The organism is Actinomadura luzonensis (genome assembly GCF_022664455.2).
Lineage (GTDB): Bacteria > Actinomycetota > Actinomycetes > Streptosporangiales > Streptosporangiaceae > Nonomuraea > Nonomuraea luzonensis.
The window spans coordinates 2,708,161-2,763,511 of the sequence record NZ_JAKRKC020000002.1; the positions used below are offsets into that span (position 1 = coordinate 2,708,161).

Below are 55,351 nucleotides of genomic sequence, written 5' to 3' on the forward strand. Positions count from 1 at the left end.
CACGCGTTCGGGCCGATGATGACGGTGAAGGACGCGTCGGGGATCGCCACGCTGAGCTCCGTGGCCACCACGCGCTGGTCGTAGGCGAGGGTCAGGCCGGTGCCGGACAGGCGTGCATCGGGCATCAGTGGCGGTCCTTCCGCAGGAGCAGGGCGAGGTACGTGCCGCCGATGGCGGCGGTCAGCACCCCGACGGGGAGCTGCGTCGGGGCGAGCAGCCGCTGCGCGGCGAGGTCCGCGCCGGTCAGCAGCACGGCGCCGGTCAGCGCCGAGGCGGCCAGGGTGACCCCGGGGGAGCGGGTGAGCCGCCGGGCGAGCTGCGGGGCGGCGAGCGCGACGAAGACGACCGGCCCGGCCGCGGCCGTCGCCACGCCGGACAGCAGCACGCCGGCCGCGATCGCGACCGCCCGCACCGGCTCGACCCTGACGCCCATGGCCCTGGCGGCGTCGTCGCCCATCTCCAGCATGCGCAGCGGGCGCGACAGGAACACGCACACCGGCACCAGCACGGCCAGCGCCGCCGCCACCGGGATCGCGTGGTCCCAGCCGCGCCCGCTGAGGCTGCCGGTGAGCCAGGCGCCGGCGGTGGCGGCGTCGTTGATGTTGGCCCGGGTCAGCAGGTACTGGTTGACGGCCAGCAGCAGCGCGTTGGCCCCGATGCCGACCAGCACCAGCCGGTAGCCCGGCACGCCGCCGCGGAAGGCCAGCGCGTACACCAGGGCGGCGGTCACCACGCAGCCGGCCAGCGCGCCGCCCGCGATCATCATGGCCGAGCCGCCGGCGACCACCACGAGGATGCCGCCGGTCGAGGCGCCGGCGGTGAAGCCGATGAAGTCGGGGCTGCCGAGCGGGTTCCTGGTGAGCGACTGGAAGATCGCGCCGCTCAGCCCGAACGCCGCGCCGACCAGCAGCCCGGTCACCACGCGCGGCGCGCGCAGCTTGCCGACGATCAGCTCGGCGACCGGCGGCCCGTCGCCGAACAGCGCCTGGACGATGTCCGGCACGGGCACGGTGAACTCGCCCGTCGAGAGCGCGGCCACGGTGACCGCGAAGCCGGCCAGGATCAGGCACAGGCCCACGAGCAGGGCGCGCGGCGCGAGACGCAGCGACCAGGGGCCGACCCGGACGTTCACAGCGCCGCCACCCGCCTGCGCCGGGCCAGCAGGATGAAGATCGGCGCGCCGATCACCGCCCACACGATGCCCACCTGCACCTCTCCCGGCCGGGCGATGAGCCGGCCCACCACGTCGGCCCCGAGCAGCAGCACCGGCGCGGCCAGCGCCGAGTACGGCAGCACCCACCGCTGGTCCGGCCCCACCAGGGCGCGCACCGCGTGCGGCACCAGCAGGCCGACGAACCACAGCGGCCCGGCGGCGGCGGTCGCCGCCCCGCACAGCAGCGTGACGGCCACGCCGGTGAGCAGGCGGGTGCGGCCGACGGACACGCCGAGGGCGCGGCCCGCGTCGTCGCCCAGGGCGAGGGCGTTGAGCGGGCGGGCCAGCGACAGCCCGAGCACCAGCCCGGCGACCATGAACGGGGCCAGCCGCACCAGCACGTCGGAGGTCTGCCCGGCCAGCGACCCGGTCAGCCAGAACCGCATCCGGTCGAAGGTCTGCTGGTCCATGCGCAGGATCGCCGACGACAGCGCGGTGGCGACCATGCCGAGCGCGACGCCGGCCAGCGTGAGCCGCACCGGGCCGGACCCCTGCCGCCCGGAGGAGGCCAGCGCGTGGACCATGACGGCGGCCAGCGCGGCCCCGGCGAAGGCGAACCAGACGTACACCGCCGGGTCGGTGAGCCCGAACAGCCCGAGCGCGAGCGTGACGCCGAGCGCCGCGCCCTCGTTGACGCCGAGCAGCCCGGGGTCGGCGAGGGGGTTGCGGGTGAGGGACTGCATGAGCGCCCCGGCCAGCCCGAGCGTGGCGCCCACGCCGAGGCCGAGCAGGGTGCGCGGCACGCGCAGCTCGCGGATGACGGTGTGGTCGTTGGAGCCGTCCGGCGCGAGGAAGGCGTCGAGGACGGTGGCGAGCGGCACCGGCCGCGCCCCGAGCGCGATGCTGGCCAGCACCATGAGGACCAGCGCGGCCAGCGTGACCACGAGCCCCGCGACCAGCACCGGGGGCCGTGCCCACGCGGGCCGCGCGGGGGACCCCGCCGCCGGCGTCCCGTCCGGCGGCTCTCCCGCCGGGAGCCCCTGCGGCGGCACCGGTGGCGCCGCCTCCTCTGCCGGGCGCACCCGCCCCCCTTTCGTCGCAGCCAAACTTAGGCAAGGCTAATCTAATGGCTCAGTAACGAGGCAAGCCTATCCTTAGGAGATCTACATGTCGGGACCGGTACTGGCGCGCAGGGGCTTCCTGTCGGCCACGGCAGGACTCGCGGCGGCCCTGACGCTGGCGGCGTGCGGCGACGGCGGCGGCACCACGGCGGCCCCGGCCGGTTCCACGGCCCCGTCCGGCTCCGCCGCCGCCCAGGGCTGGACGTTCACCGACGACCGGGACAAGAAGCTCGACCTGCCGAAGGCCCCGTCCAGGATCGTCGCCCAGGTCGGCGCGGCCGCCGCGCTCTGGGACTTCGGCGTGCGCCCCGTCGCGGTCTTCGGCCCGCACAAGCTCAAGGACGGCACCAAGGACCCGCAGGTCGGCAACGTCGACATCACCAAGGTCCAGGGCCTCGGCAACGTCTGGGACGAGTTCAACGTCGAGCAGTACATCGCGCTCCAGCCCGACCTCCTGGTCAGCAGCATGTACGTCAAGGGCACCCTCTGGTACGTGCCCGAGAAGTCGAAGGACACCATCGAGCAGGTCGCCCCGACCGTCGGCATCATGCTCACCGGCAAGAGCGCGACCGAGGTGATCGGCCGCTACGAGGAGCTGGCCAGGTCGCTCGGCGCCGACATGGCGGGCGTCCCCGAGGCCAAGGCCCGCATGGAGGCGGCCACCAAGGAGCTCGCCCAGTTCAAGGACCTCAAGATCCTCATGGTGTCGGGCGGCGCGGACGCCTTCTGGATCGTCAACCCGCCCGAGTACCCCGACATCGTGCACATGACCGGCGCCGGGCTGAACGTGGTCAAGCCCGCGAAGGTGGACGAGGGCGGCTTCTTCCAGACCCTGAGCTGGGAGAACGCCGACGAGTACGAGGCCGACGTCATCCTCTACGACACGCGCACGCAGGCGCTGAAGCCGGAGGAGATGATGAAGAAGCCCACCTTCGCCAAGCTCCCCGCCGTCAAGGCCGGCCAGCTCTACCCGTGGTCCGCCGAGGCCCCGTTCAGCTACCAGGGCTACGCGGACTTCCTGGAGGAGCTGGTCGCCAACCTCAAGAAGGCCAAGCCGCTCGGCTAGCCCCGTTTTCCGCACGTGCGTGATCTTCAGCGGAGGTCTCGTGGATCGATGTCGAGGAGGTCCAGGAGATGGAGTTGGAGGTCGGTGGGTTGCGGGATGGTCGGGGGTGACTGGCCGGTGCCCGGGATCAGCCGGATACCGGCCAGCGCGTCGAGGATGAGCCTGCCGGTGGGGATCGCGGGCCGTCCGGCGTACAGGCCGTTGACCTTGGTCTGGCCGCGGGCGGTGAGGGCCTGGCGGGCCTGGCGTTCGATCAGGCAGAAGATGAGCAGGGCCAGGCAGATGACGGTGATCAGTGCGTGGATGCGGCGGTTGTTCTTCAGATACAGCTGGGTGACGGCCAGCGGGCCTTTGAAGGCCTGGTAGCGGCGTTCGACGGCTTCTTGGCCTTTGTAGTGGCGCAGCACCTGTGCGGCGTCGGCGGCCTCGGGGGGCAGGTTGGTGAGCAGGGCGTACCAGCCGTCGGTAGCGGCGTCGGCGTCGATCGCGCTCTGGTCGAAGTGCCAGACCAGGGTGGGTTTGCCGGTGTCGGGGTCGGTGCCGGCCTGGGCGGTCAGGTAGGGGCTGACCCGGCGGTCGCGGCCGATCGCGGCGAGGCGGTCGGCGACGGCCTGCTCGGTGGGGTAGTGGCGGCTGCCCAGGCCGCGTTCCAGCCGGGCCAGGTCGTCGCGGGCGCGATCGAGTTTCTTGGCCCGGGCGGTGGCGGCGGCCTGGGCGCGGGCGGAGGAGTGCACGAAGATGCGCCGCAGCGTCAGGATCGGGTCCTTCTTGCGCGGCCCGGCCAGCGTCATGGCGTCGTCCTCGTGCACGTGCCAGAGGCCGCGCCGGTCAGCGCTCTTGCGCTCGTCCCGGGCGGCGACGTAGTCCACCCGGGCCGCGTCGGCGAGCTTCTGACCGGCCAGGGCCGCGGCGCTGACGTACTGCTTGGAGGCCGGCGCGATGAAGGACACCCCCGCCCTGTCCATGGCGGCCAGGTTGGCATACGAGATCAGCTTGGAATCGCCGATCATGAGCATGCGTTGCGGGCCGGCCAGCTTCTGCAGGCCCTGCATGGCGCCGATGACCTGCCCGACCTCACCGGCCGCGCCGTCGTAGGCGCGGTGGAAGACCGGGATCGCGCCATCAGCGGCCACCGCGATCCCGGCCTGGACCTGCTTCAGGTCCGGCCGCCGGTCCTTGGGGTGACCAAAACGCGGCGTCGCGTATCCGGGCTCGGGCTGGGGGTAGTCGCCGTGCAGCGAGATCGAGGTCATGTCCCAGTGCAGGCGGGTCACCTCGATGCCGAACGCCTCGATCGCGGCCAGCCCGACCGACCCGGCCAGCTGGTCCAGATGCGGGGCGATGGCATCCAGCGCGCGGCCGATCCGGTCATCGTTGAGCAGTTCGGCATCGGTCCCGAACGCCTCACCCACCGCCCAGGCGCGCGCCCAGTCCTGCACGTGCACCAGCGGCGCGGGCGAGGTCAGCCGGTTGGCCACCAGCACCTCGATCACCTGACCATGAGTCAGCTCCGCGACATCACGCACCGGGCAGGCCGCATCCACCAGCTCCCGAATCCGCAGCCGCGAGCAGAACCCCGCGATCACCGGTAATGCTCCGAGCATCTTCTCGACACTGGCCTGGCCCCACTGCGCATGCTGTCTCACCCGCCACGTCCTACCGTGATGACGATCACCACAGCAACCCCGCGATCTTCAAACACCCGCACGTGCGGAAAACGGGGCTAGCGGCCCGGCTAGAAGGCCCCGCGCACCTCGACGATCTCGGCGAGGGGGAACTCCAGGTAGTCGCCCGCCTCCTCGCACCAGGCGTCGAGCGCGGCGCCCTTCAGCTCGCCGTGGCTGATGGTGGCGGTCAGCCCGCCGGTGAGCGTGATGCCCGCGCGCACGCCGCGGTCGACGACGAAGCCCAGCAGCGACTGCTGCGCCGTCGGCAGGCGGGTGGCCATGCGGCCGATCACGGCCCAGGTGCGGCCGCTCCGCTCGGCCTCGGCGCGGCCCGCGGCCAGCAGCCGGCGGGCGTGCTCGCGCGGGTCGGGCGGCGGCTCGGCCAGCAGGTGGGGCGGGGTCTCCGCCGCCGGGTCGGACAGTTCGGCCACCTGCCCGCCGGGCAGCAGGATCAGCTTGCCCGCCGCCGGCTCCTCGCCGCCGGCCAGCTCGGCCGGGCGGGTGCGGCGGATCGTGATCTCGCCGGTGTCGGAGACCGGCACCGGCGCGTAGCCCGCCTCGCGCAGCGCGGCCAGCGTGCGCTCGGCCCCGGCCGCGCTGACCAGCACCGTGGGGGCGAGCAGCCGCAGGCCCAGCCGGGTGAGCCGGCGGTGCGCGGCGATCTCGGCGAGCAGCGCGGGGTCGGCGGCCTGGATGACGCAGCCGACGGTGGTGACGGTGACCTCGCCGTGGCGGCGCGCGGTGTCGCGCACCAGGTATTCGAGCGGCTGCGGGACGGCGCCCACGGCGGCCAGCTCGTCGAGCAGGTCGTCGGGGTCGTGGCCGCGGTCGAGGGCGCGGCGCACGCTCTCGGCGGTGAAACGCCACACCGAGGCCGCGCCCCGCGACTCGCGCTCGGCGACCCGGTCGAGCAGGGCGGCCAGCTCCGCCGAGGGCGGCCCGGTGACCACGGCGGTCAGGTCGGGGCCGAACAGGGCGCTGCGCCGCACGCTGGCCAGGGCCCGGGTGGAGATCTCGACGAGCACCGGGTCGTGCTCGACCATGGGGACGGCGTCGTCGTTCTCGTCGCCGGGGTCGGCGGTCAGGCCGGCCAGGGCGCGGCCGAGGTCGGTGAGCGCGTTGTTGGCCAGCAGGCCGAGCAGGCGGGCCTCGTCGAGCGCGGCCGGCCCGCAGTCGAGCAGCAGCCGCCGGTCGAGCAGCGGCGCGTGCCAGTGGACGGCGGCCAGCAGGGCGTCGCGGTCGGCGAACGCGGTGCCGGCGGGCAGCCCGGCCAGCACCGGCAGCACCGCGCGCCGCACCCGGGCGACGGCGGCGCCGGCCTGGTCGTCGCCGAGCACCGTGCCGTAGCGGCCGTCGGTCCTGCGCAGCGACGAGCGTTCCATGCGCCACCAGGCCGACAGCAGCACGCGCAGCCGGGCCGCGCCCTCGTCCAGCCGCCAGCGGTCGAAGCGCTCGGTGGGGACCAGGCCGCCGGACGGCTCGTCCCAGGCCAGCAGCCGGGCCACGGTGCAGATCTCCAGCAGCAGGCGCGTCTCGTCCTCGTCGCAGCCGGTCTCCTTGGCCATCCTGCGCACCTCGCGCACGCCCACGCCGCCGGTCTTCAGCAGCGGCAGCGGCGTCTTGGAGGCGTTGTCGAGCAGGGCCGCGGCGCGCTCGACGACGTGCGGCGCGGCCAGCGTCATCAGGTGGTCGACCTCTTCGGGGTCGACGGGGATGGTGGCGATCTCGGGCGGCTCGGGCGTGAAGGGCGGGTGGTGGCCGGGGCCGCGCAGGCTGAGCGCGACCTCGCGGGGGATCTCGGCGACGTGCCAGCTCGGCCGGAACAGCAGGCCGTGGTCGGCGCACCACTTCTCCGGGGTGCCGGGCGCCACGAACCGGCCGCCGTCCACCGGCAGCGCGGGGCCCTCCCAGGCGAAGCGGTCGAGCAGCTCGGCGGTGCCGGCGGGGGCGTCGCGCAGCAGGCCGCGCACCCGCTCGGGGTCGCCCAGCAGGCCGGAGACCCGCTCGATCATGCGGCGCTTGTGGCCCTGGGCGGGCAGGCCGAGGTTGCGGGCGAGGGCGCGCAGGGCGTCGTTGCTGATCGTCCAGGAGTTGAGGTAGTGGTCGAGCGGCTCGCCGAGGCCGAGCGGGGTGGCCCACCAGCGGGCGACGCCGTCGGCGAGGCGGATCACGCCGCCGTCGGCGGGCCAGGCCAGGGCGTGGTCGTGGAGGTGGTCGAGCCAGCGGCCGACCTCGGCGGGCGGGGCGTCGAGGAAGGCGGCCAGGCGGGCGGGCGTGGGCTCGGTGACGGCGAGGGCCGCTTCGGCGAGCTGGAGGCAGGGAAGGGGGAGCCGCTGCAGGGTCTGCATGACGGCGAATCCGTCGCCCAGGCGCTGGGCGAGCGTGTCGAGCCGGCGCGGCCACGGCGGCGCGATGGCGTCGGGCCTGTTCGCGAGGATGCGGGCAAGCCTGTCTTCGTCTAGTGTTCGCAGCCAGCCGAGCAGGTGATCTTCCATCTGTCAGCACTCTCATGGGGTCGCGCGCGGGACTCACCGTGAGCCATGACCATCCACGGTAATGCAGATCACCCCCGGTCAGGAGAGGACTGCCCAGACGATCTTTCCGTGGGGCGCGAGGGCTGACCAGCCCCAGCGGAGACTGAGCGATTCGACGATGTGGAGTCCGAGGCCGCCGGTGTCAAGGGGGCCAGGGTATCGCAGCACCGGCACCGAGGAGCCGGGATCGGTGAAGGCGCTGGTCACCAGGGGTCCCCGGCGGACCAGGGACATGTGGACGGGGCACGGCCGGCGCGGCTCCGACAGGCGCAGGCCGTGCCGCAGGGCGTTGGTCGCCAGCTCCGAGACGACCAGCTCCATGTTCTCGGCGAGCTCGGCGAGCCCCCACCCGGCCAGGGCGCCGGCGGTGAAGCTGCGCGCGGAGTGGACCGAGGCGGGAGTGGGCGGGAGCACGAACGTGGCGCTCGCGGACGGGCCGGGGCCCAGCAGGTCGCGAGCCGCCTCCGGCCACCAGCCGACCGGGGGCCACCAATCGAACGTGGTCCACTGGCTGGGTGCCGTGGTGGATTGCACGTAGATCATTCTGCGCCAAACTCTCGTGCAGGTGCAAGAGCGAATGCACGTGCAGACAGGACGTGCAAGCGCTACGGTTGCCCCCAAAAGGTCAATGAGGGGGAAAGGGGATCTTGTCCGCGGCCCATGATCTTTCGGCCGTGAAGTGACAGACTGTGTCGCAAGGAAACGACCAAGGAGCAGCACGTGTCCATTGATCCGCCCGGTTCCGGTTCGACCGTTCGGCGCATCATGCTGGGGGCGAGTCTCAGGCGCCTGCGTGAGGCCAGCGGGCTCGACCGTGCACAGGCCGGATTCCACATCCGGGCCTCCGAGTCCAAGATCAGCCGTATGGAGCTCGGGCGCGTCGGTTTCAAGACACGTGACGTGGAAGACCTGCTCACCCTGTACGGCGTCGTCGACGATGCCGAACGCCGGGCCCTGCTCGAGATGGTCCGCGAGGCCAACACCCCCGGGTGGTGGCACAAGTACTCCGCCGAGCTGCCCTCGTGGTTCACGACGTACGTGGGCCTGGAGGAGGCCGCGAGCGTGATCCGCACCTATGAGGTGCAGTTCGTGCCGGGCCTGCTGCAGACGGCCTCGTACGCGCGGTCGGTCTACGAGCTGGGCAACCCTGACGCGGGTTCGGATCGGATCGAACGCCGCGTGCACATGCGCATGCAGCGCCAGGAGCGCTTCACCCAGAAGGACGGCCCCAGGCTTTGGGCGGTCATCGACGAGGCGGCGCTCATGCGGACCATCGGCGGGCGGGAGGTCATGCGCGAGCAGCTCCAGCATCTGCTGGAGGTCGCTGCCCTGCCCAACATCACCATTCAGGTGATGCCCTTCAGGTACGGCAAGCACGCCGCCGAAGGGGGTGCGTTCAGCATCTTGCGGTTTCCCGAGTCCGACTTGTCGGACGTTGTCTACGTCGAGCAGCTCTGGGGTGCCCTGTACCTGGACAAACGTGAGGACATCGATCCGTACCTCACGGCCATGGAGCAGTTGTGCGTGGAGAGCACCACGCCAGGGGGCACCGTCGAGCTCATCGGCGGTCTTCTCAGAAAGATGTAGATGAACCAGACCTACAACGGCATGCCCGCGACCGACCTGACCCATGTCGCGTGGCGCAAGAGCCGCTACAGCAACTCGCAGGGCAACTGCGTCGAGCTCGCGGAGCTTCCCGACGGCGGGATCGCGGTGCGCAACTCCCGCTTCCCGGACGGCCCTGCGCTCATCTATACCCGCGACGAGATCCGGGCCCTGGTGCTCGGGGTCAAGGACGGGGAGTTCGACGGCCTGCTCGTTTAACACGCTGTTAACCTCCGGCGCGCCCGCTTAACGGCGGCGCGCCGACGGCGTAACCGCCCGGCCTCGTCGTTCGGCCAGGATTCACGTCATGCTCGACCAGATGACGCTGTATCCGATCGCCGACGACGTGTTGTTCGCACCGGGCGGCAAGGTCGTGATCCGCACGTACGGGGTCGCGCCCGCCACCACGGGCGCCTCCGTCTCCTACCGGACATGGGTGACCGGCATCCGCGACCAGCCCCGCTACTGGCACTGGGGCCACTTCGAGGACGCCACCTCGGGGCACCGCCGGGTGCTGGAGTGGCTCACCGGCCGGGGGCCGCAGCCTTCCCAAGCGCTGGCCTGATCGCTATTCTCGGGCCAAGCAACCGCTTGGTAGAGGAGGCGTCGTGCGGCGCGCGATCCACCTGCTCGAAGAGGTCGACTTCCGGCCCATGAACTCCCGCCGGCCACTGGAGTACCTGACCTGGCTGACGGCGTACAAGCGCGAGGACCGCGAGCGCGCCGCCCCCGAGCTCACCTCGGGCACCTCCATCAGGTCGCGCGAGATCGACCTCGTCGGCGCCTTCTACGCCGTCGGCATCACCGGCCACCCGCAGTTCAAGGCGGTCACGCTCTGGGACTGCCACGGCGGCTGGGACGGCGGCTGGCGGCAGATGATGGAGATCTACCGCGGGGTGGACGAGCGGCTGTTCCTGTCCGACATCGACGACGTGCGCTTCTCCGCCTTCTCCCGCCCGCTCGGGGCCGCGCCCGGCTGCCCGCCGCTCGCCGCGGCGCCCGCCGCCGAGCTGTTCCTGTTCGAGAGCGCCCGCGTCCGGCCCGGCGCCGCGCTCGACTACCTCGCCGCCGTGCGCGCCGAGCGCGCCCCGCTGCTGGCCGAGCACGGGCACACCCTCGTCGGCCTGTACGAGGTGCTCTTCTGCGACACCGAGGCGGTCACCGTCTGGGCCGTCTCGCTCGACGACCACCTCGCCACCCAGCGGGCCCGCGACGCCGCCCTCGGCCTCGACGACGAGGTGACCCCCGACGCCCGGCTGCTCGGCTGGGCGAAACGCGCCCGCGACTATCTCGACGGCCCCTGGCGTGAGACGCTGCTGGCACCGTTCCCCGGCTGCCGCCTGGCGCCCGGGAGCCCGCCGGGCTAGCGTCGGTCGCGGAGGTGGCCATGACGGACGCGTACCTCTTCGACGGGCAGACCGCCGACGACCACGTCGCCGGATGCCCGCACTGCAGCGCGGCGATCGCGCTGCTGCGCCGGCCGGAGCCGGCGCTCGCGCCCCCGCCCACGCTGCGCGAGGCGGTGCTGTCCAAGGCGCGCCGCCGCCGCACCCCCGCCGCGCTCGGGGTGGCCACCGTCACGGTGCCCTACGCCGAGCAGGTGGCGCTCATGGACGACCTGCTCGGCGACCTGCGGGGCGAGCAGTGGGACGCGCCGGTGCCGAAGCACGGCACCGTCGCCGGCCTCATGGCGCACCTGACCGCCAACGACGCCGCGATCGCCCGCTTCGTCGGCGCCCCCGCCTGCGCCGGCACGGGCCCGCACCGGCGGTGGCGGGAGCAGGCCGGCGCGCTGCTCGAACGCGTCTCGGCCGGCAGCGAGGTGCTGCTCGGCGTCGAGGTGGCGCTGGCCGGCGTCCGGCCCGCCCGCGCGCCGCTGCGCCAGGCCCTCGTGCAGCGCACGTTCGAGACCTGGACGCACGCCGACGACATCAGGGCCGCCACCGGCCGCGCCAGGGCCGCGCCGCGCGCCGCGCACGTGCACCTGATCGCCGAGTTCGGGCTGGCGCTGCTGCCCCGCGCGCTCAAGGGGCCGCGCCGCGACGTCTCCGCGACCGTCGTGCTCACCGGCCCCGGCGGCGGCACCTGGACCATCCCGCTCTCGCGCGCCTCCGACCACGTGGCCGTGCTCGTCTCGGCCGACGCCGTCGACTTCTGCCGGCTGGTGGCCGGGCGGTGGCCGCCGGAGGCGTTCCCGTACGCGGCCGAGGGCGACGCCGCGCTCGCCCGCGAACTGCTGCACGCCGCCTCCACCCTCGGCTGCGACTGATGCGGCCGCGACCGACGAGGCCGCGACCCCTGCGGCCGCCACTGACGAGGAGATGCCGATGAGCGACGGCGACCTGCGCGCCCGCCTGGCCGCCGGCGACCTCGACGCGCTGGCCGGCGCCTACGACGAGCACGGCGCGCACGTGTACGGCGTCGCGCTGACCGTCACCGGCAGCCGCGAGCACGCCGAGGAGGTCACCCAGGACGTGTTCGTCTCCCTCTGGGAGCAGCCGCTGTCCTACGACCCCCGGCTCGGCTCGCTGCGCGGCTGGCTGGTCGGCCGGGCCCTGCACGAGTCGGCGCTGCGCGTCAAGGTGGGCGGCTGACCGCTCACACCGGCGCGTTCCAGGTCACACCGGCGCGTTCCAGGCCAGCAGCACCGGCACGGCGTGCTCGTAGCCGAGCCGCGAGTACGTGCCGGTGTCCAGCTTGAGCAGCCGGCCCTCCTCCGGGCCCAGCCCGAGCCAGCGGGCGGCGAGCACGCGCAGGAAGTGGCCGTGCGCGACCAGCGCCACCCGGCCCTCCGCCGCCCGCGCCCGCTCGATCACCCGGTCGGCGCGGGCGGCCACCTCGGCCGCGCTCTCGCCGGGGTGCTCGGCGTCGCCCGGGATCACGCCGTCGCGCCACAGGTACCAGCCGGGGCGGGTCTCCTGGATGCGCGGGGTGGTGATGCCCTCGTAGCCGCCGTAGTCCCACTCCCACAGGTCGGGGTCCACCTCGTAGCCCGTCAGCCCGGCCAGGTCGGCGGTGCAGCGCGCCCGCCGCGCGGGGGAGACCAGCACCAGGCCGAAGTCCCGCTCCTTGACCAGCGGCGCGAGCGCCCTCGCCTGCTCCTCGCCGTGCTCCGTCAAAGGCAGGTCGGTGCGCCCGGTGTGCTTGCCCGCCTTGCTCCACTCGGTCTCACCGTGCCGGAGCAGCAGCATCTCGTCCATGGTCCCCATCATTCCGGACGCTTGACCTCAACCTTGCTTGAGGGAGCAGGGTGGGCGCATGGACGTGATCAGACTGCACGCGTACGGACCCGCCGCGAACCTCCGCCTGGAGACCCTGCCCGACCCCGTGCCCGGACCTGGCGAGGTGCGCGTCGCCGTGCGCGCGGCCGGGGTGCACTTCATCGAGACCCTGCTGCGCCAGGGGCGGGCGGTGGGGCCGCATCCCGCGCCCGCGCTGCCCGCCGTGTTCGGCTCCGAGGTGGCGGGCGTGGTGGAGGCGGTGGGCGAGGGCGTGCCCGCCGGGCTGGCGGGCCGCCGCGTGGTGACGGGCGCGGCGAGCTCCGGCGGCTACGCCTCGCGCGCCGTGGCCCCCGCCGGCTCGCTGACGGAGCTGCCCGGGCACGTGGACGACGGCGTGGCCGTGGCGATGGTCACCACCGGCGCGACCACGTTCGGCCTGCTGGAGCTGGCCCCCGTCGGGCCCGGTGACGTGGTGCTGGCCATGGCGGCGGCCGGCGGCGTCGGTTCGCTGCTCGTGCAGTACGCCCGCCGCGCCGGCGCGACCGTGGTCGGCGCGGCCGGCGGGCCCGCCAAAGCCGCGCGGGCCGCCGAGCTGGGGGCGGGCCTCGCCGTGGACTACCGGGAGGCGGGCTGGGACAAGCGGGTGCGCGAGGCGGCCGGCGAGGTCACCGTGGTCTTCGACGGGGTGGGCGGCGAGCTGGGGCGGGCCGCGTACGGGCTGCTCGGGCGGGGCGGGCGGCACGTGGTGTTCGGCTCGGCGGCGGGGGAGTGGTTCTTCCCCGACGCCGGGGAGGCGGCGGCGCGGGAGGTCGCCGTGCTCGACGGCATCGGCCACCTGCTGGGCCGCGACGGCGGCACGGCCGACCTGCGGGCCCGGGCCCTGGAGGCGGCGGCCGAGGGGTGGCTGACGCCGCTGGTGCAGGCGTTCCCGCTGGCCGCCGCGGCCGCCGCGCACGCGGCCCTGGAGAGCAGGGACACCATGGGCAAGGTCGTCCTGGTGCCGTGACGCGGTCGCCTGTCCTCACGGTGTGATTGTTGTGGCAGGACGGACAGGGAAGCAGTCATCGACACTTACAGTGATTAATCAAATACTCATCGTGACAGTCGTTCCTTTGAGAGAGGAAAACCCTCCATGCCGACTGCACGCATCGCCGCCGGACGCACTCCGGCCGGTCAGGGGTGGCAGCCCTACGGACCCAACGGCATCTACCTCGACGTCGACACCAGCGACGCCCGCTTCAGCGGCTCGCCCGTCTACGTCACCTCCATCGGCAGCACCGGCGGCACCCAGTGGGGGCTGGTCGGCCCCAGTGCCGTCTACGACGCCACCGGCACCAAGTTCCGCGTCTACGTCCAGTGGAAGGACGGCAGGCCGCTGGCGCCCGCCCATGCCCAGCAGTACGGCTGGTACATCAACTGGATCGGCTACGACAACCCCTGACGGGGGCGGGCCCGGCCGGTCCGCCGGCCGGGCTCAGGTGGTGGCCAGCTCCTCGGCGACGGGGGCGAAGGCGGGCAGGTCGCGCTCGTGGTGGACGACGAAGCAGGAGACGTCGTGCTCGTCCCGCCAGTGGCGCAGGGTGTCGGCGAGGTCGCGGCGGGTGCCGAGCAGCACCTGCGGCGTGCCGTCCAGGGCGGCGGTGTCGGCCGCGCTCCAGCTCTCCTCCGCCTTCCGCTCGCCCACCTGCATGACGCTCGTGCCCAGCTCCAGGCGGTCGTAGCGGTCGCCGGCGGCGGCTCGCACGTGGCGCAGCTTGGCGAGGAACGCCGCCCGGCCGCCGTCGCCGGGCTCGGGGCCGGTGCCGTCGGCACGCACCCTGGGGCCGATGTTCACCACGTCGGCCTGCTCGGCGGCGAGGCGCAGCAGGCGCGGGCCGCCGCCGCCGAGCAGCAGCGGCGGGTGGGGGCGCTGCACCGGCTTGGGCCGCTGGTCCAGCCCGTCGAGGCGGTAGTGCCGGCCGGCGAAGTGGCACGGGCCGTCCGCCCAGAGCCCCTTGAGCACGGCGATCGCCTCGGCCAGCCGTTCCAGGCGCACGCCGGGCGGCTCCAGCGGCAGCCCGGCCCCGGCGTAGTCGGCCGCCATCCAGCCGGTGCCGAGCCCGACCTCCAGCCGCCCGCCGGACAGCAGGTCCAGGGTGGCCGCCTCCTTGGCCAGCACGGCGGGGTGGCGGAAGTCGTTGGCGAGGACCAGCGTGCCGACGCGCAGCCGCTCGGTGGCGCAGGCGGCGGCGGTCAGGGCGGCGAACGGCGCGAAGCGGTGCCCGGCCAGGTGGTCGGGCACCAGCAGCAGGCCGAACCCGGACGCCTCCAGCCATCGCGCCTTCTCGGCCCACGCCTTGCCGGAGTCCGCCTCGCGGAGCACCGCCCCGAACCTGAACGGCCGCATCGGCCCCTCCTCGCTTGACCAAGCGCTTGTCCGCCAGACTCTAATCCCTGGGCAGCGCCAGGGCCATGCCGCCGGCCGCGGGGGGGCGGGAGTGCGGGGCACGCAAATCGTCTCTTACCAAGCGCTTGCTTTAGGTGCGAGACTGGGGCGCATGGAGATCCCCGTGCGCGAGGCCACCGACGACGAGGCGGCCTTCTTCCACGAGCACGGCTGGGTGCGGCTCGGCCGGCTCATCGACCCGGACACCGCCGCCGAGCTGCGCGAGCGCGCCCTCGGTCACCTGCGCGGCCGGGAACGCGGCAAGCGGAGCCCGGTCGACGAGGCGTTCGGCCAGTCCAGGGACGTCGCCGCGGACGACGAGCGCTTCGCCGCGCTGGCCCTGCACCCCCGGATGGGCCGCACCGCCGTCCGGCTGCTGCGCGGGGTGCGCGCGGTGCGCGTCCAGGTCACCAATCTGCTGGTGAAGGAGGCGGGCGAGCACGGCGCCACCGAGTTCCACCAGGACTTCCCCTGGATGCCGATGGACCGCTCGGCCATGCTCACCGTCTGGCTGGCGCTCGCCGACGTGCCCGCCGACATGGGGTCGCTGCGCTTCTACAGCGGCTCCCACCGCTTCGGCCTGCTCGGCCGCAGCTTCACCAGGCCCGGCGACGACCAGCTCAGCCAGCACCCCTGGCTGAAGGAGCTGGAGCTGTCGCCGCCGCTCGACCTCAGGGCCGGCGACGCGACCGCGCACCACGCGCTCACCGTGCACGGCGCGCCCGCCAACCGGCACGACCGGCCGCGGCTGTCGTTCACCGTCACCTACTTCGACGCCGACGCCCTCTACACCGGCCTGCCGTACGGGCAGACCGACGGGCTCGGGCTGCGGGTCAACCGGCCCTTCGAGCACGAGAGGTTCCCGTGCCCGCGACCGTGAGGGGACCGGTCGCCGACCTCGGGGCGACGCTCATGCACGAGCACGTCTTCGGCCTCAGCCCGGAGATCCTGTGGAACTGGCCGGACATCCCCGAAGGCTGGGACCCCGAGATCCGGGCGCGGGAGGCGGCGGCCAAGCTCGACGCGCTCCAGGCCGAGGGCGTGGACACCATCGTGGACCTCACCGTCCCCGGGCTCGGCCGGTACCTGCCCGCCGTGCAGCGGGTGGCCGGGCTGACCGGCGTCAACATCGTCGCCGCGACCGGCTACTACACCTACGACGCGCTGCCGCCGTACTTCGCCAACCGGGGGCCGGGCTCGTTGTTCGGCGGGCCGGACCGGCTGGCGGAGTTCTTCGTGCGCGACCTCACCGAGGGCATCGGCCGCACCGGCGTCAAGGCCGCCATGCTCAAGTGCGCCTCCGACCACCTCGGCATGACCAAGGGCTGCGAACGGGTGTTCCGGGCGGTCGCCGAGGCCCACCTGGAGACCGGCGCGCCCATCACCACCCACTCCCACAGCGCCTCCCGGGGCGGGCTGGACCAGCAGCGGCTGCTCACCTCGCTCGGGGTGGACCCGGAGCGGGTGGTGATCGGGCACGCGGGCGACTCGGCGGACCTCGCCTACCTGGAGGAGCTGCTGGCGGGCGGCTCCTACCTCGGCATGGACCGGTTCGGCATCGACACCATCGCGCCGTTCGAGCAGCGCGTCGCGGTGGTGGCCGAGCTGTGCGCGCGCGGGCACGCCGGGCGGCTGGTGCTGGGGCACGACTCGTACTGCTTCAACGACCGCTTCGACGCCGACGTCGTACGCCGCCGCCACCCGGACTACCACCTGCTGCACATCCCCCGCGACGTCCTGCCCGAGCTGCGCAAGCGGGGCGTCACGGACGACCAGATCCACCAGATGCTCGTCGTCAACCCGCGGGAGATCCTCCGATGACGCTGCCCCTCACCGGCGACTTCGACGTCAGCGCGGACTGGCACGTCGCGAACCCGTACCCCTTCCTCGCCCGGCTGCGCCACGAGTCGCCGGTGTTCTGGAGCGAGCACCTGCGGGCCTGCGTGCTGACCCGCTACGCCGACGTGCGCGCCGCCTACGGCGACCCCCGCCGCTTCTCCTCCCTGGGCTCGCTCACCATCTCGCGCAGCCTGACCGCCGAGACCAGGGAGAAGCTGGGCGAGCACGGCTCGTTCCTGTCCAGCTTCGTCGCCAACGTGGACCCGCCCGACCACACCCGGCTGCGCCGCTCGGTGTCGCGGGCGTTCACGCCGCGCGCGGTCGCAGCCATGGAGGAGACCTTCCGCCGGCTCAACGAGGACCTGCTCGACCGGGTCGCCCCGCGCCGCGCGGCCGACTTCGTCGCCGACCTCGGGCACGAGCCGTCCATCAAGCTGACCGCCCGCTTCATCGGGGTGCCCGAGGAGGATGAGGCGTTCGTGCAGGCGCACGTCAAGGACTGGTTCCAGCTCTTCCTGTCGCCCCAGCCGCCGGCCCGCCAGCTCGACCTGGCCGGCAGCTTCCTCGACTACCTCGCGTACGTGGACCGGCTCGTCGCCGCCCGCGCCGCGGACCCCCGCGACGACTTCACCTCCCTCATGACCGCGCTCATCGGCGACGAGCTGACCCACCGCGAGGTCGTCGAGCTGATCTCCACGATCCTGCTCGGCGGCAACGACACCGTCCCCAACCAGCTCGGCAACAGCGTCCTGCGGCTGCTGCGCGAGGGCGCCTGGCCGGTGCCGCCCCCGCTCGCCGGCAACGCCGCCGAGGAGTGCATGCGCATCGACGGGGCCTCGCTCGGCTCGTTCCGGTACGCCACCGAGGACGTCACCCTGCACGGCGTCACCATCCCGGCCGGGGCGCTGGTGCTGCTGTCCACCGACTCCGCCGGGCACGACGAGACCGTCTTCCCCGAGCCCGAGCGTTTCCGCATCGACCGGCCCAACGCCGCCGACCACCTCGTGTTCGGCTACGGCATCCACTTCTGCGTGGGCGCGGCGCTCGGCCGGCTCCAGCTGCGGACCGCGCTGGAGGTGCTCGGCCGCCGGCTGCCGGGGCTGCGGCTGGTGCCGGGCGAGCCGGTGACGTACCGCAGGTCGCTGGTCGGGCGCGGGCTGACGGCGCTGCGGGTGGAGTGGTGACGGCCGGGCGGCTCGCCGGGCGGGCCGGGCTGGTCACCGGGGCCGGGTCGGGGATCGGGGCCGCGTGCGCGCTGCGGCTGGCCGCGGAAGGGGCCCGCGTGGGCGTGCTCGACGTGCGCGGCGACGCCGCCGAGGCCACCGCCGCGCTGGTCAGGCAGCGGGGCGGGGACGCGCTCGCGCTGGAGTGCGACGTCTCGGCCGAGAAGCAGGTGGCGGCCGCCGTGGGGGCGCTGGTGGCCGCGTACGGGCGGGTGGACGTGCTGCACTCCAACGCCGCCGCGCTCGGCGCCGAGGTGTACGGGCGCGACCGGGAGCTGGCCGGCCTCGACGTCGCCGTCTGGGACCGGACCATGGAGGTCAACCTGCGGGGGGCCATGCTCATGGTCAAGCACGCGGTGCCCGCCATGCCGGACGGCGGGTCGATCGTGCTCACCTCGTCGGTGTCGGCCTTCACGGGGGACGAGGCGCACGCCGCGTACGGGGCCTCGAAGGCGGCCCTGGTCGGTTTCGCCCGGTACGTCGCGACCATGTACGGCGCGCGCGGCATCCGGTGCAACGCGGTCGCGCCGGCGCTCGTCCTGACCCCGGCCGCCGAGCGCGCGCTGTCGCCCGCCCAGCTCGCCGACAAGGCCGCCGAGCGGCTGCTGCCGTGGCCGTGCACGGTGGAGGACGTCGCCCACCTGGTCGCCTTCCTGGCCTGCGACGAGAGCCGCTGCCTGACCGGCCAGACCCTGATCCTCGACTCCGGCACCCTCGCGCACCGCCCCCAGCACGCCATTCAGCGCAGCCGCCTCCTCCCCTGAGGAGCGCCCCACGGGCAGCGGGCCGGCTGCGAGGGGGTGGCCGGAAAACGGGAGGTGGCTGAGGCGGGTATGGGGGCAGATTGGGAGGTATGTGGCATTGAGGTGCCTTTGATGCGAAACTCCGGGAGGTTTCATGGAGCCGGTGGCGGTCGGCCTGGTGGGCGCGGGCCCCTGGGCGCGGATGGCGCACGCGCCGATGCTGGCCAAGGGCCCGCACACCCGCCTCGCGGGCGTCTGGGCCCGCCGGCCCGAGGCGGCCGCCGAGCTGGGCGCCCCGGTGTACGAACGCGTCGAGGAGCTGTTCGAGCACTGCGAGGCGGTGGCGTTCTGCGTGCCGCCCGCCGTCCAGGCCGAGCTGGGCGTCCGGGCCGCCCGCGCGGGCAAGGCGCTGCTGCTGGAGAAGCCGCTGGCCGACTCCCTCGACGGCGCCCGGCGGCTGGCCGACGCGGTGGCCGAGGCGGGCGTGGCCAGCCAGATGGTGCTCACCCTGCGCTACGCCGTCCAGACCAGGACGTTCCTGGCCAGGTGCGGCGAGATCCGGCCGTTCGGCGGCCACGCCGCGAACATCTCCGGCGCGCTCCTCGGCGACCACCCCTTCGCCACGCCCTGGCGGCTGGAGCGCGGCGCGCTGCTCGACGTCGGCCCGCACGTGATCGACCTGCTGGACGCCGCGCTCGGCCGGGTGCGCGGCGTGCGCGCCCACGGCAACCCGCTCGGCTGGGTCGGGCTGCTGCTGGAGCACGAGGGCGGCGCGGTGTCGGAGGCGTCGCTGTGCATGGCGGCCGTCGGCGACCTGCCGCCCGCCACCTTCGCCGTGTACGGCCGCACCGGCAACGCCGTCCTGCTGCCGTTCGACGACGACCCCCTCGACGCCATCGCCGAGGAGTTCGCGCGGACCGTCCGCGACGGCGGCGGCCACCCGCTCGACGCCGCCCACGGCCTGCGCCTGCAGCGGATCGTCGCCGAGGCGGAAGCGCAACTGTCACCTTGACGAAGCGGCTCTCCAGAGGATTGATAGCGTTTGTCCGACGCGCAGTGCGCAGCGAAGTCCGGTGCGAGTCCGGCGCTGTCCCGCAACTGTCATAGCCAGGTCGCCTGCCGCTGCGCTGACGCCATCAACCCTCGTGGAAAAGGGTGATCCGTCGCTCTTCGCGGGTCTCTCGGTTCCGACAGTGTGAAAGGACTTCTCGTGAGGCCCGTACGCACGGCCTTCGCGGGCGCGCTGCTGGGAACGCTGGTGCTGGCCGGATGCGGCCAGACCGGCGGCACCCCGGCCACCCCGTCCCCCGCCGCCAGCTCCGCCCCCGCCCCCGCCTCCTCCCAGGCTCCCGCCGCCGCCGGCTTCCCCGTCACCATCGAGGCGGGCAACGGCCAGGTCACCATCGCCAAGAAGCCCGAGCGCATCGTCTCGCTCTCGGCCACCCACACCGAGTCCCTGTTCGCCATCGGCGCCGGCCCGCAGGTCGTCGCCGTGGACGACCGCTCGAACTTCCCGCCCGAGGCCCCGCGCACCGACCTGTCCGGCTTCAAGCCGAACGTCGAGGCCATCGTCGCCAAGAAGCCCGACCTCGTCGTGCTCTCCGACGACCTGGACAAGGTCGTCGCCGAGCTGGGCAAGGTCGGCGTGCCGGTGCTGCTGGAGCCGGCCGCCAAGACCCTCGACGAGGCGTACGAGGAGATCGCCGAGCTGGGCGCGGCCACCGGCAACAAGGCCAAGGCCGACGAGGTCGTCGCCGGCATGAGGACGGCCATGGACAAGCTGGCCGCCGAGGCCCCGAAGGACAAGAAGCTCACCTACTACCACGAGCTCGACCAGACGCCGTACGCCGCCACGTCCCAGACGTTCATCGGCCAGGTGTACGCCCTGTTCGGCCTGACCAACATCGCCGACAAGGCGCCCGAAGCGGCGGGCGGCTACCCCAAGCTGTCGGCCGAGTTCGTCGCCCAGGCCGACCCCGACCTGATCTTCCTGGCCGACGTCAAGTGCTGCAAGCAGAGCAAGGAGACGCTGGCCGAGCGGCCCGGGTGGGCCAAGCTGTCGGCGATCGCCGATGACCGGGTGGTCGAGCTCGACGACGACCTCGCCTCCCGCTGGGGGCCGCGCATCGTGCAGCTCGCCGAGACCGTCGGCGCCGCCGTGGCCAAGGCCGGCGCGAGCTGACCGTGACGAGACAGGCCGGCCCGTCGCGGGCCAGACCCCTGTGGGTGGCGGGCGCCCTCGGCGTGCTGGCCCTGTCCATGATCGCGGGGCTGCTCGGCGGGGCCGCCGACATGTCGCCCTGGCAGGTGGTGCTCCAGGCCGCCGACTGGCTGCCGTTCGTGCACGCCGACTCGGGGCTCACGCCGGTCGAGCAGGGCCTGCTGTACGAGCTGCGGCTGCCCCGCGTGCTGGTCGCCGCCGTGGTGGGCGGGCTGCTCGCCATGGCCGGGGCCGGGTACCAGGGCGTGTTCCGCAACCCGCTCGCCGACCCGTACCTGCTGGGCGCGGCGGCGGGGGCGGGCCTCGCGGCCACGTTCGCGATCGTCGCGCTGCCGGCGACGGCGGCGAGCATCCCGGTCGCGGCGTTCGCCGGGGCCGTGGGCGGGGTGCTGCTGGCGTACACGCTCGGCAACACCGCCGGGCGCTCCGGCGGCACCGCCACGCTGGTGCTGGCCGGGGTGGCGGTGACGTCGTTCCTGACCGCGATCCAGACGTTCGTGCAGCAGTTCAAGGTCGAGGAGCTGCAGCGCATCTACTCGTGGATCCTCGGCGACGTCGGCGGGGGCTGGGACCAGTTCTTCCTGGTGCTGCCGTACGCCGTGGCCGCCGCCGGGCTGCTCCTGCTGCACGGGCGCATGCTCGACGTGCTGTCGGTCGGCGACGAGGAGGCCGTCAGCCTCGGCGTGCCCGCCGCCCGGGTGCGGCTGGTCGTGCTGCTGGCGGCGTCGCTGGCCACGGCGGCGGCGGTGGCGGTGAGCGGGCTCATCGGGTTCGTCGGGATCGTGGTGCCGCACGTGGTGCGGCGGCTGGCGGGCGGCTCGTACCGGATCGTGCTGCCGCTGTCGATGATCGGCGGCGCGGCCTTCCTCGTGCTCGCCGACCTGGTCGCGCGCACCGTGCTCGCGCCCGCCGAGCTGCCGATCGGCGTGGTGACGATGTTCGTCGGCGCGCCCTTCTTCGTGGGGGTGCTGCGGATGACGCGGCGGACGGGCACGTGATCGAGACGCGGGGGCTGAGCGTGCGGCTCGGCGAGCGCGACGTGGTCCGCGACGTCGGGCTGCGGGTGCGGCAGGGCGAGTGGCTGGCCGTCATCGGGCCGAACGGGGCCGGCAAGTCCACCCTGCTCAAGGCCGTCATGGGGCTGGTCGCGCATCGGGGGGAGGTCGTCCTGGACGGGCGGCCAGCGGACGGGCTCAAAGCGCGGGCGCGGGCCCGGCTGGTCGCGTACGCGCCGCAGACGCCCGCGCTGCCGCCCGACATGTCGGTCTTCGACTACGCGTTGCTGGGCCGCACCCCCTACATCCCGTACCTGGGACGCGAGAGCGCCCACGACCGCGAGGTCACCGGGTCCGTGCTGACCCGGCTCGACCTCGCCGACCTGGCCGCCCGGCGCGTCGGGGAGCTGTCCGGCGGCGAGCGGCAGCGGGCGGTGCTCGCCCGCGCGCTCGCCCAGCAGGCCCCCGTGCTGCTGCTCGACGAGCCGACCACCGCGCTCGACCTCGGCCACCAGCAGCAGGTGCTGGAGCTGGTGGACCGGCTGCGGCGGGCCGACGGGCTCACCGTCGTCACCACGCTGCACGACCTGACCGTGGCCGGCCTGTACGCCGACACGCTGCTCCTGCTGGCCGGCGGCCGGGCCGCCGCGACCGGCAAGCCCGCCCAGGTGCTCACCGAGGAACTCGTGGGACGGCACTTCGACGCCCATGTCAAGATCGAGCCGGGGCCGGACGGGCGTCCGGTCGTGCACCTGGTGAGAGGTGGCTCATGAAGCTGACGTACCGGACCGAGGAAGGCGCGCGGCTCGGCGCGCTGCTGTGGGAGTTCGGGCCGGGCTGGCGGATGATCTCCTCCGCCATGCTCGGCGGGGGCCTCGGCGAGCGCGAATGGGTGCTGAACGCCCAGGTCGTGGCCGGGTACGCGCGCATGGACCCGGTCGAGCACCTGGTCTCGCTCGGGCCCGGCGGGAACGGCGTCGGCATGATGACCGCCGCCTCCGTGGACCGCTGCGTCCAGGCGTCCGACGGCGGCGTGGACGCCTGGGCCACCGTGGGCCTGCGCGTCCCCACCTGGGCCGCCGCCCCCGACGGCGCGCCGGACCCCGAGCTGGCCCCGATCCGGGTCGGCACGGTCAACATCGTGGCCGCGCTGCCGGTCGCCATGACCGACGCCGCCCTGGTCAACCTGGTCATGACCGTCACCGAGGCGAAGACCCAGGCCCTCGTCGAGACCGGCTACGCGGGCACCGGCACCGCCTCGGACGCGGTGTGCGTCGCGGTGCGGGCGGACGGGCCGCCGGAGCTGTTCGGCGGGCCGCGCTCGGAGTGGGGGGCGCGGACGGCCCGCGCCGTCCACACCGCCGTCCGCCGCGGCGCCGAGGCGTGGCGGCCTCATCACTTAAAGTAAGGCGATCGTGGGAAGTAGCATGTGGACGAGGGCGAGGCTCGCGATACTGAGTGGGTGACCGCGATGGCGACGATCGAACCGACCAGCACGAGGCGCACGGTTCTCCCGGGTGCGCCACCCTTCACGGTCGACGACCTGCTCAAGTTCCCCGACGACGGGAACCGTTATGAGCTCTTCAACGGGAGCCTAGTAGTGAGCCCTGCCCCCACCCCCCTGCACCAGGACGTGATCTTCATCCTGCAGACGATCCTGCATCAGGCTGCGCCGTCGCATTTCAAGGTGCTGTCGACGGTCAATGTGCGCGCCTCCGACAAGGATCTCTACATCCCCGACATCGTGGTCGTGCCCAAGGCCAGAGCCAGAGCGGTGCGGCTCATGTTCGACCCGGCTGACGTGCTCCTGGCCGTGGAAGTGGTCAGCCCCAGCACCAAGGTGCACGACAGAGGCACCAAGGCCACGGCGTACGCCGCCGCCGGCATTCCCGCCTACTGGCGGGTCGAACCCCTCGAAGGTCCGACGCTCTACGTCAGCGAGCTCGACGGCGACGTCTACCGCGGCCCGTCGGCGCACAAGCCCGGCACCACCGTCACTCTGGCGGCGCCCTACCCCGTCACTCTCGATCCCGCGGATCTGGTCGACGACGACTGATCGAAGCCGTAGTCGCGGGCCGCGCCCTCTGGGGTGACGCGGCCGGTGGCGAGGTCGGCGCGGACGGGCCGCCGGAGCTGTTCGGCGGGCCGCGCTCGGAGTGGGGGGCGCGGACGGCCCGCGCCGTCCACACCGCCGTCCGCCGCGGCGCCGAGGCGTGGCGGCCTCATCACTTAAAGTAAGGCGATCGTGGGAAGTAGCATGTGGACGAGGGCGAGGCTCGCGATACTGAGTGGGTGACCGCGATGGCGACGATCGAACCGACCAGCACGAGGCGCACGGTTCTCCCGGGTGCGCCACCCTTCACGGTCGACGACCTGCTCAAGTTCCCCGACGACGGGAACCGTTATGAGCTCTTCAACGGGAGCCTAGTAGTGAGCCCTGCCCCCAAGCCACGGCACCAGCGTGTGATCAGCCGGCTTGTCGTCATCCTCGAAACCGCGGCACCGGCCGGGATCGAGTGCCTGACGACCGTCAATGTCAGCCCGAGCGTGGAGGACCTTTACATTCCCGATCTGGTGGTCGTGCCCGAGCAGGTGTCGGAGGCGGTGGATCTCGTGTACGCGCCACGCGACCTGCTGCTGGCGGTCGAAGTGGTGAGCCCGAGCAGCAAGGCGCAGGACAGATCCACCAAGATGACGGCCTACGCCGAGGCAGGCATCCCTCGCTACTGGCGCATCGAGCCCGATGAGGGGCCGTCGCTCTACGTCTACGAGCTCGACGGACGTTCCTACGAGGGCCCGACTGTCCACAAGGCGGGAGCCGCGGTCACCTTGTCAGCGCCATTTCCCGTGAGTTTCGATCCCGCCGACCTGATGCGGTTGCGCGGTTAGAAGCCCGTAGTCGCGGGCCGCGCCCTCCGGGGTGACGCGGCCGGTGGCGAGGTCGGCGCGGACGGCGGCCGGGTCCCGTCCGGACGGGGGGCCGAGGCCGCCGCCGCCCGTGGTGGCGACGACGAACGCCTCGCCGGCCGCGAACCGCACGTTGTTGACCTTGGACGCCAGCCGTTCCAGCCGCCCGTCCAGATGCCGCTTGTAGAAGCCGCCGGTGCGGCCGGGCAGGCCGCCGTCGCGGCCCGGCGGAGGCAGGCGCAGGCGGTCGCCCCGGGTGGTGACGTGGCAGTCGGCGAGGAAGCGGTACACCGTCCGCGAGCCGAGCCCGCCCCGCCAGCGGCCGGGGCCGCCCGAGTCCGGGATCGTGGCGATCGACTCGACCACGATCGGGCAGCGGCTCTCCACCGGCTCGGCCTGCGGCACCGAGTTGCGGCCCACGCCGAAGTGCACGCCGGTCGCGTCCGGGCCGTCCAGCCCGCGTCGCGCCCCCACGCCGCCGAAGTCGTAGGACAGGTGGATCCAGTACGGCGCCCCCACGGCCGCGATCGAGAACGGCTGCAGGATGCCGCTGGCCGCGATCGCCCGCTCCGGCACCGCGTCCGACATCGCCTGGAAGACCGCCTCCATGGCGGCGTAGATCGGCACGTACCGGCCGCCGCACGGGTACGGCGAGCGCGCGTTCAGCAGCGACCCCTCCGGCAGGCGGACGTCGATCGCGCGCAGGCAGCCGTCGTTCATGGGGATCGTGGGGTCCAGGAAGCAGCGGATCGCGAAGACGGCGGCGGCCAGCGACTGCGAGGCCGAGGCGTTGATCGCGGCCGGCACCTGGGGGCCGGTGCCGGCGAAGTCCAGCACCGCGCCGCCGGGCCCGAGGGTGACGGCGACGCGGACCTCGTGCGCGCGCCCGGCGTCGATCCCGTCGTCGTCGATCGGGTACGCCGCCGCGAACCGCCCCTCGGGCAGCCCGGCCAGTGAGGCGCGGGTGCGGGCCTCGGTGTGGTCGAGGTAGTCCTCGACGCCGGCCGCCAGCCCCTCCTCGCCGTACTCGGCCAGGACGGCCTCCAGGCGGGCGGCGGCCACCGCGGTCCCGGCGACGAGCGCGCGGACGTCGCCCATGACCTTGTCCGGGGTGCGGCTGTTGGCCCGCAGCACGGCCTCCATCGCCGGGTCGAGACCGTTGGCCGTGGCCAGCCGGACCGGCGGGAGCTGCAGGCCCTCCAGGAAGATGTCCGTGGCCAGCGGGGCCATGCCGCCCGCCGACAGCCCGCCGAGGTCGGAGACGTGGATCATGGTGGCGGCGAAGTACGCGGGCCCGCCCCCGGCGAAGACCGGCCGGTAGACCAGCAGGTCGTTGGTGTGCACGCCGCCCCGGTAGGCGTCGTTGAGCGCGTACACCTCGCCGGGCCGCATCGTGCCCGGCGAGTGGTCGGCGAGCAGCTCGGGCAGGGCGGTGCGGAGGGCCATGCTGTTCATGAGCGTGGTGGCCATGGACTGGGCGATGAGCCGGCCGCGGGCGTCCAGGAGGGCGGCCGAGGCGTCGGAGCCCTCCACGATGAACGTCGACCAGGCCGAGCGCACCACGACGATGCTGGCCTCCTCCGCGGCCACGACCAGCGCGTTGCGCAGCACCTCGGCGGTCAGGGCGTCCTTCATGCCGGGCCGCCCGCGGTCAGGTGCACGGCTCCGGAGCGGCGGACCAGCGCGGCGGTCCAGGAGGGCGGGACGACGATCGTGGACTCGGCGTCCTCGATGATCGCCGGGCCGGGCAGCAGGTCCGGCATGGTGGCGCGGGTGTGCACCGGCACCTCGACGTAGCCGCCGCGCTCGGCGAAGTAGGCGGCCCGGCGGCCACCCGCCCCCGCCGGTGGAGGCACGGGGGAGCGCGGGCCGGGGGTGGCGGGCCCCTCCGCCGCCGTGGAGCGCGGGGCGGGGGCGGTGGTGCCGTTCGTGACGGTGACGCGGACGCGGTAGCCGACCGGCTCGATCTCGCCGCGCTGCGCGATGCCGTACACCTGCCGGTACCGCTCGGCGAACCGGTCGGCCAGCACCTCGCGCGACGGCGACCAGGCGACGGTCAGGTCGTGCGACTGCCCGCGGAAGCGCACGTCCACCGACCGCTCCACGCGCACCGCCGGGTCGCCGGGCGAGACCCCCAGGTCGGCGGCGGCCTCCGCCGTCAGCTCGGCGAAGACCGGCTCCGGGTCGCCCGCCTCCAGCCGGGACCTGACCCGGTCCGTGGACAGCTCGCCGGCCAGCAGCCCCGCCGCCGAGGCCACCCCGCAGTGCGCGGGCACCACCACCGTCGCGATCCCGAACCGCCCGGCCACCCGAGCCGCGTGCATCGGGCCCGCCCCGCCGAAGGCGACCAGGGCGAACCCGCGCGGGTCGATGCCGCGCTGCACGGTGACGACGTGCACCGCGGACGCCATGGCGGCGCTGACGATCTCGTGGACGGCGTACGCCGCCGCCTCCCGCGACACGCCGAGCGGCCCGGCCAGCCGGTCCAGCGCCTCGGCCGCCGGCCCGGGCCGCAGCGGGATCGAGGCGGAGGAGAGGTAGCCGAGCACCAGGTTGGCGTCCGTGACCGTGGGCTCGGCCCCGCCCAGCCCGTAGCAGGCGGGGCCGGGGGAGGAGCCGGCCGAGCGCGGCCCGACGCGCAGCGCGCCGGCGGCGTCCAGCCAGGCCACGCTGCCGCCGCCCGCGCCCACCTCGGCCAGGTCGATGGCCGGGGTCTTGATCGGCACGCCGGTGCCCGCCCGCCGCCCGCCGAAGCTGCCCTTGCCGCCGACGTGGAACTCGTGGGTGATCTCCGGCCGCCCGCCGCGCACCACGCACGCCTTGGCGGTCGTCCCGCCCATGTCGAACGAGATCGCCTCCGCGAACCCGGCCCCGGCGGCCGCCAGCACGCCCGCCGCCGGCCCCGACTCGATGGTGGCGACCGCCCGCCGCGCGGCCAGCTCGGCGGAGATCACGCCGCCGCCGGACTCCATGACGTGCACGGGGGCGCGGACGCCGAGCGCCGCCAGCCGCTCCCGCAGCTGGGACAGGTAGGAAGCCATCAGCGGGCCGATGTAGGCGGACATGATGGTGGTGGTGGCGCGCTCGTACTCGCGGATCTCGGGCCACACCTCCGAGGAGGTCACCACCGCCGGGACCGACGCGCGCAGGATCTCCGCGACCCGGCGCTCGTGCGCGGGGTTGGCGTAGGAGTGGAGCAGGCACACCGCGGCCGAGCCGATGCCGCGCCGGGCGATCTCGGCGGCCACCCGCCGCACGGAGCCGTCGTCGAGCGGGGTCAGCACCTCGCCGCGGGCCGAGACGCGCTCGGTGACCTCGAAGCAGTCCTCGGGCGCGACCGGGGGAGGGGGCGGGGTGAAGCGGAGGTCGTAGCGGTCCTCCTCGACGCGGGCATAGCGGCCGAGCGGCACGACGTCACGGAAGCCCTCGGTGGTGACGTAGGCGACGCGGGCCCCGGTGCGCTCCAGCACCGCGTTGGTGGCCAGCGTGGTGGCGTGCACGACCCGGGTGACCTGCGCGGGGTCGCGCCCCGCGAGCACCCGCGTAACGCCCGTGACGATTCCCGCGATGGGGTCGTAGTGGGTACTCAAGCACTTTGCCACGGAAACCGCGCCGCACGAATCCCGGAGGACCACATCGGTGAAGGTGCCGCCGACATCGACGCCGATCGCGAAGGCCACCCGGGTACGTTACGCCCCCTAGCAAGCGCTTGTCTACGAAGTGGTCTATTGACTTACGACAGGTGATTGGGACCCTGGTCCTATTCCTTGTGTTGGGAGCGGACAGATGGCGCGCCTCACAGCTCTTCTCGGTGCCATCGCGGCGGCACTGTTCCTGACCGCGACGCCGGTCGCGGCCCACGACCACCCCAGCGGCATCACCGACCTGGTCACCCCGGCCGTGGTGCGCCTGGAGTCGGTGTCGCACGTGGACATCACCCTGCTCGACCACATCGGCGAGCTGAAACACGTGGAGCGGTCCTACGACATCCCCTTCGCCATGGGCACCGGCACGGTCGTCAACCCCGACGGCACCGTCGTCGGCCTGCGCCGCCTCGCGGTGAACCCGAACGACGTGGCGATCTACGCCGCCAACAAGATCTTCGCCGACTACCACAAGGTCAAGATCCCGGCCGACTACGAGCGGCACAAGCTCTCCGACGACCAGCTCAACCACCACCTGCAGGAGTGCTACCCGCCCAAGACCGACACCGCCACCTGCATCGTCGCCATCACCACCGAGATCACCGCCTACCCCAACGTCTCCCCGGCCAGCACCACCGGCTACAAGGTCAAGTGCATCAAGGCCGGCCCCAACCCCGACGACCCCGCCGTGCTGGTGCCGCTGACCCCCGCGACCGGTGTCGGCGTGCCGACCGCGCCGCTCGCCGACAAGGTGCCCGACCAGGTCGGCTCGCCCACCAACGTCGCCGGCTTCCTCGGCCGTCCCGGCCCGGACGTGCACCACACCGTCGCCATCGCCCACCTCGGCCAGGGCGGCGGCCAGGGCCAGACGGGCCGGCCGTTCGCCGACCCGGAGAAGAAGGTGGACGAGCCGGTCGAGCTCGGCGGCATGGCCGACAAGGGCATGGTCGGCGCCCCCGTCATCGGAGACAAGGACGGGCACGTCATCGGCCTGCTCATCGGCGGCGGCAAGGAAGGCAAGATGCTCGGGATCAGGGAGGTCCTGAACGTCCTGACCGCGGCCAAGGTGACGCCGCGCCGCGGGGCCATCGACACCGCGTTCGAGGCGGCGCTGACGCGGTACCACACCAAGTACTACACCGAGGCCGCGCCCGGCTTCCAGCGGGTGCTGGAGCTCTACCCCGGCAACGTCGTGGCGGCGGGCCTGCTCAAGACCACGCTGGCCAAGCGCGGCGGCCCGGAGGACCAGGGCACCAAGCAGCTCGCCGCGACCTCGCCCACCTCCTCGCGGCCGCTGTGGCCGTTCCTCGCGGCGGCGGTGGTGCTGTTCCTCGCGGCGGGCGGCGGGGCGTATCTGCTGTGGCGCCGGCGCTCTCCTGACAAGGTGACCGAACCGCCGCAGCCGCTTGCGGCCGGGCCGCCGTACGACGAGGGCGCGAACCAGACCGTGGTCGTGCGGAGGTCCCAGCCGTTCCAAGTGGTCCCGCAGCAGCAGCAGGTGATGACCGCGCAGGAGGCCCCGATGAAGTACTGCACGTCGTGCGGCATGAGGCTGGGGCACGCGCACCGCTTCTGCGGCTACTGTGGTCACCCCATCGAGACGTGATGCAATTGAACGAGAGATCGCTCATCGGCCAGGAGGTGGCCGGGTACTACATCGAGGACATCGTGGGCAAGGGCGGCATGGCCGTCGTCTACCTGGCGCTCGACCCGCGGCTGAGCCGCCGGGTGGCGCTGAAGATCCTCAACCCGGTGCTCAGCGTCGACGACCGGTTCAGGCAGCGGTTCATCCTGGAGTCCAGGACGGTCGCCAGCATCGAGCACCCCAACATCATCCCGATCTACGAGGCCAACGCCGACGCCGACGGCGTGCTCTACATCGCCATGCGCTACGTCGACGGCCTCGACCTGCGCCGGCTCATCCACGACCGGGGGCCGCTGCCGCTCGGCCCGGCCAACCGCATCTTCGCCCAGGTCGCCGCCGCGCTCGACGCCGCGCACGCGCACGACCTCATCCACCGCGACGTCAAGCCGGCCAACATCCTGCTGGCCGGCGACCACGTCTACCTCACCGACTTCGGCATCACCAAGCACCGCTCGTCCATCTCCGGGCTGACGCAGACCGACCAGTTCATCGGCACGCCCCGGTACATGTCGCCCGAGCAGATCAACAAGGAGCACATCGACGGGCGCTGCGACCAGTACGCGCTGGGCTGCGTGGTCTACGAGGCGCTGTCGGCGCGGCTGCCGTTCCAGCGGGAGAACGACATCGCGCTGCTGTGGGCGCACCTGGCCGAGCAGCCGGTGCCGCTGTCGCACATCAGGCCCGAGCTGCCGCCGCAGGTGGACGCGGTGATGGCGCGGGCGCTGGCCAAGTCGCCCGAGCAGCGCTACGCCACCTGCACCGAGTTCGTCACGGCGCTGCGGGACGCCATCAGCGGCCCCCAGGCCGACCAGGACGACCTGCTGGGCAGGGGCGGGCTGGTGCCGCGGCCCGGCACGAGCCCGCACTCGGGCCCGTACCCGGTGCCGGGCCCGCCCTCCGGGCCCGGCTCGTCGGGGCCGCACTCGGTGCCCGGCTCGTCGGGGCCGCACTCGGTGCCCGGTTCGTCCGGGCCGCACTCGGTGCCAGGGTTGTCGGGGCCGCACTCCGTGCCTGGTTCGTCCGGGCCGCACTCCTACCCGTTCGGCGCGCCGCCGTCGGGGGCACAGGGCGGGTCACAGGCCGGGCCGCGGGCGAGCTCCGCGCACACCGGCCCCCTGCCGCCCGGGGCGCCGACCCGGGAGGGCACGCGTGGCAAGCGTCCCGGCCGGGTGCCGATCGTGGCCGTCACGCTGGTCGCCGCCGTCGCCGCGCTCGCGCTGGTGGCGTTCATCGTCTTCAGCCACCGCGGCGACACCTGGGCGCGCTACCAGCCCAGCCCGGCCGCGCCGCTCGCCTTCGACTACCCGGGCGACTGGACCGCCCGCACCCATCGCGACCTGTTCGCCGTGGCCTCGCCGCACGCCGCGGAGTTCGAGTCGTTGTTCGTCTCAGGCCCGGGGGCCGACTGGGCGGCGGTCTCGCAGATCGTCGCCGACGACCCCGACAGCGCCTCCGGCGTGTACGTCCAGACCTCCGACACCGTCGACCCGGCCGGCGACGCCGACCAGATGAAGGCCAAGATGGAGGCCCTGCTGCCCGGCACGGTCGACCTCGACAAGCCGGTGCAGGACCAGGCGGGCAACAAGCCGGCCACCCGCTTCGACGGCTCGCTGATCGACCAGTCGACCGGCACCCGGCTGGGCTTCGTCAGCTACGTGATCGGCCGGCAGCCCAAGAACATGCTGGTGATGTACTTCTGCGCCAAGGCGAACTGCGACGACGCGACCCAGGCCCGCTTCCGGCAGAGCATCCACGTCTCGTGACCGGCGGGCGCACTTGGAACTGACTTGTGTCCGGCTTGGCCTGGGTGTTCAAGGCACGGGCGCGGAGTCTACCCTCCGTGCGTGGGCATTCGCATAGTCATCGCCGACGACCAGGCGATGGTGAGGGCCGGGTTGCGCATGGTCGTCGATAGCGACCCCGGCATGGAAGTCGTCGGCGAGGCCGCCGACGGGCGGGAGGCGATCGCCGTGGCGCGGCGGACGCGCCCGGACATCGTCCTCATGGACATCTCGATGCCCAGGCTCGACGGGCTGTCGGCGGCGAAGGAGCTGCTGGACACGCCTTCGCCGCCGAAGGTCATCACGCTGACCACGTTCGACACCGACGAGAACCTGTACGCGGCGCTGCGCGCCGGCACCAGCGGGTTCCTGCTGAAGGTCTCGCCGCCGGAGCAGCTCCTCGACGCGATCCGGGTGGTGCACGCGGGCGACGCGCTGCTCGACCCGGCGGTGACCAGCCGGGTGATCGCCACGTTCGCCGGGCGGGCCGAGCCGACGCCCTCGCCGGCGCTGGCCGAGCTGACGCCGCGCGAGCTGGAGGTGCTGCGGCTGCTGGCGCGCGGCCTGACCAACGCGGAGATCGCCGGCGAGCTGTACGTGGGGGAGGCGACGGTCAAGACGCACGTGGCGCGGGTGCTGATGAAGCTGTCCCTGCGGGACCGGGCGCAGGCGGTGGTGTTCGCGTACGAGACCGGCGTGGTCCGGCCGGGGGCCGCCTGACGGTTTGCTCAGGTCACCCGCCTTGTGTGTATATTTTCCGGCATAAGGCGGTTGATACAGGAGATTTTATGCGAGCGTTCCCCCGGGTGCTCTTCGACGAGGCCCACAGCGAGTCGTGGACCGTGCGGCGCGAGGTGGCCGAGGCCATCAACCCCGCCCACCCCGACGACAACAGCTACGCGCGGGCCGCGGCCCTGCTGCGCCATCTCGGGCACACGGTGACCGCCCGCACCTCGGGAACGCTCCAGCCGGACGTGCTGGCCGGGCACGACGTCCTGGTGATCGCGCACCCGTCGGGCGAGCGCTGGGAGCGCACCACCGGCCAGGGCAGCCCGGTCCTGTCCGCCGCCGAGCTGGACGCGATCGAGGCGTACGTGGCCGGCGGCGGCGGGCTCGTGGTGCTGGCCGAGGAGGAGCAGGACAAGTACGGCAACAACCTGCGCGACCTGCTGGCCCGGTTCGGCCTCGGCATCGGCCACACGACCGTCCGCGACCCCGGGCACGCCCACCGCGGCGTCGCCACCTGGGTGCGGGCCGCCCGCGCCACCGGCGACGGCCTGCTCGCCGGCGTCAGGGACGCCTGCTTCTACCGCAGCGGCGTCCTCACCGTGGCGCCGGGCACCGCGGCGACCGTGCTGTTCACCACCTCCGGCACGGCCGACCCGGCGGGCGCGCCGCTCGCCGTCGCCGTGCGGCACGGGCGCGGCCGGGTCGTCGCCTTCGCCGACTCCGACCTGTTCGGCGACGACTCGATCGACGACTACGACCACCGCAGGCTCTGGGGCAACGCCGTCACCTGGGCCGCCCGCCTGCCCGAGGACGGCGCCCCCTCGGACGGCACCGCGCACATCGCCGCGGTCGGCAGCGGGGCGGCCAAGGCCGGGCTGTTCGCGGCGCTCAAGGCCGCCGTCGAGGAGCTGCGCCCGCTGCAGGTCAAGGACGGCTCGGTGCCTGAGGAGGGCAAGGAGCGCGCCGCGGCGCTGGTGGAGCGGATCTCCGCGCGCGTCGGCGAGCTCGCGCCGCACTTCCCGCACGACGCGGCGTACCTGGAGGCCGTGCGCCGCGACCTCGCCGCGTGGGCGGCCGGCGGGCTCGGCGTGCCCGACTTCCTCGACTCTCTCGACCTGTTCCACCCCGACACCCAGCGTGTGGACGGCCTGGAGCACCTGGTCGTGTTCCCCATGTACACCCAGAACGGCAACCCGGACCGCAACCTGGAGGCCGTCTGGATCCGCACGATCTGGCCGGACTGGCTGGCCCGCCTGGAGGCCGGCGGCTACGACAACCCGATGTTCGTGCCGATCGGCTTCATCGACTTCACCTCCGGCTACGACACCCACTCGGCCGTGCTGTTCCCCGAGACCGTGGCCGTGCGGCAGGCGCCCGCCCGCTTCACCTGGGGCGGCATCTTCGCCGACCGCGAGGCCGCCAGGTTCCGCCGGGTGTCGGCGGCCGCGGCCGAGACCCTCAAGCTCGACCTGCCGCCGGACGCCGCCCGGCTGCTGGCCTCCCAGCAGCTCGCCGAGGACACCTTCGTGCTCTGGGACCTGGTCCACGACCGCACGCACAGCCACGGCGACCTGCCGTTCGACCCGTTCATGATCAAGCAGCGGATGCCGTACTGGCTGTACTCGCTGGAGGAGCTGCGCTGCGACCTGACCGCGTTCGGCGAGGCGGTCGAGCTGGAGCGGCAGGGCGTGCCGCACGCCCGGTACGTGCAGCACGCCATCCTGTTCGACCGGCTGTTCCGCTTCCCGATCAGCGGCGCGCGGGTGCGCAACTACGACGGGCTCGGCGGCCAGCTCCTGTTCGCCTACCTGCACCGCAACGACATCGTCCGGTGGACCGACAACCGGCTCTCGATCGACTGGGACCGGGTCGCGGACGGCGTCGCCGACCTGCGCGGCGAGGTGGAGAAGCTCTACCGCGACAGCATCGACCGCTCCAAGCTGGCGCACTGGCTGGCGGCCTACGAGCTGGTGACCGCGTACGTGGCCCCGCACCCGGCCTCCGTCTGGGCCAAGGGCGTCGCGGCGCTGCCGGAGGAGCAGAAGGCCAAGGTGGACGCGGTGCTGCCGGACGAGTTCCCCCTGAGCATGTTCTACGAGGCACTGCGCCGTAAGCTGACGGACGTGGTCGAATCGACTGAGGGAATCCGCGCATGATCATTCTGGTGACCGGCTCGGCCGGGCCCGCCGGCCAGGCCGTGACCGCATATTTCCGTAAGAACGGCGACACCGTCATCGGCGTCGACAAGGACGACGTGGACCTCCTCGACCGCGCCGCCGTCCAGCGGCTGGCCGAGCGGGTCGAGCGCGAGCACGGCCGCGTGGACGGCGTCGTGCACCTCGTGGGCGGCTGGCGCGGGTCATCCTCCTTCGCCGAGACCTCGCTCGACGACTGGGACCTCCTGCACGACCTGCTCATCCGCACCCTCCAGCACGTCTCGCTGGCCTTCGAGCCGCTGCTGCGCCACAGCGCCGACGGCCGCTTCGTGATCGTCTCGGCCAAGGCCGCCGAGCGGCCCTCCGCCGGCGGCGCCGTCTACGGCGCGGCCAAGGCGGCGGCGGAGGCGTGGACCCTCGCCCTGGCCGACGCGCTGTCCGGCACCTCCTCCGCGGCCGTCGTCCTCGTCGTCAAGGCCCTGGTCAACGAGGCCATGCGGGCCGAGAAGCCGCAGGCCCGATTCCCCGGCTTCACCGACGTCAACGACCTCGCGGCGGCGATCGGCGGCCTCTGGGACCGCCCCGCCGCCGAGCTCAACGGCACCCGATTGGACCTCACCTCTTGATCCCCCGGCACGACCCCCAGCTCAAGGCGTTCGCCAGCGACAACTACGCCGGCGTCCACCCCGAGATCCTCCAGGCCATCGCCGCCGCCAACGGCGGCCACCAGATCTCCTACGGCGACGACGTCTACACCGAGGCGCTCCAGGACGTCTTCCGCCGCCACTTCGGCGAGCGGGCGCGGGCCTGGCCCGTCTTCAACGGCACCGCCGCGAACGTCGTCTCCCTGCGCGCCATGCTCCGCCCCTGGGAGGCGGTCATCTGCGCGGAGAGCGCCCACATCAACACCGACGAGGGCGGCGCCCCCGAGGTCGCGGGCGGGATCAAGCTCCTCACCGTGCCCACCCCCGACGGCAAGCTCACGCCCGAGCTGATCGACCGGCAGGCGTGGGGCTTCGGCGACGTGCACCGGGCCCAGCCGCGGGTGGTGTCCATCTCCAACACCACCGAGCTGGGCACGCTCTACACGCCCGCCGAGATCGCCGCGATCTGCGCGCACGCCCACGAGCGGGGCCTGCTGGTGCACCTCGACGGCTCCCGGCTCACCAACGCCGCCGCCGCGCTCGACGTGCCCATGCGGGCCCTCACCACCGACGCCGGGGTGGACGTGCTGTCCTTCGGCGGCACCAAGATCGGGCTGCTGTACGGGGAGGCGGTCGTCGTCCTCGACCCCGAGGCGGCGAGCGGGATCGACTACATCCGCAAGACGTACATGCAGCTGTCGTCGAAGATGCGCTTCGTCTCCGCGCAGTTCGAGGCGCTGCTGTCGGGCGACCTGTGGCTGCGCAACGCCCGCCAGGCCAACGCGATGGGGCGGCGGCTGGCCGAGGCCGTCGGCCGCGTCCCCGGCGTCGTCCTGCCCCGGCCGGTCGAGGCCAACGCCGTCTTCGCCGTCCTGCCGAAGGACGTGACGGAGCGGCTGCAGAAGCGCTTCCGCTTCTACACCTGGAACGAGGCGACCGGCGAGGTGCGCTGGATGTGCGCCTTCGACACCACCGAGGCCGACGTGGACGCCTTCGCCGCGGCCGTCGCCGAGGAGATGGCGGCGTCCTAGCGCGCCGGCCGGCGCAGCGCGAGCCGGGCGGCCTGCCAGCCGCCCATGCCGTGCGTCCCGGCCCCCGGCGGCGTGGCCGCCGAGCACAGGAACACCCCCGGCAGCGGGGTGCGCCACGGCGCCGGGGACCACACCGGGCGGCGCAGGAACTGCGCCAGGCTGGACAGCCCGCCCGAGATGTCGCCGCCCACCAGGTTGGCGTCGTACGCCTCCAGCTCGGCCGGCCCCATCGCGTGGCGGGCCAGCACCCGGTCGCGGAAGCCGGGCGCGTACCGTTCGAGCTGGGCCTCGACGGCGTCCGTCAGGTCGGCCCGGGAGCCGTGCGGCACATGGCAGTAGGCCCACAGCGTGTGCCCGCCGCGCGTCGGGTCGGCCGCGTACGGCTGCACCACCAGCACGTACGGCCGCGGCGAGACCCGGCCCGCGGCCGTCTCCGCCTCGCTGAGCGCGATCTCCTCCAGCGTGCCGCCGAGGTGCACGGTGCCCGCCCCCGCCACGGCCGGGTCGCGCCACGGCACCGGCCCGTCCAGCGCCCAGTCGAGCTTGAACACGCCGGGCCCGTACCGGTAGCGCTCCAGCCGCGCCCGGTAGCGCGGCGGCAGGTCGGCCAGGGCGAGGAACTGCCGGGGCGTCACGTCGAGCACCACCACCGGCGCCCGCACCTCCGACAGCCGCCGCACCCGGTGCCCGGCGACCGCCTCGCCGCCCAGCGACCGCAGCTCGGCCACCAGCGCGTCGGCCAGCACCTGCGACCCGCCCCGCACCAGCGGCCAGCCCACCGAGTGGGCCAGGGCCGCCAGCAGCAGCCCGTAGCCGGCGCTGACGGGGGAGCGCAGGTCGAGGACGGAGTGCGCGGCCATGCCGGCGAGCAGCGCCCGCGCCTCCGGCGTGCGGAAGGCGAGCCGCGCGAACGTCGTGGCCGGCAGCGCCGCCGCCGCCCCGAAGGGGACCGCCCGCGCGAACGCCGTCAGCGGCACGCCCCGCCACGGCCCGAGCGGCTTCAGCAGCAGCTCCACCAGCGGCAGGCCGGCCCGCGCGGCGGCGCCGGCGGTGGCCAGCCAGGCCGGCCCGTCGCGGCCGAGCCCGGCGGCGGTGCGGACCGGGTCGCGGTGCACGAGCACCGCCGGCCGGCCGTCCAGCGGATGGGCGGCCGGAACGGGCGGGTGGACGAACTCGACGCCCTTCAGCTCGTGCCGCGCGCGCAGCTCGCGGAAGGCGGGGGAGGCGAGGGCCAGCGCCATGACCGTCGCGCCGAAGTCGTGCACCCGGCCGGGCAGCGTCAGCTCTCCCGAGCGGAGCCCGCCGCCGAACCGGTCGGCCGCCTCCAGCAGCACCACCCGGCGGCCGGCGCGGGCCAGCGTGACGGCGGCGACGAGCCCGTTGGGCCCGGAGCCGACCACCACCGCGTCGGCGTCCATCCGCCTACTGCGACTTCAGGATCGACGGGTAGGGCTGCGCGCCGCGCCGGTGCAACAGCTCGGTCATCAGCTTGATCTCGCTGCTCTGCCCCTGGACGATCTTCTGCGCCATGCTCACCACCTCGGGCCGGGTGGACTGGTCGAGCAGGCCCTCGGCCATCTGCACCCCGCCCTCATGGTGCCGGATCATCAGCTGCAGGAACAGCACCTCGGCCTGCGTGCCGGTCGCCGCCTTGAGCTCGGCCAGCTCGGCGGGCGAGGCCATGCCGGGCATCTGCCCGGGGCTCGCGACGGGGGCGGCGGAGCCGCCGCCGTGCCCGTGGCCGCTCATCCAGGCCATCGGCTTCTGGTCGGTCGCCTGGCCGAGCCCCCACTGCTGCAGCCAGCCCAGGAACATGCCGCGCTGGTTGGCCTGGGTGTTGATGATGTCGAAGGCCAGGTTGGAGACCTCCTTGGCGGGCTGCTTGTCGCGGATGACGAACGCCATCTCGACGGCCTGCGCGTGGTGCGCGGCCATGTCGCGGGCGAACCCGGCCTCGGGCGAGGAGTCGCCCGGCGTGCCCGCGCGTGCGAACAGCAGGTAGGCCGCCGCGGCGAGCACCAGCACGCCGCAGACGATGAGCAGGGGTTTCCTGAGCGGCTTTTCCATGGCCCGTCCAGCGTACCCACTCGCCGCCCACCCCGCCGCCCCGTCCTGGGCAAGCCGCCGGGCCGCGCTTACTTCCGCCTTATTCTCCGCATACGTCCGGAGGGCATAGGGTGACCCGTGTTGGTACGCCGATGGAGGAACGATGACGAAGGAGAAGGCGCAGGCGCGGCGCGAGCATCTGCAGAAGATGCGGGCCGACCAGAAGCGCAAACAACGCCGCGCCGCGCTGCTCATGTGGGGCACGGGCGGGCTGATCATCGTGGTGCTCGTCGGCGTGGTCGGCTTCTACCTCGTCAAACAGGCTCGTGAGACCTCGCTCGACGCCGTGACCAGCGTCAAGTACGCGGCGGGCGAGCACGTCTGGAACGCGGTCACCTACAAGGAGACCCCGCCCGTCGGCGGCCAGCACAACAACTACTGGCAGCAGTGCGCCATCTACGACAAGCCGATCCACTCCGAGCACGCGGTCCACTCGATGGAGCACGGCGCCGTCTGGATCACCTACCGGCCCGACCTGCCCAAGGCGCAGCTCGACAAGCTGAAGCAGGTGGCCACGACCACGGGCCAGCAGGACTACATGCTGATGAGCCCGTTCCCCGGCCTGCCCTCGCCGGTCGTCGTGTCCTCCTGGGGCCACCAGCTCAAGCTGAGCGACCCGGCCGACCCGAAGCTGCCCGCCTTCATCAAGCGGTACCAGAACGGCGCCGACACCCCCGAGCCGGGCGCCACCTGCGGCGGCTCCGACGCCATCACCACCACCGCGGACCAGGCCCCGCTGCCGCCCGAGCCCACGGGCCAGGCCAACGCGCCGATGGAGACGCTCAAGCCGTCGGCCAGCCCCTCCCAGCAGTAGCCCGCGACAGGAGCGGGAGGCCGCGCCCGCCGGCGGACGGCTCAGCCGAGCACGTCCTCCGGCGGCGTCCACTCCAGCCCGTGCGCCTCGGCCACCGGGCCGCTGGTCAGCCGGCCCTCGTGCGTGCTCAGGCCGCGGGCCAGCGCCGGGTCCTCGCGCATGGCCCGCCGCCACCCCAGGTCCGCGATCGCCAGCGCGTACGGCAGCGTCACGTTGGTCAGCGCGAACGTGGACGTGTGCGGCACCGCGCCCGGCATGTTGGCCACGCAGTAGAACAGCGACCGGTGCACCCGGTACGTCGGCTCCTCGTGCGTCGTCGGCCGGGAGTCCTCGAAGCAGCCGCCCTGGTCGATCGAGATGTCCACCAGCACCGAGCCCGGCTTCATCCGGCTGACCAGCTCGTTGCTCACCAGCTTGGGCGCCTTCGCGCCGGGCACCAGCACCGCGCCGATCACCAGGTCGGCCTCCAGCACCGCCCGCTCCACCTCCAGCAGGTTGGAGGCGACCGTCTGGCAGTGGCCCTGGTAGATGAGGTCGGCCTGGCGCAGCTTGTCGATGTTCCTGTCCAGCAGCAGCACCTCGGCCTGCATGCCGAGGGCGATGGCGGCGGCGTTCATCCCGGACACGCCCGCCCCGATGACCACGACGTGCGCCGCGCGCACCCCGGACACGCCGCCCATCAGCACGCCCCTGCCGCCCGCCGAGCGCATCAGGTGGTACGCCCCCACCTGCGGCGCGAGCCGGCCCGCGACCTCCGACATGGGGGCCAGCAGCGGCAGCGCCCCGGCGTCGGTCTGCACGGTCTCGTACGCGACCGCCGTGCACCCCGAGTCGAGCAGCGCCTGCGTGCAGGGCCGGGAGGCGGCCAGGTGGAGGTAGGTGAACAGCACCTGCCCCTTGCGCAGCCGGTGGTACTCCTCGGCCACCGGCTCCTTCACCTTCAGCACCAGGTCGGCCGCGCCCCACACCTCGTCGGCCGCGGGCACGATCGTCGCGCCCGCCGCGGCGAAGTCGGCGTCGGGGATCGCCGACCCCTCGCCGGCCCCTCGTTCGACGTGGACCTGGTGGCCGTGCCGGGTGAACTCGTGCACGCCTGCCGGGGTCAGCGCCACCCGGTACTCGCTGTTCTTGACCTCTGCGGGAACACCGATCCTCATCGATCGCCCCTCGTTCGCGTGGAATCCGCGGACCGTCCGCGATCCCGCCTTCTTGATTACCTTGCCCCGGCTGGTCCTCGATAGGCTCACCGCAGCCCGAACGTCAGGATGGGAACGTCATCGATGGACAAGCCGGAAGCGCCGCCCCCCGCGGACCCGGGGGAGCCGCAGGCCAGCAGACTCACCACCATCGTGCTGATCGTCTCGCTCGTCCTCGTCGTGCTCGTCGCCGGCGTGCTCGGCACGGTCGCGGTCCTCATGACGAGGAACCCCGACCAGCCGCTGCTCGGCGGCGCGCCGCCGGTGCGGCTGGCGGTGCCGCTGCACTTCGCCCCGGTACGCAGCACGCAGGCGGCGCCCTGCCCGGCCGGCGAGCAGGCCGTGCCCGACGAGGAGCAGCGCACCTGCTACCTGCTGGAGGACGGCGTCACGGTCCTGTCGGTGCAGCGCATCGAGCCCATCAGGGAGAAGGACGGCCAGTACTCCGTGCGCATCGCGGTGGCCGCCGGGTTCAAGAGCCGGATGATGGAGCTGGTCGACGAGATGGCGGCCGATCAGCGGCAGCTCGCGGTCGTGCTCGCGCCCGAGCAGCCCGACGAGCCCAAGACCGTGGTGGCCGCGCCCATCGTGACCGAGCAGATGACCGGTGACAGCGTCCGGATCGCCGGGTTCACCAAGGAGCAGGCCGACTCGCTGACCTCGCGGCTGCTCGGCCCGTCCGGCGCCGCCACCCCCACCACCCAGCCCACCACCCAGCCCACCACCCAGCCGACCGCGCAGCCGACCACGGGCACCCAGCCGACCGGAGGCACCCAACCCACAGGAGGCACCCAGCCCGGCGCCACCGGCCCCGCCTCCGGCACCGGCCGCACCGGCACCGACCCGCGCTACTCCTCCTGCAAGGAGGTCGTCGCCAACGGCTACGGCCCCTACTCGCGCGGCATCCACCAGGAGTACTCCTGGTACCCCGACGTCGACAGGAACGGCGTGGCCTGCAACAGCGGCGACATGTAGCCGGTCAGCCGAACAGCCGCTCCAGCCAGTCGATCGCGAAGTACGCCAGGAACACCAGCGACACCGCCCACAGCAGCCACGGGATCTCGGCGACCTTGCCCCGGGCCGCCTTGATCAGCGTGTAGACGATGACGCCCGCGCCCACGCCGTTGGTGATCGAGTACGTGAACGGCATCAGCGCGATCGTCAGGAACGCCGGGATCGCCAGCTCCACGTCGTCCCAGGGCACGTTCTTGCTCTGCATCATCATCAGCGCCCCGACCAGCACCAGCGCGGGCGCGGCCGCGGCGGCGGGCACCACGGCGGCGAGCGGCGTGAACAGCAGCGTGAGCCCCAGCAGCGCCCCGGTCACCACGCTCGCCAGACCGGTGCGCGCGCCCTCGCCGACGCCCGCCGCCGACTCCACGAAGACGGTGTTCGCCGAGGCGCTGACCGAGCCGCCCACCATGCCGGCCACGCCGTCCACGGTCAGGATGCGGCCGAGCCGCGGCACCCCGCCCTCCCGGTCCACGAGCCCGGCCTCGTCGCTGACGCCGATGATGGTGCCCATCGCGTCGAAGAACCCCGACAGCACCAGCGTGAACAGCACCACGGTCGCCGTCAGCGCCCCCGCCCGGGCGAACCCGCCGAACAGGTCGAACTGCCCGACCAGCCCGAAGTCGGGCGCGGCGACCAGCGACTCGGGCACCCGCGGCGCCACCACGCCCCACGACCGCGGGTCCACCGCGGCCACCGAGTTCACCAGCACCGACAGGGCCGCGGTCACGGCGATGCCGATGAGGATGGCGGCCGGGGTGCGGCGCGCGTACAGCAGGATCATCAGCAGCAGGCCGAAGCAGAACATCACGACCGGCCAGCCGACCAGGTGGCCGGTCGCGCCGAGCTGCACAGGCGTGCCCGCGCCCGCCGCGACGAAACCGGCGTCGACCAGGCCGATGAGCGCGATGAACAGCCCGATGCCGACGCTGATGGCGTGTTTCAGCGCCAGCGGGATGGCGTTCATGATCAGGGTGCGCAGGCCGGTCACGGCCAGCAGGACGATGACCAGCCCTTCGAGCACCACCAGACCCATGGCCTGCGGCCACGTCATGTGCGGGGCGGCCTGGTAGGCGACCACGGCGTTGAGCCCGAGCCCGGCGGCCAGGCCGAAGGGCGCGTTGCCGACGAACGCCATGAGCAGCGTCGAGATCGCCGCCGCCAGCGCGGTCGAGGTGGTGAGCTGCGCGATGGACAGGCGCGCCCCGGTGACGTCCTTCGCCCCGGCCAGGATGATCGGGTTGAGCAGGATGATGTAGGCCATGGCCACGAAGGTGGTGAGCCCGCCACGCACCTCCCGGCCGGCGGTGGTCCCGCGCCGGGTCAGCTCGAAGAGCCGGTCGAGCACGTCATCCCCCCTTCGTGATCAGGGGGAGTGCCGGGTGCCCTACCCGGCGTGGGACAAGATCACGCCTTCTCGTGCCGCCCGTGGCCGACCAGCCCGACGAACTCCTCCAGCCCGATCCTGCCGTCGCCGTCGCGGTCGGCGGACCGGATGAACGCCTCGATCTCGCTCTCCGACGCGCCCTGCCCGCCCAGCGCCTCGTTGGCCTGGCGGATCTCCTCGGCGGTCAGCAGCCCGTCGCCGTCGGTGTCGAAGCGGCGGAACTCCGCCTCGGCCGCCTCACGTCCGCTGCTCATGCGGTACCTCCCCGTCTGTCCGGCCCGTGTGGTCGGACAGGGCGATATCTTCCGGCCTGATCGGAACGCGAGTCAACTTGAGCCCGGTCGCCGCCCGCACCGCCGCCGCGACGGCCGGGGTCGAGGACAGCGTCGGCGGCTCGCCCGCGCCGCGCAGCCCGTACGGCGCCGCCGGGTCCGGGTTCTCCAGCACCTTCAGCCGCATCGGCGGCATGTCGAGGATCGTCGGGATCAGGTAGTCGGTGAACGACGGGTTGACCACCTCGCCGTCGCGCACCTGGATCTCCTCCATCAGCGCGAGGCCGAGCCCCTGCGCCGTGCCGCCGTGGATCTGGCCCTCCAGCGCCTGCGGGTTGAGCACCCGGCCGACGTCCTGCACCGCCGCCAGCTCCACCACCTTGACCAGGCCCAGCTCCACGTCCACGTCCACGACGGCCCGGTGGACGCACAGGGCGAGCTGGGTGTGCGAGTCGCCCTGCCCGGTCACCGGGTCCATCGGGTACGTCGGCCGGTGCCGGTACTCCCGCGTCTCCTCGATCGGCCCGTACCGCTCCAGCGCCTCGCGCGCCGGCAGCCCGCGGAACCGCTCGCGCACCGCCTCGCAGGCCGTCTTCACCGCGCCGCCCGTCACGTACGACTGCCGCGACGCCGACGACGACCCCGCCGAGCCCACCGAGGTGTCCGCCGTCGCCACCGTCACCCCGTCGATGCCGAGCTCGGTGCGGGCGATCTGGGCCTGGACCGTCACCAGCCCCTGCCCCACCTCGGCGGCGGCGGTGTGCACGGTGACGTGCGGCTCGCCGTTCACCAGCTCGGCCCGGACGCGGGCGGTCGAGTAGTCGTCGAAGCCCTCGGAGAAGCAGATGTTCTTGATGCCGACGCCGTACCCGACGCCGCGCCGCACCGACTCGCCGTGCGTGGTCTGCGACACCCCGCCGGGCAGCGCCCGCAGGTCGCCGCCGGAGGTGGCGGCGGGCAGCGGCATGGCGGCCAGCTCGCGCAGCATGTCCGCCAGCGGGGCGGGGGAGTCGATGAGCTGGCCGGTGATGAGCCGCGAGCCCTGCGCGACCGCGTTGCGCACCCGGACCTCCACCGGCGACAGCCCGCACGCCTCGGCCAGCCGGTCCATCTGCGACTCGTAGGCGTAGCACGCCTGCACCGCGCCGAAGCCGCGCATCGCGCCGCACGGCGGGTTGTTGGTGTACACGCCGGTCGCGACCACGTCCACGTTCGGCACCTCGTACGGGCCCACCCCCAGCGAGGCCGCGTTGCCCACGACGGCGGGGGAGGAGGAGCAGTACGCGCCGCCGTCGAGCAGGATGTCGGCCTTGACGTAGACGAGCCGGCCGTCGCGGGTCGCGCCGTGCTCGTAGCGCATCCGGGCCGGATGCCGGTGGACGTGGCCGTAGAACGACTCCTCGCGGCCGTAGCTCATCTTCACCGGACGGCCGAGGCGCAGCGCCAGCATGCACGCGTGCACCTGCATGGACAGGTCCTCGCGGGCGCCGAACGCGCCGCCGACGCCCGCCAGCGTCAGCCGCACCTTCTCCGGCGGCAGGCCCAGGCAGGGGGCGAGCTGGTCGCGGTCCACGTGCAGCCACTGCGTGGCGACGAACAGGTCCACGCCGCCGTCCTCGGCCGGGACCGCGAGGCCCGCCTCGGGGCCGAGGAACGCCTGGTCCTGCATGCCGACCACGTACTCGCCGGTGACCACGACCTCGGCCTCGAACGTGTCGCCGTAGCGCACCGGCTGGCGGCGGACGATCTCGCGCGCCCGGCGCGGGTCGGTCACCGGCTCGCGCGCCTCGTAGCCGACCACGATCGCGGCGGCCGCCCGGCGGGCCGTCTCCGGGTGGTCGGCCGCCACCACCGCCACCGGCTCGCCCTGGTAGCGCACCTGGTCGACGGCGAGCACCGGCTGGTCCTTGTGGTCGAGGCCGTAGAACTTCTCGCCGGGGACGTCCTCGTGGGTCAGCGCGGCGTACACGCCCGGGATCCGCAGCGCGGGCCCGACGTCGATCGAGCGGATCCACGCCGACGGGTGCGGGCTGCGCAGCGTCGCGCCCCACGCCATGCCGTCCATCCACAGGTCGGAGGCGTAGGCGAACTCGCCCGTCACCTTCAGCGCGGCGTCCGGCCGCCTGACGCTGTCGCCCACACCGTTCCGGGTCGTGTACGCCGTCTCCGTCATCCTCCGAGTAGAGCACCGTGTCCCGGGCCGGTCCTATGCACACCGGTGAAATCCGGGTCAAAGCCTGTAACACGCGGCTTGTATATTCCTCCAAGTGCGTATCCGTGACCTGCTGGCCGTCGCCGAGCTGCGGCTGAGGCTGCTGACCGGCGACCCCGACCGCGAGTTCGGCACGGTCCACATCACCGACCTGCCCGAGCCGGGACGCTACCTGTCGGGCGGCGAGCTGGTGCTGACCGGGCTCATGTGGCGGCACGGCCCGGACGACTCCGCCCGCTTCGCCGCGGCCCTCGCCGAGGCCGGCGTGGCCGCCGTCGGCGCGGGCGCGGCCCTGCTCGGGCACGTGCCCGCCGACCTCGTGGCCGCCTGCGAGGCCGCCGGGCTGCCGCTGCTGGAGGTGCCGACCGAGGTCTCCTTCCGCACGCTCACCGAGCTGGCCGCGCCCCGGCTGTCCGGCGACGTGCGCGACGCGCTCGACCGGCACCGCAGGCTCGTCGCGGCCGTCGCCGAGGGCGCCGGCCTGCCCGAGCTGTTCGCGCTGACCGCCGCCGAGCTGGGTGTCACCGGGGGCGTGCTGACCGCGTCCGGGCAGGTCGTCGCGGGCACGGTGGCCGAGCCTGAACGGCTGGCGCGGGCGTACCTGGGCGCGTCCCGGCTGCCCGTCGTGGCCGGCGGCAGCACGATCTTCGCCGTGGGCCGCGGGCACCGCGCCGCCGGCTGGGCCCTGGCCCTCGACGGCGACCTGCTCGGCCGCGCCGACCTCGGCTACGAGCTGGCCGCCTGCGTCGGCCTGGAACGCCTGCGCAGGGAGGAGGGCCGCCGGGTCGAGCGGCGGCTGGCCGAGCAGCTCGTCGTGGCCGCGCTGGCCGAGGCCGGCGCCGCCGAGCTCGACGCCCGGCTGCGCACCTGCGGCCTCGACGCGGCCGAGCCGTACGCCGTCGTCAGCGCCACCGCGCCCCGCCCCGGCGCCACCCGCGGCCCCGACCCGGCGACGCTCGGCGGCCAGGTCGTGGAGGAGCTGCTCGGCGGTCGAGGTCGCCGCGGCGGCCGGGGCCGACGGCGTCGGTCGCCGTGGTGCCGCTGCGCGGGCGCCCCGACGAGCTGGCCGCGCGGCTGCGGGCCGGGGCCGGCGTGCTGTCCGCGCTGCCCGGCACCCGCGTCTGCGCCGGGCTGAGCGGTGCCCTGTCGGGAGCGGGCGCGCTCAAGGGCGGCGTGGAGGAGGCCGGGCACGCCCGCCGGCTGGCCGAGGCCCGCGGCGGCGGCGTGGTCACCAGCGACGAGATCTACACCCACGCGCTGCTGCTGGCCACCGTCCCCGGCGACGTGCGCCGCTCCTTCGCGGGCCGGCTGCTGTCGCCGCTGCTCGACTACGACCGCCGCCACCAGTCCGAGCTGGTGCGCACGCTCGGCGTCTTCCTCGACTGCGCCGGCTCGTGGAACTCCTGCGCCGAGCAGCTGCACGTGCACGTCAACACCGTCCGCTACCGGGTGCGGAGGATCGAGGAGCTGACCGGCAGGAACCTGTCCACGATGGCCGACCGGGTGGACTTCTTCCTGGCCCTGCGCGACACCGGGACGCCCCGGTAGGCGTTTCAGACCTGCTGCGGGGTCGCCCGGTCCGCCCGCGCCACCGCCTCCGTCACCGCCGCCCGCTCGTCCGCCAGCCGCCTCTCCCACCGGGAGTTGCGCAGCCCGCCCGCCGTCTCCTCGGCCCTGGTCACGCACTCCAGCGCCCGCCGCGGCCGGCCCAGCAGCCGGTACGTGTGCGACAAATCGATGAGCGCGCGCAGCAGCCCGACCCGGTAACCGGTCTCCGCGCACAGCTCGACCGAGCGCACCAGCTCCCGCTCGGCCCCGCGCGGGTCGTTCAGCGTCAGCAGCAGCTCGCCGAGGCTGAAGCGCATCTGGCCCTCGTGCAACACGTCCCCCACCGCCACGGCGTCGGCGACCGCCCTGCTCAGCGGCTCGCGCGCCAGCTCGGGACGGCCCGCGCCCAGGTGTGCCTTGCCGATCATGGACAGGGCGTAGCGCACGCCCACCCGCGAGCCGATCCGCGTCGCCACCTCGAGCTGGCGGCGGGCCCAGGGCAGTGCCTCCTCGAACCGCTCGCCGATGATGAGGGCGTTGGCGATGTTGCCCGACGAGCTCATCTCCGTGAACGCGGCCCCCAGCCGGCGGGCGAGCGCCTGCTGGGCCTGGAAGTGCGCGACGGCCTCGTCCGTGCGGGTGAGCGAGGACAGGGCGCTGGCCACGTGGCCGTGCGCCAGCATGGCGTTCGGCTCGTCGCCCAGCCGCTCGCAGACCTGGAGCGCCAGCGTGTTCAGCAGCCGCATCTCGGTGATGCCGTGCGTCCTCGACAGCGACCAGTGCAGGCCGAAGGTCAGGTTGACGCCCAGCCGGGCGAGCGCCGGGTCGGGCGAGGCGAGCGCCTGGCGCGCGGCGGCCAGCAGCACCGCCTCCTCCTCGTCCAGCCACGCCCTGGCCGCCGCCGCGCCGGCCAGCGGGTGCGGCTCGGCGGCCACCGGCGCCGCGGGCTGGACGCGGTGCGGATCGACGATCTCGCTGGCGTGCCGGGTCGAGGCGGCGTAGTACGACAGCACCCGTACCAGGGCCTCGTCCACGCCCTCCGGCCGCAGCTCGGCCGCGAACAGCCGGACCAGGTCGTGCGGCTGGTACCGGCCGGAACCCGAGCCGTCGAGCAGGTGGGCGTCCACCAGCCGCTCCAGCGCCTGCTCCGCCTCCGCCACGGGCACGCCGAGCAGCGCCGCCGCCGCCGCGGCCGTCACGTCGGGCACGTGCAACGCGCCGAGCAGGGCGAGCGCCCGCGCGGCCAGCCGGTCCACCGGCCGGGTGCCGCGCGCCAGGGCCGCGTGCCCTGAGGCCAGGCTGGAGCGCACCGCCAGGTCACCGGCGGACAGCTCGTTCAGCCGCCGCCGCTCGTCGCTCAGCCGGTCCGCCAGCGCCGCCACGCTCCAGCCGGGACGGGCGGCCAGGCGCGCCCCGGCGATGCGCAGGGCCAGCGGCAGCCCGTCGCACAGGCGGACCAGCCGGCCGGTCTCCGCCACGTCGGCCGCGATCCTCGGCGCGCCGGCCAGCCCGGCCAGCATCGCCGCCGCCTCCTCCCCGGACAGGCGGCCGAGCTCCACCTGGAACGCGTCCTCACCCCACGCCATGCTCTCCCTGCTGGTCACCAGCAGCACGCTGCCGAACGGGACCCCGAGCAGCGGGCGGATCTGCGCCAGGTCGGCGGCGTCGTCCAGCACCGCCAGCACCGGCCGGCCGTGCAGCCGGCTGCGCCACGCGGCGGCGGCCTCGTCCAGGTCGGCCGGCACCGCCTCGGGCGGCACGCTCAGCCCGCGCAGGAAGCGGCCGAGCAGGTCGGACGCGGTCAGCGCGGGCAGGTCGGGGGTGGCGCCCCGGCAGTTCACGTAGAGCTGGCCGCCGGGGAAGCGGCGCGCCACCAGGTGGGCGACGTGCGCGGCCAGGGCGGACTTGCCGACGCCCGGCGGGCCGGTCACCACCACCAGGGGGCCCGGCGGGGAGCCGTCCGCCGGGGCCAGGCGCGCCCGGAGCCGGCCGACCTCCCGCCCCCGCCCGACGAACCCGGCGAGGGGCCGGGGCAGCTGACGCGGCCCCACCCCCACCCCCTCACCCCGCGCCACAGCCTGCGCCCGGCTCCCGGCCCCGGCTACCCCGACGCTCCCGGGCTCGGCTCCCGCCCTGCTCCCGCTCCCGGCCTCCGCACCGCCTCCCGCTGTGGAGACGCCGCCCGTCCGGGACGGTCCGTGGCCTGGGGGCAAGAGTGGTGGGGCGGGGTGGCCCGCCGCTGCGGCGTCGTCCCCCGCTGTGGGGGTGTCGCCGGTCCGGGACGGGCTGTGGGGTGGTGGGGCGGGGTGGCCCGCCGCTGCGGTGCCGTCTCTCGCTGTGGAGGTGCCGCCGGGTTCGGAGGGGGCGTCGGGGCCGTCCGCGGAGGCGCCGGTCGGGCGGGACGGGGCGTGGGGGGAGGGCCGGTGCGGGGAGGCGAGAGGGGCGGGGGCCGTCGGTGCGTCGTCGCCGGCCGCGAGGGCGTCGGCCCGCAGGATCATGGCCTGGCAGCGGCGCAGCCCCTCGCCGGGCGACAGCCCCAGGGCCTCGGCGAGCACGACCCGCCCCTCCTCGTAGACCTCCAGGGCCTCGGCGCGCCGCCCCGAACGGAACAGCGCCGTCATGAGCAGCTCCCGCGCCCGCTCCCGCAGCGGGTGCCGCCGGACGAGGTCGCGTAACTCGTCCGCGGCCTCGGCGTGCCGCCCCAGCTCCAGCAGGCTTTCCGCGCGCCGTTCCAGGGCCGCCAGCCGCAGGTCGGTCAGCCGGGCGCGCTCGGCCTCGGCGAACGGGCCGGGCAGGCCGCTCAGCGCCGTGCCGCGCCACCGCGCGAGCGCCAGGTCGAGCAGGCGCAGCGCGCGCGGGTGCGCTCCGTCCGCGGCGGCCTCGCGCGCCTCGGCGACCTGGCCGGCGAAGGCCAGCGCGTCGACCTGGGCGGGCGGCACGTCGAGGACGTAGCCCGCCGGGGTGCCGGCGAGGATCCGCGACGGCTCCCGCCTGCCGCGCCCCGGCTCGAACACGCGACGCAGCCCCGCGATGTAGGTGTAGACGCTCTGCTCGGCGGTACGCGGCGCGTCCAGGCCCCAGATGCCCGCGACGATGCGGTCCATGGGCACCGGCCGGGCGGCGGCGCAGGCGAGGACGGCAAGGGTGGCCCGCTGCCGGGCGGGCCCGAGGTCGAGCGGGGCGGCGTCGCCGGCGTCAGCGGTCACCGGCCCCAGTAAGTGGATGACGATGCCTTCACGCACGCCCGCCGCCCCTTCACACCGGCTCTTCCTGACAGTTGAGCAGCGTAGTGTCGCATGCTCCCCCGCGCGGAAGGGACGTGGTTGTAGATCGAATCTAGAGCGGGCGGGCTACGCTGGAGCCGTGCGGTGGGCAGGGCGCTCGGAGGGGGCGCTCGACGAGTGCGGTCGTCGTTGCCGGGTGGTCAGGCGCAGAGCCCCCTCGGAGGCCCGGCTCAACAGCAGGCGCTTTCCTCCATAGTCGAGTAGAGGGCAGACGTTTCGGCACTTGCGGCCGTAGCATTGGCTCCAATGGTCACCGCGGCTGCGACCGCGGCGACCAAGGCGGACAGGGCAATGCGCATACGCATGGGGTTCTCTCCCTATGTGGGTTGCTCGGACATTATTTCCCAGGGAGCGACGACTGTGACCACTACTGACCTGGTCGGACTCCGTATTAAGACGGTTCGGCGACAACGCGGCCTCTCGCAGGCACAGCTCGCGCACCCGGAGTTGTCGGACAGCTACGTCTCGTTGATCGAGAGTGGCAAGCGTACCCCGACCCCAGCGGTCTTGGAGCTACTGGCGCAGAAACTGGACTGCTCCCTTTCCTATCTCATCAACGGCGTCACCGCCGAGCAGATGGAGGACATCGAGCTGGCCCTCGGGTACGCCCGGCTGGCACTCGAGAACGGGGAGGTGCAGGAGGCCCGCACGCGCTTCGCCGAGCTCCTGGTGAACAACAACCTGACAGGGCTCACCACGCTCCGTCAAGACACCGAGTTCGGGCTCGCGCTGGCCAGCGAGGCGTGCGGCGACCTCGACGAGGCGATCCGCATCCTGCTCAAGCTGCGCGAGGAGGAGCTGCCGCCCGAGCGCGCGGTCGAGATCGCCATGGTGCTCTGCCGCGCCTACCGCGAGAGCGAGCGGATGAGCGAGGCCGTCCAGGTCGGCGAGCAGGTGCTCGCCTCGGCCGCGCGGCGGCCGTGGAACGACGCCCTGGTGGAGCTGGCCGCCACCCTGCTGTCGGTCTACTGGGAGCGCGGCGACCTGCTGCGGGCCCGCCAGTTCGCGGCGGAGCTGCTCAACGCGGCCGACGCGCTCGGCACGCCCCGCGCGATCGTGGCCGCCAACTGGAACGCCTCCATCGTCGCCTACATCACCGGGCACAGCGAGGAGGCGCTGTCCTTCGCCGAGCGGGCCCTCGCCGTCCAGCTCGAGCACGGCCAGCCGCGCAGCACCGCGCGGCTGCGGCTGTCGGTCCTGCGCCGCCGGCTCAAGGCCCGGCCGGCCGAGGCCGGGTCGGTGCGCGACGCGCTCCGCGACGCCGTCGGCGAGTTCGAGCAGACCTCGACCAGTACGATCGACCGCGCCCGCGTGCACGTCGAGCTGGCCACCGCCGAGTTCATGACCAGCGACTTCGACGAGGCCGCCAGGAACGCGACGATGGCCAGGAGCCTGGTCCCGCAGCAGGGCCACGCGCTCGGCGCCGAGGCCGACCTGCTGCTCAGCAAGATCTTCCACGCCGTCGGCCGCGGCGAGGAAGCGGCTGCGTACATGGCGTCCGTGCGCGACTACCTCGACCGGATGCCCGACGCCCGCCGCTCGGCCGCCAACTGGTACGGCGCCGCCGAGACCATGGAGGAGCTGGGCGACAGCGAGGGGGCCGTGACGGCCTACCGGCGGGCGCTGGCCTGCGTGGGGCTGTAGCGAGGTCCGGACCGGGCGATGGCGTCGGTAGCCTTGGGAATGCCATGAAGACATCCCCGTTCGCGGCCCTCACCGCGATACTCGCCGCCCTGCTCGCGTCCGGCCTGCTGCTGGTCGGCGGCGCCGGCCCCGCGCTGGCGCACGACTCGCTCAAGAGCAGCTCCCCCGCCAAGGGGGCCGAGGTCGAGTCCCTGGAGGAGGTCCGGCTGGAGTTCAGCGCCACGGTCCGCATGCCGTTCGTCGTCGTGCGGGGGCCGGACGGCGCCGAGTACCAGTCGGGCGAGCCCGTGTCGGACGGGCCCGTGGTCCGGCAGGCGGTCAAGGCGTCGCTGCCCGGCGGGAAGTACACCATCGCCTACCGGATCGTCTCCTCCGACGGGCATCCGGTCGAGGGCGAGATCCCGTTCACGCTGAAGGGCGGCCCGGCGGCCGCGGCGGCGGCGAGCCCGTCGCAGAGCTCCGCCCAGAGTCCCGCCCAGAGTGCGGCGCAGAGCCCGGCCCAGAGTGCGGCCCAGAGCCCGGCCGCCGCATCGGCGGCGGCGCAGGACGGCGGCACCGGCTTCCCCGTCTGGCTCGTCATCGTGATCGGCGCGCTCGTCGGCATCGGCATCGGCTTCCTGCTCAGCGCGCGGAAGAGCAAGCCGTGAGCCGGGCGGCGCGGCTCGCGCTCGCGGCCACGGCGGCCGCCGTCGCCGCCCTCGTTCTCGGCATGATCGCCGGCGGCACGGCCTTCCCGCGCATCATCCCCGGCCTGCCCGACTCCGGCGCGGTCGTACGGTGGGGGCTGCCGGTCGCCAAGCTGCTCATGGACGTCACCGGGCTGCTGACCGTCGGCCTGCTGCTCATGGCCACCGCGCTGCTGCCCAGCGACAAGGGCGTGCTGGGCTCCTCGGCCCTCCAGTACGTCAAGGCCGCCTCCTGGTCGGCGCTGGCCTGGGCCGGGGCGGCGTTCCTGTCGATCGTGCTGGGCGCCGCCGAGTCGATCGGCCGCACCCTGCCGCAGGTGTTCGACGGCCCCCTGCTCACCAGCTACGCCACCCAGACCACGCAGGGCGTCGCGCTCACCCTCGTCGTGTTGTTCGCGGTGGCCATCGCGCTGTTCTCGCGGGGCGCCATCACGGCCGGGGCCACGGCGGGGCTGCTGGTGTTCGCGCTGGTCACGATGTTGCCGCCGCCGCTCACCGGCCACACCTCCTCCTCGCCCAACCACGACCTCGCCACCTCCTCGGTCGCGCTGCACCTGCTGGCGCTCGCCCTGTGGGTGGGCGGCCTGGTGGTGCTGGCCGGCCACGCGGTGCGCCGCGCGCCGCAGCTCGACGTGGCCGCCGCCCGCTTCTCCCGGATGGCGTTCTGGTGCTACGCCGGGGTGGGGCTGTCCGGCGTGTTCGCGCTGGTCGCCCGGCTGGGCGCGGTGTCCGACCTGTGGACCGACGAGTACGGCCTGCTCGCCGTCGCCAAGATCGTCGCGTTCGTGCTGCTCGGCTACGTCGGCTACTGGCACCGGCAGCGCACCCTGGCCCGGCTGCGGGCCGGCGAGCGGGGGGCGTTCACCCGGCTGGCCGGCGGCGAGACGCTGCTCATGCTGGCCACCGTCGGCCTGGCGGTCGCGCTGTCGCGCACCCCGCCGCCGGAGTTCAGCGTCCCGGCCGACCGCGCGTACGAGCTGCTCGGCTTCCCGCTGCCGCCGCCGCTCACCCTCGGCAACGTGTTCGCCCTGTGGTGGCTCGACCTGTTCTTCGCGCTGGTCGCCGCCGTCCTCGCCGGGCTGTACGCGGCCGGCGTCGTCCGGCTGCGGCGGCGCGGCGACGCCTGGCCGTGGGGCCGCACCGCCTCGTGGTTCGCCGGGGTGGCGCTGCTGGTGTTCGCCACGCAGAGCGGGCTGGCCCGCTACGCCAAGGTCATGTTCGACATGCACATGATCGAGCACATGACCCTGGCCATGGTCGTGCCGATCTTCCTGGTCCTCGGCGGGCCCGTCACGCTCGCGCTGCGCGCGCTCAAGCCGGCCGCCAGGAAGGGCGACCGCGGTCCCCGCGAGTGGATCACCACGATCCTGCACAGCGGGTTCACCCGGGTCGTCACGCATCCCGTGGTGGCCACGGCCGTCTTCATCGCCTCGACGTACGCGCTGTACTTCACGCCGCTGTTCGAGTCGGCCATGACCGAGCACCTCGGCCACATCTGGATGACCCTGCACTTCCTCCTCAGCGGGTGCCTGTTCTTCTGGGTGATCGTCGGCGTCGACCCCGGCCCGAGCCGGCTCCCGTACGTCGGCCGGCTGCTCATGCTCTTCGTCACGATGCCGTTCCACGCCTTCTTCGGCATCGCGCTCATGATGACCGGCTCCGTCATCGCCTCCGGCTGGTACGAGCAGCTCGGCCGCACCTGGGGCGACACCCTGCTGCAGACCCAGCAGGACGGCGGCGCCATCGCCTGGGGCTTCGGCGAGATCCCCACGCTCATCGTGCTGCTGGCCATCGCCTTCCAGTGGTACCGCGACGACGACCGGCAGGCCCGCAGGGCCGACCGGCACGCCGCCCGCACCGGCGCCGGAGACCCGCAACTCGACTCCTACAACGCCTACCTCGCCCGTCTCAACAAGGCCGACCGGGGCGAGTAGCCGTTCGGTCACGCCCTCCTATCTTCCTTCCACGAGTTCCTGAACCGGCAGGTAGCCTTGCTTTGAGGGCAGAGGGGCATAACCTCATGAGCCGGGCGCGCAGCCTTGAGGGGGGATGCGCGCGGCCGAGCGGGACGCCGGAGTGGGGACCGGCGTGGGGTGCCGAGGAAGGCGAAAACCATTGGCGGAAGAGACGCGGATGCGCGGGGGGCAAAGCCTGGCCGAGGCCCTCGAGAGTTACCTGGCCGAATGGGCCGAGCGGTCGGGCATCGCCGTCGAGACGTGGGCGTTGCCGGCCACCGACGTGCCCGCCCGCGTGTCGGCCGGGGTCATGACGACGATGCGCGAGGCTCTGGACAACGTCGAACGGCACAGCGGCGCCCGCACGGTGTCCATCGCCGTGACGGCCGGGCGCGGCGGCCTGCGCCTGACGGTCAGCGACGACGGGCGGGGCTTCCCGCCGGGCGGGGCCGGGCGCGGCCTGGCCCGCATGCGGGCCGCGTTCGCCGAGCTGGGCGGCAGCCTGTCGGTCAACAGCGTGCCCGGCGAGGGCACCACGGTCAGCGGCGTGGTGCCCCGGCGCCCGTGACGCCCGCGCGGGCCGGGGTCAGGGGAGGGTCAGGATCTCGCTGCCGCTCTCGGTGACCACGATCGTGTGCTCGAACTGGGCGGTGCGCTTGCGGTCCTTGGTGACGGCGGTCCACTTGTCGGGCCAGATGTCGTACTCGATGGTGCCGAGCGTGAGCATCGGCTCGATCGTGAACGTCATGCCCGGCACCAGCTCCACCCGCAGCGACGGGTCGTCGTAGTGGGGCACCATGAGGCCGGAGTGGAAGCTCGTGCCGATGCCGTGGCCGGTGAAGTCGCGCACCACGCCGTAGCCGAAGCGCTTGGCGTAGGCCTCGAT

Annotated in this window: 52 protein-coding genes (2 of these 52 running past the window's edge); 34 read left to right on the forward strand and 18 right to left on the reverse strand. The window is 73.8% G+C overall.

All coding sequences use genetic code 11. The features are described 5' to 3' along the window. The 3 genes in view from MF672_RS42860 to MF672_RS42870 are tightly spaced (each overlapping or abutting the next) and all read right to left on the reverse strand, a layout consistent with a single transcriptional unit that may run on beyond the window. Positions 1-125: the beginning of an ABC transporter ATP-binding protein gene (locus MF672_RS42860; protein WP_242382826.1), read on the reverse strand. It extends 679 nt beyond the left edge of the window; the window shows 125 of its 804 coding nt (coding positions 1-125); its start codon is at positions 123-125; the stop codon falls past the left edge of the window. Continuing rightward, positions 125-1,132: a FecCD family ABC transporter permease gene (locus MF672_RS42865; protein ID WP_242382827.1), complete on the reverse strand. Its 1,008-nt coding sequence runs from the start codon at positions 1,130-1,132 to the stop codon at positions 125-127. The genes MF672_RS42860 and MF672_RS42865 overlap by 1 nt, the downstream gene beginning before the upstream one ends. Then, positions 1,129-2,235 (reverse strand): FecCD family ABC transporter permease, encoded by a 1,107-nt coding sequence (locus MF672_RS42870; RefSeq protein WP_242382828.1) that lies wholly within the window; start codon positions 2,233-2,235, stop codon positions 1,129-1,131. The genes MF672_RS42865 and MF672_RS42870 overlap by 4 nt, the downstream gene beginning before the upstream one ends. An 85-nt stretch (positions 2,236-2,320) precedes the next feature. Between MF672_RS42870 and MF672_RS42875 the strand changes: the two genes are divergently transcribed. Continuing rightward, positions 2,321-3,340, forward strand: coding sequence for an ABC transporter substrate-binding protein (locus tag MF672_RS42875; RefSeq protein WP_242382830.1), 1,020 nt, complete (start codon positions 2,321-2,323; stop codon positions 3,338-3,340). A gap of 26 nt (positions 3,341-3,366) precedes the next feature. Here MF672_RS42875 and MF672_RS42880 read toward each other — a convergent pair whose 3' ends face one another. From MF672_RS42880 to MF672_RS42890, 3 genes are all read right to left on the reverse strand, one after another. Further along, positions 3,367-4,986 (reverse strand): IS1634 family transposase, encoded by a 1,620-nt coding sequence (locus MF672_RS42880; protein WP_444861120.1) that lies wholly within the window; start codon positions 4,984-4,986, stop codon positions 3,367-3,369. A gap of 89 nt (positions 4,987-5,075) precedes the next feature. After that, positions 5,076-7,502 carry a helicase-associated domain-containing protein gene (locus MF672_RS42885; protein ID WP_242379051.1) on the reverse strand — a complete coding sequence of 809 codons (2,427 nt, stop codon included), beginning with the start codon at positions 7,500-7,502 and terminating at the stop codon, positions 5,076-5,078. Positions 7,503-7,580: 78 nt separating this feature from the next. After that, positions 7,581-8,084: an ATP-binding protein gene (locus MF672_RS42890; protein WP_242379054.1), complete on the reverse strand. Its 504-nt coding sequence runs from the start codon at positions 8,082-8,084 to the stop codon at positions 7,581-7,583. A 177-nt stretch (positions 8,085-8,261) separates the two neighbouring features. Here MF672_RS42890 and MF672_RS42895 point away from each other — a divergent pair, with 177 nt between their 5' ends. The 6 genes from MF672_RS42895 to MF672_RS42920 all read left to right on the forward strand — a co-directional run bounded on the left by MF672_RS42895 (position 8,262) and on the right by MF672_RS42920 (position 11,740). Further along, positions 8,262-9,128: a Sco1979 family transcriptional regulator gene (locus MF672_RS42895; protein WP_507161382.1), complete on the forward strand. Its 867-nt coding sequence runs from the start codon at positions 8,262-8,264 to the stop codon at positions 9,126-9,128. After that, positions 9,129-9,365 carry a DUF397 domain-containing protein gene (locus MF672_RS42900; RefSeq protein ID WP_242379056.1) on the forward strand — a complete coding sequence of 79 codons (237 nt, stop codon included), beginning with the start codon at positions 9,129-9,131 and terminating at the stop codon, positions 9,363-9,365. It abuts the gene before it with no gap. A gap of 88 nt (positions 9,366-9,453) precedes the next feature. Next, positions 9,454-9,711 (forward strand): 3'-5' exonuclease family protein, encoded by a 258-nt coding sequence (locus MF672_RS42905; RefSeq protein WP_138670670.1) that lies wholly within the window; start codon positions 9,454-9,456, stop codon positions 9,709-9,711. 43 nt (positions 9,712-9,754) lie between these two features. Continuing rightward, complete coding sequence (locus MF672_RS42910; protein WP_242379057.1) at positions 9,755-10,513, forward strand: hypothetical protein; 759 nt, start codon at positions 9,755-9,757, stop codon at positions 10,511-10,513. 20 nt (positions 10,514-10,533) lie between these two features. Next, complete coding sequence (locus MF672_RS42915) at positions 10,534-11,415, forward strand: maleylpyruvate isomerase family mycothiol-dependent enzyme (RefSeq protein WP_242379059.1); 882 nt, start codon at positions 10,534-10,536, stop codon at positions 11,413-11,415. A 58-nt stretch (positions 11,416-11,473) separates the two neighbouring features. Next, the gene (locus MF672_RS42920) at positions 11,474-11,740 is read left to right on the forward strand and encodes a sigma factor (protein WP_242379061.1); all 267 of its coding nucleotides are present in this window, start codon (positions 11,474-11,476) and stop codon (positions 11,738-11,740) included. A 24-nt stretch (positions 11,741-11,764) separates the two neighbouring features. Here MF672_RS42920 and MF672_RS42925 read toward each other — a convergent pair whose 3' ends face one another. After that, entirely contained in the window at positions 11,765-12,346 is a 582-nt protein-coding gene (locus MF672_RS42925; protein ID WP_242379063.1) for a histidine phosphatase family protein, read from the reverse strand. Positions 12,347-12,404: 58 nt separating this feature from the next. On the opposite strand from MF672_RS42925, the gene MF672_RS42930 reads away from it, so the two are divergent. After that, positions 12,405-13,373: a zinc-binding dehydrogenase gene (locus MF672_RS42930; protein ID WP_242379064.1), complete on the forward strand. Its 969-nt coding sequence runs from the start codon at positions 12,405-12,407 to the stop codon at positions 13,371-13,373. Positions 13,374-13,499: 126 nt separating this feature from the next. Further along, positions 13,500-13,808 carry a hypothetical protein gene (locus MF672_RS42935; protein WP_242379066.1) on the forward strand — a complete coding sequence of 103 codons (309 nt, stop codon included), beginning with the start codon at positions 13,500-13,502 and terminating at the stop codon, positions 13,806-13,808. A gap of 33 nt (positions 13,809-13,841) precedes the next feature. Here MF672_RS42935 and MF672_RS42940 read toward each other — a convergent pair whose 3' ends face one another. Continuing rightward, positions 13,842-14,753, reverse strand: a complete 912-nt coding sequence (locus MF672_RS42940; RefSeq protein ID WP_242379068.1) for a TIGR03621 family F420-dependent LLM class oxidoreductase — start codon at positions 14,751-14,753, stop codon at positions 13,842-13,844. Positions 14,754-14,904: 151 nt separating this feature from the next. On the opposite strand from MF672_RS42940, the gene MF672_RS42945 reads away from it, so the two are divergent. The 11 genes from MF672_RS42945 (at position 14,905) to MF672_RS42995 (ending at position 24,702) form a co-directional block, all read left to right on the forward strand. Continuing rightward, complete coding sequence (locus MF672_RS42945; RefSeq protein ID WP_242379070.1) at positions 14,905-15,672, forward strand: phytanoyl-CoA dioxygenase family protein; 768 nt, start codon at positions 14,905-14,907, stop codon at positions 15,670-15,672. Continuing rightward, on the forward strand, positions 15,657-16,613 hold the full coding sequence (locus MF672_RS42950; RefSeq protein WP_242379073.1) for a phosphotriesterase family protein: 957 nt from the start codon (positions 15,657-15,659) through the stop codon (positions 16,611-16,613). Before MF672_RS42945 ends, MF672_RS42950 begins: the two co-directional genes overlap by 16 nt. After that, a complete protein-coding gene (locus tag MF672_RS42955; RefSeq protein ID WP_242379076.1) occupies positions 16,610-17,815 on the forward strand; it encodes a cytochrome P450 in 1,206 nt (401 codons plus the stop codon). The genes MF672_RS42950 and MF672_RS42955 overlap by 4 nt, the downstream gene beginning before the upstream one ends. Then, positions 17,812-18,618, forward strand: a complete 807-nt coding sequence (locus MF672_RS42960) for an SDR family NAD(P)-dependent oxidoreductase (protein ID WP_242379079.1) — start codon at positions 17,812-17,814, stop codon at positions 18,616-18,618. The genes MF672_RS42955 and MF672_RS42960 overlap by 4 nt, the downstream gene beginning before the upstream one ends. Before the next feature lie 133 nt (positions 18,619-18,751). After that, complete coding sequence (locus tag MF672_RS42965; protein WP_242379081.1) at positions 18,752-19,609, forward strand: Gfo/Idh/MocA family protein; 858 nt, start codon at positions 18,752-18,754, stop codon at positions 19,607-19,609. Between the two features lie 198 nt (positions 19,610-19,807). Further along, complete coding sequence (locus MF672_RS42970) at positions 19,808-20,779, forward strand: ABC transporter substrate-binding protein (protein WP_242379088.1); 972 nt, start codon at positions 19,808-19,810, stop codon at positions 20,777-20,779. 2 nt (positions 20,780-20,781) lie between these two features. After that, positions 20,782-21,816 (forward strand): FecCD family ABC transporter permease, encoded by a 1,035-nt coding sequence (locus MF672_RS42975; protein ID WP_242379089.1) that lies wholly within the window; start codon positions 20,782-20,784, stop codon positions 21,814-21,816. Then, positions 21,813-22,586, forward strand: a complete 774-nt coding sequence (locus MF672_RS42980; RefSeq protein WP_242379091.1) for an ABC transporter ATP-binding protein — start codon at positions 21,813-21,815, stop codon at positions 22,584-22,586. Before MF672_RS42975 ends, MF672_RS42980 begins: the two co-directional genes overlap by 4 nt. Then, a complete protein-coding gene (locus tag MF672_RS42985; RefSeq protein ID WP_242379092.1) occupies positions 22,583-23,221 on the forward strand; it encodes an adenosylcobinamide amidohydrolase in 639 nt (212 codons plus the stop codon). The genes MF672_RS42980 and MF672_RS42985 overlap by 4 nt, the downstream gene beginning before the upstream one ends. A gap of 63 nt (positions 23,222-23,284) precedes the next feature. Beyond that, entirely contained in the window at positions 23,285-23,869 is a 585-nt protein-coding gene (locus MF672_RS42990) for a Uma2 family endonuclease (protein WP_247815774.1), read from the forward strand. 245 nt (positions 23,870-24,114) lie between these two features. Next, positions 24,115-24,702: a Uma2 family endonuclease gene (locus MF672_RS42995; RefSeq protein WP_242379137.1), complete on the forward strand. Its 588-nt coding sequence runs from the start codon at positions 24,115-24,117 to the stop codon at positions 24,700-24,702. On the opposite strand, the gene MF672_RS43000 is transcribed toward MF672_RS42995, so the two are convergent. Next, positions 24,646-26,355, reverse strand: a complete 1,710-nt coding sequence (locus MF672_RS43000) for a hydantoinase B/oxoprolinase family protein (RefSeq protein ID WP_242379095.1) — start codon at positions 26,353-26,355, stop codon at positions 24,646-24,648. The genes MF672_RS42995 and MF672_RS43000 overlap by 57 nt on opposite strands. Continuing rightward, positions 26,352-28,400, reverse strand: coding sequence for a hydantoinase/oxoprolinase family protein (locus MF672_RS43005; protein ID WP_242379097.1), 2,049 nt, complete (start codon positions 28,398-28,400; stop codon positions 26,352-26,354). The genes MF672_RS43000 and MF672_RS43005 overlap by 4 nt, the downstream gene beginning before the upstream one ends. Positions 28,401-28,506: 106 nt before the next feature. Between MF672_RS43005 and MF672_RS43010 the strand changes: the two genes are divergently transcribed. The 6 genes from MF672_RS43010 (at position 28,507) to MF672_RS43040 (ending at position 36,350) form a co-directional block, all read left to right on the forward strand. Continuing rightward, positions 28,507-29,970 carry a hypothetical protein gene (locus MF672_RS43010; RefSeq protein ID WP_242379100.1) on the forward strand — a complete coding sequence of 488 codons (1,464 nt, stop codon included), beginning with the start codon at positions 28,507-28,509 and terminating at the stop codon, positions 29,968-29,970. Further along, positions 29,970-31,772, forward strand: a complete 1,803-nt coding sequence (locus MF672_RS43015; RefSeq protein WP_242379140.1) for a serine/threonine protein kinase — start codon at positions 29,970-29,972, stop codon at positions 31,770-31,772. Before MF672_RS43010 ends, MF672_RS43015 begins: the two co-directional genes overlap by 1 nt. Before the next feature lie 81 nt (positions 31,773-31,853). Next, positions 31,854-32,510, forward strand: coding sequence for a response regulator (locus MF672_RS43020; RefSeq protein WP_242379102.1), 657 nt, complete (start codon positions 31,854-31,856; stop codon positions 32,508-32,510). Positions 32,511-32,578: 68 nt separating this feature from the next. Next, complete coding sequence (locus tag MF672_RS51650; protein ID WP_302893371.1) at positions 32,579-34,675, forward strand: DUF6421 family protein; 2,097 nt, start codon at positions 32,579-32,581, stop codon at positions 34,673-34,675. Continuing rightward, positions 34,672-35,301, forward strand: a complete 630-nt coding sequence (locus MF672_RS43035; RefSeq protein ID WP_242379106.1) for an SDR family NAD(P)-dependent oxidoreductase — start codon at positions 34,672-34,674, stop codon at positions 35,299-35,301. Before MF672_RS51650 ends, MF672_RS43035 begins: the two co-directional genes overlap by 4 nt. Next, positions 35,298-36,350 carry a threonine aldolase family protein gene (locus tag MF672_RS43040; RefSeq protein ID WP_242379107.1) on the forward strand — a complete coding sequence of 351 codons (1,053 nt, stop codon included), beginning with the start codon at positions 35,298-35,300 and terminating at the stop codon, positions 36,348-36,350. The genes MF672_RS43035 and MF672_RS43040 overlap by 4 nt, the downstream gene beginning before the upstream one ends. Here MF672_RS43040 and MF672_RS43045 read toward each other — a convergent pair. Both MF672_RS43045 and MF672_RS43050 read right to left on the reverse strand, forming a co-directional pair. Next, the gene (locus MF672_RS43045; protein ID WP_242379109.1) at positions 36,347-37,768 is read right to left on the reverse strand and encodes a phytoene desaturase family protein; all 1,422 of its coding nucleotides are present in this window, start codon (positions 37,766-37,768) and stop codon (positions 36,347-36,349) included. The genes MF672_RS43040 and MF672_RS43045 overlap by 4 nt on opposite strands. Before the next feature lie 4 nt (positions 37,769-37,772). Further along, positions 37,773-38,417, reverse strand: coding sequence for a DUF305 domain-containing protein (locus tag MF672_RS43050; protein ID WP_242379110.1), 645 nt, complete (start codon positions 38,415-38,417; stop codon positions 37,773-37,775). Positions 38,418-38,559: 142 nt separating this feature from the next. Here MF672_RS43050 and MF672_RS43055 point away from each other — a divergent pair, with 142 nt between their 5' ends. After that, positions 38,560-39,270, forward strand: coding sequence for a thioredoxin-like domain-containing protein (locus MF672_RS43055; RefSeq protein WP_242379111.1), 711 nt, complete (start codon positions 38,560-38,562; stop codon positions 39,268-39,270). Between the two features lie 41 nt (positions 39,271-39,311). Here the strand turns inward: MF672_RS43055 and ald are convergent, their stop codons facing one another. Then, positions 39,312-40,427 (reverse strand): alanine dehydrogenase, encoded by a 1,116-nt coding sequence (ald, locus tag MF672_RS43060; protein WP_242379112.1) that lies wholly within the window; start codon positions 40,425-40,427, stop codon positions 39,312-39,314. 123 nt (positions 40,428-40,550) lie between these two features. Here ald and MF672_RS43065 point away from each other — a divergent pair, with 123 nt between their 5' ends. Further along, on the forward strand, positions 40,551-41,441 hold the full coding sequence (locus MF672_RS43065) for an excalibur calcium-binding domain-containing protein (RefSeq protein WP_242379114.1): 891 nt from the start codon (positions 40,551-40,553) through the stop codon (positions 41,439-41,441). Between the two features lie 4 nt (positions 41,442-41,445). Here the strand turns inward: MF672_RS43065 and MF672_RS43070 are convergent, their stop codons facing one another. From MF672_RS43070 to MF672_RS43080, 3 genes are read right to left on the reverse strand one after another with little or no spacing between them, the layout of a single operon-like run. Continuing rightward, a complete protein-coding gene (locus MF672_RS43070; RefSeq protein WP_242379117.1) occupies positions 41,446-42,825 on the reverse strand; it encodes an NCS2 family permease in 1,380 nt (459 codons plus the stop codon). 59 nt (positions 42,826-42,884) lie between these two features. Then, complete coding sequence (locus MF672_RS43075; protein ID WP_242379119.1) at positions 42,885-43,118, reverse strand: EF-hand domain-containing protein; 234 nt, start codon at positions 43,116-43,118, stop codon at positions 42,885-42,887. Further along, on the reverse strand, positions 43,102-45,309 hold the full coding sequence (locus MF672_RS43080; protein WP_247815723.1) for a molybdopterin cofactor-binding domain-containing protein: 2,208 nt from the start codon (positions 45,307-45,309) through the stop codon (positions 43,102-43,104). Before MF672_RS43080 ends, MF672_RS43075 begins: the two co-directional genes overlap by 17 nt. A gap of 94 nt (positions 45,310-45,403) precedes the next feature. On the opposite strand from MF672_RS43080, the gene MF672_RS43085 reads away from it, so the two are divergent. Together MF672_RS43085 and MF672_RS43090 are read left to right on the forward strand one after the other, a co-directional pair. Then, positions 45,404-46,483: a PucR family transcriptional regulator ligand-binding domain-containing protein gene (locus tag MF672_RS43085; RefSeq protein ID WP_247815724.1), complete on the forward strand. Its 1,080-nt coding sequence runs from the start codon at positions 45,404-45,406 to the stop codon at positions 46,481-46,483. Then, positions 46,384-46,896 (forward strand): PucR family transcriptional regulator, encoded by a 513-nt coding sequence (locus tag MF672_RS43090; RefSeq protein WP_247815725.1) that lies wholly within the window; start codon positions 46,384-46,386, stop codon positions 46,894-46,896. The genes MF672_RS43085 and MF672_RS43090 overlap by 100 nt, the downstream gene beginning before the upstream one ends. Positions 46,897-46,901: 5 nt before the next feature. On the opposite strand, the gene MF672_RS43095 is transcribed toward MF672_RS43090, so the two are convergent. Further along, the gene (locus tag MF672_RS43095) at positions 46,902-50,138 is read right to left on the reverse strand and encodes an AfsR/SARP family transcriptional regulator (protein ID WP_242377240.1); all 3,237 of its coding nucleotides are present in this window, start codon (positions 50,136-50,138) and stop codon (positions 46,902-46,904) included. A 345-nt stretch (positions 50,139-50,483) separates the two neighbouring features. On the opposite strand from MF672_RS43095, the gene MF672_RS43100 reads away from it, so the two are divergent. The 4 genes from MF672_RS43100 to MF672_RS43115 all read left to right on the forward strand — a co-directional run bounded on the left by MF672_RS43100 (position 50,484) and on the right by MF672_RS43115 (position 55,033). Then, complete coding sequence (locus MF672_RS43100; protein WP_242377239.1) at positions 50,484-51,824, forward strand: helix-turn-helix domain-containing protein; 1,341 nt, start codon at positions 50,484-50,486, stop codon at positions 51,822-51,824. 44 nt (positions 51,825-51,868) lie between these two features. After that, on the forward strand, positions 51,869-52,471 hold the full coding sequence (locus tag MF672_RS43105; protein ID WP_242377238.1) for a copper resistance CopC family protein: 603 nt from the start codon (positions 51,869-51,871) through the stop codon (positions 52,469-52,471). After that, positions 52,468-54,444 carry a bifunctional copper resistance protein CopD/cytochrome c oxidase assembly protein gene (locus tag MF672_RS43110; RefSeq protein ID WP_242377237.1) on the forward strand — a complete coding sequence of 659 codons (1,977 nt, stop codon included), beginning with the start codon at positions 52,468-52,470 and terminating at the stop codon, positions 54,442-54,444. The genes MF672_RS43105 and MF672_RS43110 overlap by 4 nt, the downstream gene beginning before the upstream one ends. Positions 54,445-54,643: 199 nt before the next feature. Further along, positions 54,644-55,033, forward strand: a complete 390-nt coding sequence (locus tag MF672_RS43115; protein WP_242377236.1) for a sensor histidine kinase — start codon at positions 54,644-54,646, stop codon at positions 55,031-55,033. 18 nt (positions 55,034-55,051) lie between these two features. Here the strand turns inward: MF672_RS43115 and map are convergent, their stop codons facing one another. Beyond that, positions 55,052-55,351, reverse strand: the 3' end of a protein-coding gene (gene map, locus MF672_RS43120) for a type I methionyl aminopeptidase (protein WP_242377235.1). It continues 549 nt past the right edge of the window; 300 of the gene's 849 nt are visible here — the last part of the coding sequence; its start codon lies off the right edge, out of view — the gene reads right to left on this strand; it ends in the stop codon at positions 55,052-55,054.

What these genes read in the sequence shown, in the direction of transcription:
- MF672_RS42875 (WP_242382830.1), top strand. Translation starts at nt 2,321, where the DNA reads ATGTCGGGACCGGTACTGGCGCGCAGGGGCTTCCTGTCGGCCACGGCA.
- MF672_RS42885 (WP_242379051.1), bottom strand. Translation starts at nt 7,502, where the DNA reads ATGGAAGATCACCTGCTCGGCTGGCTGCGAACACTAGACGAAGACAGG.
- MF672_RS42890 (WP_242379054.1), bottom strand. Translation starts at nt 8,084, where the DNA reads ATGATCTACGTGCAATCCACCACGGCACCCAGCCAGTGGACCACGTTC.
- MF672_RS42900 (WP_242379056.1), top strand. Translation starts at nt 9,129, where the DNA reads ATGAACCAGACCTACAACGGCATGCCCGCGACCGACCTGACCCATGTC.
- MF672_RS42905 (WP_138670670.1), top strand. Translation starts at nt 9,454, where the DNA reads ATGCTCGACCAGATGACGCTGTATCCGATCGCCGACGACGTGTTGTTC.
- MF672_RS42915 (WP_242379059.1), top strand. Translation starts at nt 10,534, where the DNA reads ATGACGGACGCGTACCTCTTCGACGGGCAGACCGCCGACGACCACGTC.
- MF672_RS42920 (WP_242379061.1), top strand. Translation starts at nt 11,474, where the DNA reads ATGAGCGACGGCGACCTGCGCGCCCGCCTGGCCGCCGGCGACCTCGAC.
- MF672_RS42925 (WP_242379063.1), bottom strand. Translation starts at nt 12,346, where the DNA reads ATGGACGAGATGCTGCTGCTCCGGCACGGTGAGACCGAGTGGAGCAAG.
- MF672_RS42930 (WP_242379064.1), top strand. Translation starts at nt 12,405, where the DNA reads ATGGACGTGATCAGACTGCACGCGTACGGACCCGCCGCGAACCTCCGC.
- MF672_RS42935 (WP_242379066.1), top strand. Translation starts at nt 13,500, where the DNA reads ATGCCGACTGCACGCATCGCCGCCGGACGCACTCCGGCCGGTCAGGGG.
- MF672_RS42940 (WP_242379068.1), bottom strand. Translation starts at nt 14,753, where the DNA reads ATGCGGCCGTTCAGGTTCGGGGCGGTGCTCCGCGAGGCGGACTCCGGC.
- MF672_RS42945 (WP_242379070.1), top strand. Translation starts at nt 14,905, where the DNA reads ATGGAGATCCCCGTGCGCGAGGCCACCGACGACGAGGCGGCCTTCTTC.
- MF672_RS42955 (WP_242379076.1), top strand. Translation starts at nt 16,610, where the DNA reads ATGACGCTGCCCCTCACCGGCGACTTCGACGTCAGCGCGGACTGGCAC.
- MF672_RS42965 (WP_242379081.1), top strand. Translation starts at nt 18,752, where the DNA reads ATGGAGCCGGTGGCGGTCGGCCTGGTGGGCGCGGGCCCCTGGGCGCGG.
- MF672_RS42985 (WP_242379092.1), top strand. Translation starts at nt 22,583, where the DNA reads ATGAAGCTGACGTACCGGACCGAGGAAGGCGCGCGGCTCGGCGCGCTG.
- MF672_RS42990 (WP_247815774.1), top strand. Translation starts at nt 23,285, where the DNA reads ATGGCGACGATCGAACCGACCAGCACGAGGCGCACGGTTCTCCCGGGT.
- MF672_RS42995 (WP_242379137.1), top strand. Translation starts at nt 24,115, where the DNA reads ATGGCGACGATCGAACCGACCAGCACGAGGCGCACGGTTCTCCCGGGT.
- MF672_RS43000 (WP_242379095.1), bottom strand. Translation starts at nt 26,355, where the DNA reads ATGAAGGACGCCCTGACCGCCGAGGTGCTGCGCAACGCGCTGGTCGTG.
- MF672_RS43010 (WP_242379100.1), top strand. Translation starts at nt 28,507, where the DNA reads ATGGCGCGCCTCACAGCTCTTCTCGGTGCCATCGCGGCGGCACTGTTC.
- MF672_RS43015 (WP_242379140.1), top strand. Translation starts at nt 29,970, where the DNA reads ATGCAATTGAACGAGAGATCGCTCATCGGCCAGGAGGTGGCCGGGTAC.
- MF672_RS51650 (WP_302893371.1), top strand. Translation starts at nt 32,579, where the DNA reads ATGCGAGCGTTCCCCCGGGTGCTCTTCGACGAGGCCCACAGCGAGTCG.
- MF672_RS43035 (WP_242379106.1), top strand. Translation starts at nt 34,672, where the DNA reads ATGATCATTCTGGTGACCGGCTCGGCCGGGCCCGCCGGCCAGGCCGTG.
- MF672_RS43045 (WP_242379109.1), bottom strand. Translation starts at nt 37,768, where the DNA reads ATGGACGCCGACGCGGTGGTGGTCGGCTCCGGGCCCAACGGGCTCGTC.
- MF672_RS43050 (WP_242379110.1), bottom strand. Translation starts at nt 38,417, where the DNA reads ATGGAAAAGCCGCTCAGGAAACCCCTGCTCATCGTCTGCGGCGTGCTG.
- MF672_RS43055 (WP_242379111.1), top strand. Translation starts at nt 38,560, where the DNA reads ATGACGAAGGAGAAGGCGCAGGCGCGGCGCGAGCATCTGCAGAAGATG.
- ald (WP_242379112.1), bottom strand. Translation starts at nt 40,427, where the DNA reads ATGAGGATCGGTGTTCCCGCAGAGGTCAAGAACAGCGAGTACCGGGTG.
- MF672_RS43065 (WP_242379114.1), top strand. Translation starts at nt 40,551, where the DNA reads ATGGACAAGCCGGAAGCGCCGCCCCCCGCGGACCCGGGGGAGCCGCAG.
- MF672_RS43075 (WP_242379119.1), bottom strand. Translation starts at nt 43,118, where the DNA reads ATGAGCAGCGGACGTGAGGCGGCCGAGGCGGAGTTCCGCCGCTTCGAC.
- MF672_RS43080 (WP_247815723.1), bottom strand. Translation starts at nt 45,309, where the DNA reads ATGACGGAGACGGCGTACACGACCCGGAACGGTGTGGGCGACAGCGTC.
- MF672_RS43100 (WP_242377239.1), top strand. Translation starts at nt 50,484, where the DNA reads ATGGGGTTCTCTCCCTATGTGGGTTGCTCGGACATTATTTCCCAGGGA.
- MF672_RS43105 (WP_242377238.1), top strand. Translation starts at nt 51,869, where the DNA reads ATGAAGACATCCCCGTTCGCGGCCCTCACCGCGATACTCGCCGCCCTG.
- MF672_RS43115 (WP_242377236.1), top strand. Translation starts at nt 54,644, where the DNA reads ATGCGCGGGGGGCAAAGCCTGGCCGAGGCCCTCGAGAGTTACCTGGCC.